A 40,752-nucleotide genomic window follows, 5' to 3' on the forward strand; every position below is an offset into this window, starting at 1 on the left:
GGTCGGCCAGGTGCGCTTCGGCCTGGGCCAGGGTACCGGCATCGATATCGGCGGGTAGGTAGCTGAAGAAGGAGCGGACCACCGCGATATGTCCCGCCCCGATGGTGCCGGCTCGTTGCGCGGTAGCCACCGTCGGCCGCACCGGTTCCAACGGTTCACCGGTCAGGGTGCGGCGGGCCCCGAGTTCAGCGGCCTCGGCGATACGGCGTCCGGCTTCCCCGCGGGTGATGTGCAACTCGTCGGCCAGGACCCAACGGGGTTTGCCACCGACCTCGGCCGGGTCGGCGGCGGCCAGCTGATTCACCAGCGGATGCTCCACCGCCGGCAGGCGGCGCCGCAGCTTCTCGCAGCGCCGCAACAGCGCCACACATTCCCGCGGCGTCAACGCATCGAAGTCCAACTCCAACGCCCGATCCAGATCAGCGGCCAGGGCGTCGAAGGCTTCGACGACCACCTCACGACCACTCGAACACATGTGCGAATTCTAGCGCCGCCCACCGACAAGCCACCGAACACAACCACATCTAAAACCACAGTGACACAAGTGAATACAGTGACAGAAGAAGTGGACCATCGGCCGAGATCCCCATTGCCGTCCGACTGCCACCGGCGTACATTCGACGATGAAGCAGGCTCGGACATGACACGAATCCGAAGAGCTGGAATTCCGGGTGAAAGCCAGCCGCGCAGGAAGTGTAGACGCTCCCACGTCAGTCCGGGCCTGCCCTCATCGTAGGGGCCGCTGCGGCCCCGTCAGATTCTGAAGTGCAGCACGTCGGCCAGCGGACGCCGTGGCGTCGGCGCCGGGGGCGTCTCCAACGCCGGCACGCCACCGACACGAATCAGTATCTGCGGCAGATCATCTCCACCGACCAAACCACCCAACAGTGCCCGACCGACGGGCACCTCGGTCAGGTGAGTCACCGGGCAGGTCGCCAATCCGGCCATCGTGCATTCGAGCAGCACCGCAGAGAGCGCCTCCCCGCAGGCCAGCGCGTCCCCCGACTCGTCACTTGCGGTGGACAGCAGCACGATCCGCGAATGGTCGTCACCGACTTCAAGGCGTCGCTCCCGATTGTGGGTGACCGGAAACGTCCGGCCAATGTCCACCCGGTCACTTTCGGCAGCCGAAACCAGCGCACTCTCGGGTATACCGTCGGAAACCTCGAATGGCGCAGTCCACCAGCTGAGTTCGGCGTGGTACGCCGAGTCGTAGAGGCGTAGCGCGTCGGCCAGCTCGGAAGCCTCGGCAATCTTCGCGCGTAACTCATCGCCGACCATGTAAAGATGCACCGGGTCTTCGATGGCCCCCTTGAGCACCGTCTCGAAGGGCTCCCAATTACTCGGCGCCATGAACGGCAACCGGTCGGTGCGCCGCGCCAAGATGGCATTCGCCCGATGCCGCTGAACGTCGGTGACGCGTTCGCTGGCGGTGAAACCGATCGTGGCCAAATGCTCGGGTTGCGCGGCATCCGGGAACCGCTCGACCTCAGCCGTCCACCCCGCCGCGGCCATCGCCACCCTCAGGTGATCGAGCACGGCGCCGCAGCTGATCAGCGCCTCCCGCGCCGACTGGTCACCGTGAACCGCCCGATTCGGGTCCAGGAACAGGTCGAGCCGACCACCGTGGGCCACCCACCGCCAGGGCTGGCTGTTGTGCAGGGACGGTGCCCGACAGGCCAGCCGCACTGCATCGGTGAGGACCTCGGCGTCCACGATCGTTCCCAACATCAGCCACCTCCAACGGGTTTGTCGCCTCTAGGCTCTCAGCCCGGAACCGGCCACAACAGGGGCCGTTAGTCCCCTGTTGTCTCGATGGTCACCACTTCTAGGAGTCGGCGCTGCTGCGGACGCGGAACAGGCTCACCTCGGCCTTGATGCCCTTGAGGTGACGCGCCCCCGCGAACGACCAGCGGAAGGCGCTGGAGTCCTCCAGCGCCGACCGCACCGGCTCGGCAACCAGCACGGTGCCCGGCCGCGCAACCCCGGTGATTCGGCTGGCCAGGTTGACCGGGCTGCCAAACCAGTCACCGACCCGGCTCACCGCCTCCCCGGCGGCGATCCCGGCCCGAAGCCGCGGCAGGCTGTCGTCGGCCTGGGCGGCCTCGACCAGCCGCAATACCGCGTCGACCAGTGGCTCCGGCTCCGGGCAGACGAACATCACCGCGTCACCGATCGTCTTGATGAATCGAACTGGCGGAACTGCGATCTCGCGGGCGATCTCCGTCAGCCGCTCCGCGAGCTGTACCAACTCCTCCGGCGGCACCATCTCCCCAAGCCGGGTGAAGCCGACCAGATCGGCGAACGCAACGACGATCTGCCGCGCCCCCGGCAGCGGTGCGCCAGCCGCGCGCTCGCCGGCGGTGATCGCATCGACGTCGAGCTGGTGACGCAACTGCAACATCAACATGTCATCGACGAACGAGCCCAGCAGCGGCGCCAGCCGCCCGACCAACTCCTGGGAACGCTGCGCGATCTGCAGCTCGGTGATTCCCGGCTCACCGACGGCCGACATCACCGTGAAACGCATGAACTCCGCCGCGTGCGCCAGCCCGTCGGCCAGAACACGGGCCGTCTGCAGAGCCTGTTCGGCATCGATGCCCGCCTCGATGAATCGGCGCGCATGCACCGCGATGCTGGCATCGGCACTCATCTGGACCGGGGCATCCGGATCTTCCACCCAGGACAGCCCGACCGCCCGCTGCAGGCGCTGCAGCTGGTCCAAGTCGACGCCGCTGGATGCACTGATCTCACGCGCTGAGACATAGGTACCGTCGTCGCCGACCAGGCGTCGCGAGGCAAGCAACATCGGCGAGACGTTGCGGCGGATCTCGTCGGCGGTGATGCCCTGGCCCAGCAGCCATTCGATCAGTTCGGCGCGCTCGGCACGCGCGGTGCCGTCCAGCCCCTGCAACAAGTCCTCGATCTCGGGGTCTGCCACGCCCCAAACGTATATCGCGCAGACTGTCGGAGTGGACGAAGCCTTCGACGCGTTGACGCCCGATCAGCTGCGCGCACGCAACACCATCAAGTGGAGTCAGTTCGGCCCGGACGTGCTGCCGCTGTGGATCGCCGAGATGGACTTCCCCACCGCGCCCGCGGTGCTGGACGGAGTGCGGGCCTGCGTGGCCAACGAGGAGTTCGGCTATCCCGCGCTGGGCTCCGACGCGCTGCCCACCGCGCTCGCCCAGTGGTGCCTGCACCGCTACGGCTGGCCGGTCCAGCCGCACTGGGTGCGCGTGGTGCCTGACGTGCTCAAGGGCATGGAGGTGGTGATCGAGTTCCTCACCCGCCCGGAGAGTCCGGTGGCACTGCCGGTTCCGGCCTACATGCCGTTCTTCGACCTGCTGACCGTCACCGGGCGCCAGCGAGTGGAAATCCCCATGATCCAGCAGGATTCGGGCCGCTTCCTGATGGACTTGGACGCCCTGGACGCGGCATTCGCCGCCGGTGCGGGATCGCTGATCCTGTGCAACCCGAACAACCCGCTCGGCACCGCCTTCACCGCTGAGGAGATCGGCGCGATCGTGGACATCGCAGCACGCCACCGAGCGCGGGTGATCGCCGACGAGATCCACGCCCCGCTGGTCTACGACCGACCGCACGTGGCGGCGGCATCGGTATCGCCTGCCGCCACAGACACCGTGATCACACTGATGTCCGCGTCCAAGGGCTGGAACCTGCCCGGGCTGATGTGCGCCCAGGTGATCCTGTCGAATCCCCGCGACATCGAGGCATGGCGCAGGATCAATCTGCTGCACACCATGGGGGCCTCCACCGTGGGGATCAGCGCCAACCTGGCGGCCTACCGCCATGGCGGGCCCTGGCTGGATGGTCTGCTGCCGTATCTGCGGGCGAATCGAGACCATCTGAGCCAGGCGCTGCCGACCGCAGTGCCGGGCCTGCGGGTGACCTCTCCGGAGGCCACGTATCTGGCCTGGGTCGATTTCCGGGAGCTGGCGCTGCCGGCCGAGCCGGCTGAGATCCTGCTGACAGACGCGCGGGTGGCGCTGAGCCCAGGTATTCCCTTTGGCGGCGGCCGGGGATTCGCCCGACTGAACTTCGCGACCACCCGAGCAATCCTGGACCGCGCGATCAACGCGATGGCCGATGCCCTGGGTTCCTATCGTCCGCGGTCCCGCACCTGACCGCTAGCCTGGCGGGCATGTCCTGCGTCTTCTGCGCCGTCGTCGCCGGTACGGCACCGGCGGTCAAGATTCTCGAAGATGACGACCACCTGGCGTTTCTCGACATCCGGCCGTTCACCCGCGGTCACACCCTGGTGATCCCCAAACAACACTTCGTGGACCTGACCGACACACCCGCGGCCACGCTGGCCGGGATGATCGCCGTCGGACAACGGATCGCCCAAGCCGCGCGTGCCTCCGGGCTGCACGCCGACGGCAACAACCTGGCGATCAACGACGGCCGGGCGGCGTTTCAGAGCGTCTTCCACATCCACCTGCACGTGGTGCCCCGCCGCGACGGAGACCGACTGTCGTTCGCCAAGGGTCTGTTGGTGCGCCGCGACCCCGACCGAGAGACCACCGGGAAGATTCTGCGGGCCGCACTGGCCGGCAGCGGTACCGCGCCACCAGACTGAACTGATGGAACATTTCTCCGTGATCGAGAAGCTGGGCATACGAGCGCTCGGCCTGCACAGCCTGATCTACCAACGGACCAACGGCTGGATCGGCCACACGGTGCCGGGCCTGCCGCCCAACCTTTTGCTGCACACCGTCGGCGCTAAAACCGGCAAAGCCCGTACCTCAACCCTGAGCTATGCCCGCGACGGCGCCGATTACCTGATCGTCGCGTCGATGGGCGGCGCGCCCCGCTCCCCCGCCTGGTATCACAACCTCAAGGCCAACCCTGAGGTAGAGATCAACGTCGGACCGAAGCGCTTGCGGGCCACCGCGCAACCGGTGCTGCCGGATAACCCGGACTACGCTCGGCTGTGGCGAATCGTCAACGCCAACAACGCCGATCGCTACAACGCCTACCAGCGCAAAACGACGCGGCCGATCCCCGTTGTGACCCTGACTCCAACGCCGTCGCGTTAATCGGCGTTCTTTCTGGGAGTAGCCGGCCGTTCTCCTTTGCTCAGGTATCACTCAGCTAGTACTTTGGGGCGATGAGTCGTCAGGGCGCCGCGCGCAAGTCGATGTCAACTCGCCGGCGCCTGGCGGGAGCCGGGGCGGCGGTCGGGACTTTCCTCGCTGTCGGGTTGACCCCGGCCACTGGGCCGGCGCAGGCCGACGGAATGGACCTGGACTGGCTCGTCGACTGGTTCACCCCGGTTGCCGGCGTGGCCGCCGACACCGAGCCGTTCGACTCCGCGGCCTGGTTCGACCAGCTGTTCTACGACCCGCTGCATGCCTCGCTCCAGGCCTGGATCACCAGCCCGTTGGGCGAGCAGATCAACGGCGGCATCAACCAGCTGCTCGGGTCCTATGTGATCGGCAACGGCCTGGACGGCACCGCGGAGAACCCCGACGGCACCGCCGGTGGCCTCTGGTTCGGCGACGGCGGTGACGGTTTCGACCAGAGCATCGACGGGCTGGCCGGCGGCAACGGCGGAGCAGCCGGCATGTTCGGCGACGGTGGCGCCGGCGGCGACGGTGGCGCCGGAGCTGATGGTGGCATCGGCGGCGCCGGTGGGTGGCTCATGGGCAACGGCGGGGTCGGTGGGACCGGCGGCGTCGGTATCGACGGTGAAGCCGCGGGTGTCGGCGGCGCGGGCGGCGACGCCATCGCCTGGCTGTTCGGCAACGGCGGAGCCGGCGGCGTAGGCGGGACCGGGGCCACCGGCCTGGCCGGTGCGTCGGGATTCACCGGCGGCGACGGCGCGCTGGGTGGAAACGGCGGCGCCGGTGGGGCCAGCCTGGCCCAGTTTGGCGACGGCGGCCGCGGCGGGGCCGGCGGCAGCGGCGGGGCGGGCGGTGCCGGCGGAGCCGGTGTCGACGGTATCGACGCGATCCTCGCGGGTGCGGCCGGTGGTGATGGCGGCGACGGCATGCAGGGCGGCAACGGCGGGATCGGGGGCACCGGCGGCGTGGGCGGCACCTCGGCACACGGCGCCGCGGGCCTGCAGGGCGCGGGCGGCAACGGCGGCAACGGCGGGTCAGGCGGGGCCGCCGGCGACGGCGGGGCCGGTGGAAACGGCACGGCGAGCAACCCCGATGGCGGTCGCGGCGGCGACGGCGGCAACTTCGGTGCCGGGGGTCTTGGCGGTGACGGCGGAGCGGGCTCCGTCCAGGAACTGCGCGGCGCGACCGGCACACCCTCGGACTACGCCGGCAACGGCGGCGCGGGCGGCAACGGCTATGACGCCGCGTCGGACCCCAACGCGGTCGCAGGCGCCAATGGTGGCAATGGCGGAGCGGGCGGCACCGGAAGCCTGCACGGCAACGGTGGAGCCGGCGGCGCGGGTGGCAACGGCGCAGACGGCGCCAACGGCGGCAACGGCAGTGTTGGAGGGGCCGGCGGTCGCGGCGGTAACGGCGGCGCGGGCGGCGCCTCACTCGGTGACGGCCACGGCGGCACGGGCGGCGCCGGAGGCAACGCCGGCGACGGCGGCACCGGCGGGAACGGCGCGGCCGGGACCAACGCCATCGCCGCGGGGTCCGCCGGCGGCAACGGCGGCAACGGCATGCAGGGCGGCAAGGGCGGAATCGGCGGCAACGGTGGCGACGGCGGCGCCTCCGCGCAGGGAACCGCGGGTCAGCAGGGCGTAGGTGGAAACGGCGGAAACGGCGGTACCGGTGGCAATCCCGGTGACGGCGGCAAGGGCGCCAACGGCAACGCCAGCAACCCCAATGGCGGACGCGGCGGCAACGGCGGCCAAGTGGGCGCCGGGGGCATCGGCGGCGCCGGTGGCACCGGCGCAGTCCAGGGCGTCTCCGGCACCAATGGGTCGGCATCGACCGCCCACGCCGGCAACGGCGGCGCCGGCGGCAACGGCTTCAACGCCGTCACCGCGGGCGCCAATGGTGGCAACGGCGGCGCCGGCGGAACCGGCAGCCTGCACGGCGACGGCGGCGCGGGCGGCAACGGCGGCAACGGCGCGGCCGGCGCCAACGGCAACCCCGTCGTCAACAACGGCAACGCCGGCAACGGCGGCAACGGCGGCAAGGGCGGGGCCGGCGGAAACTCACTCGGCGACGGCAACGGCGGAAAGGGCGGCGCCGGCGGTAACGCCGGTAACGGTGGCCGCGGCGTGGACCAGAGCCAACTGCCCCCCAGCGCCACCCTGCCCGGCAGCGGTGGCAACGGCGGCAAGGGCGGTGCCGGCGGTGCCGGCGGCAGCAGTGTCACCGCCCACGGCTCAGGTACCGGCAATGGCGGTGCCGGCGGCACGGGCGGCGCGGGCGGCAACGGCGGCGGCAACGGCATCGCCACTCTGGACGTGGCCAACAGCGTGCAATACGGCAGCGGCGGCGACGGCGGAGTCGGCGGAGTGGGCGGCAACGGCGGGCTCGGCACCAATGGTGCACTCGGCGGCGGCACGGGCTTCGACGGCGGCAACGGCGGAGCCGGCGGCAGCGGCGGCGCGGGCGGTTCCGCCTACGCCGGTAACCCCGCGATCGGTGAGCACGGCCGGTTCGGCACCAACGGCAACGGCGGCGCGGGCGGCGGCGGCGGTACCGGTGGTGGCGGCGGTACCGGCGGGGCCGGTGACGACAGCGCCGGTGGCGCCGGGGGCAACGGCGGTAATGGCGGTGCGGCCGGCAACGGTGGCTCGCCCGGCTCCGGGGTCTACGCGCAGCCGGGGATCAACAAGGCTCCGGTCGGGATCGGCGGAGTAGGCGGCAACGGCGGCAAAGCCGGAGCGGGCGGTGCCGGCGGCATCGGGGACACCGGATTCGACGGTGGCGCCGGCGGAAACGGCGGTGTCGGCGGGGCAGGTGCCCACGGCGGTGACGCCCTCGGCAGCTACTACGCGCAAGGTTCCAGCGGCGGCGACGGCGGGAACGGCGGAGCCGGAGGCAACGCCGGTGCGGGCGGCGCCGCAGGTGCGGGCGCCCACGCCGGCAGCGGCGGCAATGCCGGCGCGGGTGGCCACGGCGGCAACGGCGGCGACGGCGGCGACGCCACCCTGACCGGAACGAACGTCCATGGTGGAGCAGCCGGTGACGGTGGCGACGGCGGAGCGGCCGGCGCGGCGGCCGCCGGGGGCGCCGGGGCGCGCGGTGGTGACGGCGGCGATGGTGGCGACGGCGGTCTTGGCGGAGCGGTCGGCAGCACCGGCGCCAACGGCGCCGGCGGTTCCGGCGGCGCCGGTTCCGGTGGGCTGGCCGCCGGCGACCGCGGCGGCCCCGAAGGTCCGGTCAATGTCACCATTCCGCTGTACCTGCAAAGCGGCGGAATCAGCCCGATCGTCTATATCTCGATCAATGGCGGGCCGCCGGTGCCGGTGCAGATCGACACCGGCTCAACAGGTCTGACAATCTTGAACAGCGCCGTCGGCAACCCCGGCAGCCTCGGCAGCGTGCTGCTGTCGGGTAACGCCAGCTACGCCGGCCTGGGTGGCAACAGCTACGGCTACCAGACCTACAGCACCACCGTGGGATTCTGCGACAAAGTCGCCTGCTCGGGAGACCTCGTCACCGACCCGACCGGCGTCAACGTCGTTACCTCATCATCGAATGCCCTGATGACGCAGTACTTCAACCAGTACGGCATCGTCGGGGTGTTGGGCATCGGACCCAACAACGGTTACGCCGGCACCTCCACGATCATCTCGGCGCTGCCCGGTGCGCTCAACCAGGGCGTGCTCATCGACGAGCAGACCGGCCAGGTGATTTTCGGACCGAACCCGCTCGACGCTGAGACCTCCGTCTCCGGGTCGCCGTACGTCGACACGATGATCTCCATCAACGGCGGCGCCCCGGTGGCCGTCACGACCTCGATCGACTCCGGCGGCATGTATGGCAGCATTCCGCAGTCGCTGTTCCCGCAGCTCGGGGTCGGCTCACAAGTGCCGGCCGGCACGGTGATCTCGGTGTACAACTCCGACGGCAGCACCCTGCTGTACTCCTACACAACGACCAACAACGGCCCGTATGTGACTTCGGGTGGGGCGGCCAACAGTGGCTACTACCCGTTCTCGGTGAACCCGGTCTACATCGACTACCGGCCAAGCGGTTACGGCGCGACCATCATCAGCCGCTGAGGTCCTTACAGGAGTTCTTTGGCCAGCAGCTCGCAGGTGCGATCACGGCCCGGCGCGGTGGCCGGAGCGGTGCCGCGGTGCGCTGAGGCCACCGGGTTGATCATCACCTCGTCGACGCCGAATCGCTCCGCCAACGCCGTGAGCTGCTCGGCGGCCTCGGCCGGGGCGCCGACGACCGCGCGCCGAAGCCCGCTGTCGATGATCCGCTGCTCGGCATCGGAGACCGATGCGGCTCGAGCGTCTTCGACCAGATCAACCGCGCCCAGCGGCCGGCCGGTCCGCAGTCGGGCCATCATCTGCAGGTTGGGCAGCATCAGCGCGGTTGCCTCATCGCGGGTTTCGGCGACCGCCGCGTTGACCGTCAGAAACGTCGTCGGTACCGCGCAGGCCTCGCTCGGGGTGAAGTTCGCCCGGTAGTAGGCCAATGCCTCCTCGGTGCCCTGACCGGAGAAGTGGTGGGCGAACACATAGGGCAATCCCTTGGCCGCAGCCAGCCGCGCCGAGTACATGCTCGATCCCAGCAGCCACAGTCGTGGCTCGCCGGTGGCCGCCGGGGTGGCCTTGAGCAGGTAGTCGCCGTCCCGTAACTGGACCTGCACGCCGCGGCTGCTCATCATGGCCCGCACGTGGTCGAGGTAGTCGGGAAAGTTCTCGATGTCTTCATCACCGCGGCCGGAGCGCAGCATCACCGAGGTCACCGGATCCGATCCCGGCGCCCGGCCGATTCCCAAGTCGATACGGCCGGGGGCCGCGGCCTCCAGCAGCGCGAACTGTTCGGCGACCGCCAACGGGGCATGGTTGGGCAGCATCACCCCGCCCGAGCCCAGCCGCACCCGGGACGTCTGCGCCGCCAGGTAGGCCAGCAGCACCGGTGGGCTGGTGGCCCCGACCGCGGGCATGTTGTGGTGCTCGGCCACCCAGTATCTGGTGAAGCCGAGCCGGTCGGCAGTCTGCGCCAGCCGCACTGTCGCGGCCAGCGCGTCGGCGGTGGACTGGTCGGTGCGGACCGGAACGAGATCAAGAACGGAAAGACGCACGTCGCTTTATAACGCCTGCAGTGCGCTGAACCTTCCCCGGCGTCGGCGACCTAGCCAGCCGTGTCAGTTCCTGATGCCGGCAAGGGTGGCGGCGTTGGTGAAGATGTCGTCCAGCATGGCCGGGGTCAGCCGGCCGGTAAACATGTTCTGTTGGCTCGGGTGATAGCAACCCACCAGCCGCAATGTCGGACCCAAGTCGGCGACGGCGCCGTGGCTGAACTTCGGTTTGGGTTTGAGCATGGGGTCGGCGGCGATCCGCAGCGCGATCTGCCAGGCGAAGCCCCCGAGCGCGACCATCACCCGCACGTGCGGAGCGATCAGCCGCCATTCGGTGTCGAGCCAGGGCGCGCAGGTGTTGCGTTCGGCGGTCGTGGGGGCGTTGTCCGGCGGGGCGCAGCGCACCGGGGCGATGATCCGGATGCCGTTGGCACGCAATCCATCCGCAGCGTCCACACTGGTCGGCTGGTTGACCAGGCCGGCACGGTGCAAGGCGGCGTACAACTGGTCGCCGGAGCGGTCGCCGGTGAAGGTGCGGCCGGTGCGGTTGGCGCCGTTGGCGGCCGGGGCCAGACCAACGATCACGATTTTCGGTTCCGTCGAACCCCAGCCGGGCACCGGTCGCCCCCAATAGGGCTGGTCGGCGAAGGACTTTCGCTTGACCAGGGCCACCTGCTCGCGCCAGGTCACCAGCCGTGGGCAGGCCCGGCAGACGCTGATCCGCGCGTCGAGTTCATCGATTGACTGCGCCGTCCCGGCCAGTCGCCTCACCTCCGCGGCGTCGGCGGCCCGCGCAGTGGCGGGGGTGGCCGGGTCTCCGGGCCAGCCGGTGCCGGGCGGCACCGGGGACGCGAACGGCTGGCCGGTGCGGGGGTGGTTGAGCATGGTCTCACTCTGCATGCCCTCGGCATTGGGTGAGCGGAGAGCCTTGCTTTCTGAGAGATTCTCACACATAGTTGACCGACCTTGAGGCGGAGAGGGGCTGACCGTGGGCTTACGCCGACTTTCCGAGCGGTTTCTGCCGATGTTGCTGTGCGGGGCGACGGTGCTGTTCGCCGCACCGGTGGCTCCAGCGCACGCCGACGTCCCCGAGGATGCGCTGACCGCGTTGATCATGGGCGGCACCTTCATGCCCACCCCCAGCCAGCGCTGGCAGAACGCCATCGTCACCGACTACATAGATCCGGCCACCGGGGGCACCTACACACCGGTCATGGTTCCCTATCCGGCCTCCGGTGCCAGTACGTCGATCCCCACCGGCCTGGCGAACCTTCAGGCTGCGATGGCCCAGCAGCCCGAGGGGCAGCCGTATCTGGTGTCGGGGTATTCACAGAGCGCCCAGATCGCGGTCCTGGAGAAGATCAACCTGATGGAATCGAGGCTGCCCGCACCCGACGTCACCTTCTTCCTGCTCGGCTCAGGTAACCGACCCAATGGTGGCTTCCTGGAGCGGTTCGAGGGGCTGGTGATCCCGGGCGCGCCCGGCCTGAACTTCAACGGGGCCGAACCCACTAACGGCGGCATCACCACCATCGACGTGACGGCGCAATACGACGCGAATGCGGACTACCCGCAATTCCCTATCAACCTGGTCGCCAACCTCAACTCCTTGCTCGGCTTCATCTACACCCACGGGGGCTACGGCAGTGGACCACTGCCGGAACTCGTTCCCGCGGTGTGGCCGCCGACCGAACCGATGACCGGCCCGTACGTCGATGAATACGTGTTGGGCTCCACCGACATCGTCAAACAGGTCACCGGCGACACCACCTTCTACTTCATCCCGACGGCCGAGTTGCCGCTGCTGAGCCCGCTGCGAACGTTGGGCGTGCCCGAGTCGTGGCTCGACGTCGTGCAGCCGGCGCTGCGCGTGATCGTCGAAGCCGGCTACGACAGATCGGTACCGTTCGGGGAACCGACACCGGCGCAGCTGATCCCGACACTGGACCCGATCACCTTCGCGCTCCAGTTCGCGCAGGCGAGTGTGCAGGGCACCGACAACGCTTTGAATCTCTTCGGGCTGGACCTGCCCGGGTACACCGAGTTGATGGGCCTGTTCGACGACGCTCGCGCCTGGTCGGCCGACGAGATCGGTGTTCCCTACGCGCAGGTGGTCTCCTGGCTCAACGATGTCATCAACCCCTTCACCGCGTTCACCGCGATCGCGGGGCCGATCGGCGAAGCGGTCCAACTGCTGTTCGACGTCACCGGCGTCCAGGAGTACCTGCTCGATCCGGTGCTGGGACTGGTCGGGACGCTGGGCGGCCTGGTCACCAGCTGACGACCGAGGCCCGGTCTCAGCTGCGGCGTCCCACCCGACGCCGCAGCTAGGATCACCTGCGTGAACGCCGACGCGCTGACCCAGCTGACAGCCGAACTCCCCGAGGGGATGGTGGTCACCGATCCGACAATCACCGCCGGCTATCGCCAGGACAAAGCCCTGGACCCAGCGGCGGGGACGCCACTGGCGGTGATCCGCCCGTTGCGCACCGAAGAGGTGCAACAGGTGCTGCGGTGGGCCACCGCTCATCGGGTGCCCGTGGTCACCCGCGGCGCGGGGACCGGCCTGTCCGGCGGCGCCACCGCGATAGACGGCGGGATCGTGCTGTGCACCGAGAAGATGCGTGAGATCACCGTCGACCCCGTCACCCGCACCGCGGTCTGTCAGCCCGGCCTGCTCAATGCCGAGGTCAAGAAAGCCGTGGCGGCCCACGGATTGTGGTACCCGCCGGACCCGTCGTCGTTCGAGATCTGCAGCATCGGCGGCAACATCGCCACCAACGCCGGCGGCTTGTGCTGCGTCAAGTACGGCGTGACCACCGACTATGTGCTGGGCCTGCAGGTGGTGCTGGCCGACGGCACCGCGGTGCGGCTGGGCGGGCCGCGACTCAAGGACGTTGCCGGGCTCTCACTGACCAAGCTGTTCGTCGGAAGCGAAGGCACCCTCGGGGTGGTCACCGAAGTGACCCTGCGACTGTTGCCCGCCCAACCGGCCTCCTCGGTGGTGGTGGCCACCTTCGACTCGGTGACCGCCGCAGCCGACGCGGTGCTCGACGTGTCCGGACGGCTGCGTCCGTCGATGCTGGAGTTCATGGACTCCGCAGCGATCAACGCCGTCGAGGACCAACTGCGGATGGGCCTGGACCGTGACGCCGCCGCCATGCTGGTGGCGGCCTCCGACGAGCGTGGCCACGCCGGCGCCGAGGATATCGAGCTGATGGCACGGGTGTTCGCCGAACACCAGGCCAAGGAGGTGTTCTCCACCGACGACCCGATCGAGGCCGAGGGCTTCGTGGCGGCCCGGCGGTTCTGCATCCCCGCGGTCGAGGCGAAGGGCCCGCTGCTGCTGGAAGACGTCGGGGTTCCGGTCCCGAGGCTCGCAGAGCTGATCACCGGTATCGAGACCATCGCCGCGCAGCGCCAGCTGCTGATCTCGGTGATCGCGCACGCCGGTGACGGCAACACCCACCCGCTGATCGTGCACGACCCGCATGACCCCGATCAGGTGCGGCGCGCCGAGCTGGCCTACGGCGAGATCATGGACCTGGCTTTGGCCCTGGGCGGCACCATCACCGGTGAGCACGGGGTGGGGCGGTTGAAGCGGCCGTGGCTGGGCGAGCAGCTGGGACCCGACGTGATGGCACTGAACCAGCGGGTCAAGGCCGCGCTCGATCCTCTGGGCATCCTCAATCCCGGGTCGGGGATCTGACGGCCGACCGGGGAACTTCCGGCTCGACCATTGACACCCATAGAGCCGTTGTCGTATCAATGAGACATGACGACCACGATGTCTCATCCGAAGTTTGAACTCGGCACTGCCGAAACCTGGCCCAACCCGTGGCCCATGTACGCCGCACTGCGCGATCACGACCCGGTCCACCGCGTGGTCCCGCCGGAGGCACCCGACCAGGACTACTACGTGCTGTCGCGGCACGCCGACATCTGGGCGGCAGCCGCCGACCACGAGACGTTCTCCTCCGCTCAGGGCCTGACCATCAACTATCGCGAGCTGGAAATGATCGGACTGGCCGACAATCCGCCGATGGTGATGCAGGATCCGCCGGTGCACACCGCGTTTCGCAAACTGGTGGCCCGCGGATTCATGCCACGGCAGGTGGAGGTGCTGGAACCGAAGGTGCGCGAATTCGTGGTCGAGCGCCTGGAGCGACTGCGCGCTAACGGCGGCGCGGGCGATATCGTCGGCGAGCTGTTCAAGCCGCTGCCGTCGATGGTGGTCGCGCACTACCTGGGGGTGCCTGAAGAAGACCGCGGCCAATTCGACGGCTGGACCGACGCGGTGGTCGCGGCCACCGTCAACCCGGATGGCGTCGCCTCGGCCGGGGAGGCGATCGGCGAGATGATGGGCTATTTCACCGGGCTCATCGAACGTCGCCGCACCGACCCGCAGGACGACACGGTCTCGCATCTGGTGGCGGCCGGGATCGGCGCCGACGGGGATATCCAGGGGCTGCTGTCGGTGCTGGCCTTCACCTTCACCATGGTCACCGGCGGCAACGACACGACGACCGGCATGCTCGGCGGGTCCGTACAACTGCTCCAGCAGCACCGCGATCAGCGCCAATTGCTCATCGAGCGGCCGGAGTTGATCCGTGACGCCGTGGAGGAGCTGCTGCGGCTGACGTCTCCGGTGCAGGGGCTGTCGCGAACCACCACTCGCGACGTCACCATCGGCGACACCACCATCCCGGCGAACCGCAAGGTGCTGTTGCTCTACGGCTCCGGCAACCGCGATGAACGCCAGTTCGGGCCGGATGCCGGCGAGCTCAACGTGCTGCGCAAACCGCACCAGATCCTGACCTTCAGCTACGGCGCGCACCACTGCATCGGCAACCAGGCGGCCCGGATGCAGGCCCGGGTGGCACTGGAAGAGTTGCTGGCCCGCTGCCCGGACTACACCATCGACGAGTCCGGGATCGTCTGGGCCGGTGGCAGTTACGTGCGGCGCCCGCTGTCGATTCCCTTCACCGCCGGATCGTGATGGCCGGTCGGGCCTGGCTGTCGGATCAGCGCGGCGAGCTGGCGGCGGAGAGGATTCTCGACGCGGCCGAGACGCTGTTCGCCGAGCATGACCCGGCCTCGGTGGGCATGAATGAGATCGCCCGCGCCGCCGGTTGTTCCCGCGCCACCCTGTACCGGTACTTCGAGAGCCGCGACGCGCTGCACACCGCCTATGTGCACCGGTGGGCCAACGCGCTCTACCGCGAACTGACCCAGCGCCTGGCCGGCATGGACGACCCGGCGGAGCGGTTGGTCGCCGGGATCACCGAATCGCTGGCGTTGGTGCGCGGCAACCCGGCGCTGGCGTCGTGGTTTGCCGAGACCGGGCCGCCGATCGGTACTGCAATGGCCGCGCAGTCCGATGTCATCACCGTGCTGGTGGCGTCATTCCTGTCGGCATTGGGCACCGACGACAGTGCCGCGGCACAACAACGGGCCCGATGGGTGGTGCGGGTGGTGACGTCGCTGCTGAGCTTCCCGGGCCGCGACGCCGACGACGAGCGCGAGATGCTGGCGCAGTTCGTGGTTCCGGTGGTGGTCTCGTCGACGGCGCGGTGTGCGTAGCCTCCGGCCGCCCCCTTCCGCCGAGCGTGAAGCCAGATTCACGTTCGACCCGTGAGCGTGAAGGCAACGTCACGCTCGGCGGGAGGGGCGGCTCAACTCTTCACCCGGGTGAGCCGGTGCAGCAGCCACGACACCGGCACGGTGACCACCATGGTGAGCACGAACAGCGCCAGCATCGAGCCGGTGTAGACCGGGGCGCGTAGCACCTCCACCATCACCAACTCCATCAACACCAGGTGAACCAGGAAGATCTCGTAGGAGATCTCCCCCAGCCACACCATCGGCCGACTCGCCAGAAACCGCGCATACCAACCGCGGTTTCCCAACGCCAGCGGCGCGACCAACAACGCGGCGATCACCGCATAGAACCCCGCCTTCACCAGCGCCTCGGAGAGTTCGGAGGGTGAGGTGGTGGGCTGCCCGGCGATGGGGGTGGACGCGATCAGGTAGCAGATGAGGGCCAACGGAATCGCCACGAATCCATAGCAACGCACCCCCATGGCCTGCAGCACCGCCAACACCATGCCGCCGACGAACCAGGCCAGATAGCCGGGCAGCCACAGCCGGGCGCCGTCGGGCAGGAAGTCGGTCGTGTGCACCAGCGTCAGCCAGGCCGGCGTCACGGCCGCCGCGGCGGCCAGCCCCGCCAGCAGCAGCCCCGGCCGCCACTGCCGGCGGCACAACACGACCAAGATCAGGTACGCCAACAGGGGCAACACCACGTAGAAGGCGACTTCGACTGCGAGGCTCCACATCTGGGTGAGGCCCTGATGCAGATAGCCGAACATGTAATTGTCGGTGTAGATCTGGGTGAACGTCAGGTTGCGCAGCAACCCGATCCAGTTATGGCCGGGATTCGGGCCGGCGGTGCGGAAGTGGTAGATCACATAGGCCAGCAGCACGGTAACCACGTAGGCCGGCATGATGCGCCGCACCCGATGCCAGGCATACCGACGCACCGAGGGGGCCGGCCCCCCGAACGCGGTAGCCCGCACCCACGGCGAGAACAACAGGAAACCGGAGAGCACGAAGAAGATCGGCACGCCGATCTCCATCCGAGAACCCAGCAGCCCGGCGTAGCCGTGGGTGTATTTGCCGGTGGTGTAGGCCGCATGCGTTCCGACCACCAGGATCGCCGCCACCGCGCGCACACCGGTCAGCGACGCGACCCGGTCCACTCCGGCGACCTGCTCCAGACCGCCCTGGGCGACCTCGTCGCGGGGCAAGGTCATTCGGTCCGTTTCCGGTACCCACCTTCGCCGCGACGATCAGGCTTGCCGGCCGGCCGCTCGCGGCGCATATTGATCAACTGGCCCTGAATTCTGGTCTTCTCCAACGCCTTCAGGGTCGCCCCTGAAAGCTTGACCGGCAACTCCACCAGCGAGTGGTCCACCTTGATGCTGATGGCCCCGAAATCGCTGCGATGCAAGCCACCTTCGTTGGCCAGCGCCCCCACGATGGCGCCCGGATTGACCTTGTGACGTTTGCCGACCGCGATCCGATAGGTGGCGAATCCCTCCTTCGGCGGGCCTTTTCGCTCACCCTTGCGGTCATCCCGGCCACCATCGCGATCCGACTTGACGCGTTCGCGGCGCTTGTCCGGCGGCGGTTCCACCATCAGGAACGCCTCGCCGTCGCGGGACTGCACAGCCAGTGCGGCGGCGATATCGGCCATCGGCACATTGTGCTCGCGGCTGTAGTCCTCGACCAGGCGGCGGAACAATTCGATGCCCGAGGCACTGAGGTGATTGGTGATCGCGTCGGCGAACTTGGCGACGCGCTGCGCATTGACGTCGTCGACGCTGGGCAGCTCGGCTTCCACCAGCTTCTGGCGCGTCACCTTCTCGATCAGCCTGAGCAGGTGACGCTCCCGCGGGTTGACGAACAGCAGCGCGGTCCCCGAGCGCCCGGCTCGACCGGTGCGGCCGATGCGGTGCACGTAGGCCTCGGGGTCGTTGGGAATGTCGTAGTTGACGACGTGGGAGATGCGATCCACGTCCAGTCCACGGGCAGCAACATCGGTGGCGACCAAAATGTCGAGGGTGCCGTTCTTCAACCCAGTGATGGTGCGCTCACGCTGCGCCTGCGCGATGTCTCCGTTGATGGCCGCCGCGGAAAACCCTCGGGCACGCAGCTTTTCGGCGACCTCCTCGGTGGCCTGCTTAGTGCGCACGAACACGATCATCGCTTCGAAGGATTCGACTTCGAGGACCCTGGTCAGCGCGTCCATCTTCCGCGGGCCGGCCACCTCGATGTAGCGCTGGGTGATGTTCTCCGCGGTCGCGGTCTTGGCCTTGACCGTGACCTCCACCGGATCATGCAGGTACTTGTTGGTGATGCGGCGAATGGCCGAGGGCATGGTTGCCGAGAACAGGGCCACCTGCTTGTACTCGGGGGTGTCGGCCAGGATGCGTTCGACATCCTCGGCGAAACCCATGGCCAGCATCTCGTCGGCCTCGTCGAGCACCAGGTAGTCCAGGTGCGACAGGTCCAGGCTGCCACGCTCCAGGTGGTCAATGACCCGGCCTGGAGTGCCGACCACGACCTGGGCGCCGCGCTTGAGGCCGGACAGCTGCACCGTGTAGGAGGCGCCGCCGTAGATCGGCAGCACATTGATCCGCGGCAGGTGCGCACCGTAACGCCCGAATGCCTCGGCCACCTGCAGGGCCAGTTCGCGGGTGGGCGCCAGCACCAACGCCTGGGTGGCCTTACTGGAGGTGTCGATGCGCGACAGGATCGGAATGGCGAACGCGGCGGTCTTGCCGGTGCCGGTCTGCGCGAGCCCGACCACATCGGAGCCCTCCAACAGGGCCGGGATGGTGGCAGCCTGAATCGCCGAGGGCGTCTCGTAGCCGACGTCGGCGACAGCCTTCAGTACCGAGGGATGGATCTGCAGGTCGGCGAAGGTCGGGTCGGGCGACTCAGGGGAAGACCCAGTGGGGTCCGGGAAGGGCTCTGCGGGGGTATCAGACGAGGTCATAGCGCTTAGCAGTCTACGGGTAAAGACGCGCTCTCAAAGCCGCAGTTGGTTCGCAGCCGGAGGGCGGCGGTACGGTGCCCGTGTGCCGGGTGTCCACAAACCGTCCGTTCTGATCGCCACACTGGCCGCTGCGTTGCTGGCGGGCTGCGGCTCGGGCGACTCCACCGTCGCCAAGACTCCGCAGAACACCAGCCCGGCCGCACCGCCGCCGGCGGCGCCCAGCCCGGCGTCCGCTCCGCCGAGCAGCCCCGCCCCCGCCGACCCCTGCGCGATCGATCTGACTGCCCCGCCGATCGCCAAGGCCGTTTCGGAGCTGCCCAAAGACCCGCGCAGTGGTCAACCATGGAGTCCCGAGCCGGTGGCCGGCAACTACAACTCGTGTGCTGACATCTCGGCGGTGATCGTCAAGGCCAACACCAACGCCGAACACCCCAACACCCGCGCGGTGCTGTTTCACCGAGGGGATTTCCTACCCCAATCCGTGGTCGACACCTACGGATTCAGCGGTATCGACCTGGCGCTCAGCACCGGCGACACGGTGGCGCTGCGCAACGCCAGCGGTATACCGGGATTGACCGGGGTGGTGAAGTTCCACTGGAACGGGTCGGGAGTGGAGATCGTCGGCAACACCGCCCGCTGACTAGGGCCTGGTGTCGCGCCGCGCATGCCGCCCGAAGGCGTCGGTGTCGTCGGGATCGTCTCGGTAGTGCCGATTGCGGCGGGTAGGACTGTGGCCGCTGATCCCGAATTTTGCGAGCACGTCGGGTGCGGCGGCACCGTCGGCGAGCGAGCGAAAGTGTCGTCCGGCATCGACGTGGAAGCCATTGCGCTGCACAGTCACCGGTTCTGGCTCCACCCAGACCGTCCACGCCGGCCCGATCTCGACGGTCAGTGGTTCGGTTACGGGATCGTGGGCGACCTCCTGCCGGAAGGGCATCTGGCGCGGCGGTGCGGCGGCCGGGATCGGCTCGGTGGGCTCGTCGACCGGGCGTGCGGCCCTGACGGCCGGGGGCTCGAGGGCCTGCTCTGCCTCCTCGGCGTCGATCGGCGCCAGCTCAAGGCGGGCCGGGCGCGCTGAGAACCCGACCATGAACAACGCGGCGACCACTCCGAACAGTGCCACAAACGCCGGCAACAGCGTCGCCTCCGACATCGCCGCCGCAAACGGCTCGTGCAGGAATTCGGGCACCTGCACGACCGCCGCGGGATGCTCGGACTGCAGTCCGTCCGGCATCGAGGGCAGGTTTGCCGCGATCCTCGAGGTCATGAAGGCGGCCATACCGGCGCTGCCCAGCACCGCCCCGACTTGGCGCGTCGCGTTGTAGACCCCAGACCCGGCACCGGCCAACGGCGACGCGAGGTTGCGGGTGGCGGTGGCCGCCAGCGGCGCCCAGATGAAGGCCATGCCGACACCGAGCGCCACGAAGGGCAGCACAAGCCGCCAACTGGGGGTCACCGGTGTCATCTCGATCGACAGCCAGGTGAGCGCGATCGCCAGCACCGAGAAGCCGAAACCGACCACGGTCCGCGGATGTGCCCGGTCGACGATCTTTCCCACGACCGGGGCAAGCATTCCGCTGGCGATCGCCATCGGCGCGGTCAGCAGTGCCGAGCGGGTGGGTGACATGCCGCACACCACCTGGGCGTAGAACATGACCGGCAACACCATCCCGGTGACCGCAAAGCCGATCACAGCCACCCCGAGGTTGGCCAAGCCGAAGTCGCGGTCACCGAAGATGCGCAGCGGCACCAGCGGCTCACCACGGGTGACGGCCTGCCAGTAGACGAAACCCGCCAAACAGCACAGGCCGCCGATCACCTGCGCCCAGATCCACGGCGCCCACCCCGAAGACTCACCTTCCTGCAATGCGAAGACCAGCAGGAACATCCCGATGCCCGACAGCGCCACGCCGAGCAGGTCGAACCGATGCCGGTGGACCGGCAGTTCGGGGATCAGCACGATGGCCAACACCAGCCCGACGATGCCGATCGGGACGTTGACGAAGAAGATCCACTCCCAGCCCAGCCGGTCCACCAGAACACCGCCGGCCAATGGGCCGACCAGCGTGGCGACCCCGGCGGTGGCGCCCCAGACACTCATCGCCGCGCCGCGTCGTTCCGGGGGGAAGGTGCGGGTGATCACCGACAGGGTTTGCGGGGTCAGCAGGGCGGCCCCGACGCCCTGGACCGCCCGGGCCGCGATCAACGTGTCGATACCGCCAGCCAGACCGCACCACAGGGACGCTGCGGTGAACACCGACAGGCCGATCAGGTAGAGATTTTTCGGGCCGAACTGATCGCCCAGCCGGCCCGCGACCAGCAGTGGCACGGCGTAACCCAGCAGGTAGGCACTGGTCACCCAGATCACCGTGTCGTAGCCGATGTCGAGCGAGGACATGATGCTGGGATTGGCGACCGCCACGATCGTGGAGTCGACCAGGATCACGAAGAAGCCCAGCATCATCGCCCACAGGGCGTTCCACGGGTTGATCGAATCGGCGGAATGTGCGGAACCGCCGCCACTCGGTCGGGTCCGGCTGTTCGTGCTGCTCAAGCGCCGCCCCTCCCCTCGCTGCGCCGTGCTGTGCGGGCGTCACGCCACCTTCTGCGACGCTACGGACAGATGGTGCCGGGAACAACTCGGATCGCCGTGCGACGGTTCGCTGTCGGGGGCCGGCCACACCGTTGAAACGGGTAAACAACCGCCCGCGCGTTAGCCTGAAGGGCACCTAGTCGAAATGGGAGGCAACCATGGGCATCTTTCGACGGCGACGGCCGGCCCAGGCTCCGGCGGAGACCTTCGACGAGGAGAAGCCGACGATGGCGGCTCGGGCGTTGGCGCGGGTGATCGAGCGCAGTCAGCGGGTGCAGGGTCCCGCGGTGCGTGCCTACGTGGAGCGGCTGCGCCGCAGCGATCCCGATGCCACCCCGGCGCACGTCATCGCGAAGCTGGAGAAGCGTTTCCTGGCCGCCGCGACGGCCAGCGGCGCGGCGGTGGGCGCCACCGCGGCGGTGCCGGCGATCGGCACCCTGATGGCGTTGTCGGCGGTGGCCGGGGAGACCGCGGTCTTCCTGGAGGCCACCGCGTTCTTCGTGCTGTCCGTCGCGGAGGTGCACGGCATCCCCGTGGACGACCGCGACCGGCGGCGCGCGCTGGTGCTGGCGGTCTTGGTGGGCGACCAGGGCAAGGGCGCCCTCGCCGACCTACTCGGCCCGGGCCGCACCAGCGGTGCGTGGCTCGCCGAGGGCTCCGCGGGAGTGGCGGCGCTGCCCCTGCCCGCGGTCAGGGAATTGAACTCGCGGCTGCTGCGTTACTTCGTCAAGCGATTCACGCTGCGCCGCGGCGCGCTGGCCTTCGGCAAGCTGTTGCCGGTGGGGCTGGGTGCGCTGATCGGGGCAGTGGGAAACCGCCTGATGGGCAAGAAGATCATCAGCAACGCCGCTGATGCGTTCGGCCCCGCCCCCACCCGCTGGAGGGGAAACCTCCACTTGGTGCCGGCGCTGCACGACGATGATGCCCACTCGGCATAGCCGTCGACAGGGTCTCGGCCGGCGGACAACAGGCCGCGAGCCTGGCGGAATATCTCCGAGGGGCTAGCCTTTATGAGGCAGGTGGGCGCGGGCGCAAGTGCCACGCCAGACGACCAGGAATCGAGGCGAGAAGCTGTCGTGAGCGGTATCAGTTCACCCTTCGGTCAGAACGAGTGGCTAGTCGAGGAGATGTACCGCAAATTCCGCGAGGATCCCTCCTCGGTGGATCCGAGCTGGCATGAGTTCCTGGCGGACTACAAACCCGACGCCCCACAAGGTGACGGCGCTGCGGCGCCCGCCCGAACCGTGACACCCCCGGCACCCGCAGCGGCACCTGCTCCGGCTCCCGCAGCGGTCCCTGCTCCTGCCGCCAAGGCCGCCCCGGCCGCCGCACCCGCCCCGGCTGCCGCCAAGCCGGCAGCCAAGCCCGCGACATCGACCGCCCCCGCACCGTCCGGTGACGACGAGCTGCAGGTGTTGCGTGGCGCCGCGGCGGCGGTGGTGAAGAACATGTCCACCTCCCTGGAGGTGCCCACGGCCACCAGCGTGCGCGCGGTGCCGGCCAAGCTGATGATCGACAACCGCATCGTCATCAACAACCAGCTCAAGCGGACTCGCGGCGGCAAGATCTCCTTCACCCACCTGCTGGGTTACGCGATCGTGCAGGCAGTCAAACAGTTCCCCAACATGAACCGGCACTTCGCCGAGATCGACGGGAAGCCGAACGCCGTCACACCCGCCCACACCAACCTGGGCCTGGCCATCGACCTGCACGGCGCCGGCGGCAAGCGGTCCCTGGTGGTGGCCGCCATCAAGGGCTCGGAGTCGCTGCGCTTCGCGCAGTTCGTCGACGCCTACGAAGACATCGTCCGCCGGGCCCGGGACGGCAAGCTCACCGCGGAAGACTTCGCCGGTGTCACGATCTCGCTGACCAACCCCGGCACCATCGGCACGGTGCACTCGGTGCCCCGGCTGATGGCCGGCCAGGGCGCCATCATCGGTGTCGGGGCCATGGAGTACCCCGCCGAGTTCCAGGGCGCCAGCGAGCAGCGCATCGCCGAGCTCGGTGTGGGCAAGGTGATCACCTTGACCTCGACCTATGACCACCGCATCATCCAGGGCGCGGAGTCGGGCGACTTCCTGCGCACCGTGCACGAGATGCTGCTGTCGGACGCGTTCTGGGACGAGATCTTCTTCGAACTGTCCATCCCCTACGAGCCGGTGCGGTGGCGCACCGACAACCCGGACTCGGTCGTCGACAAGAACGCCCGCGTCGTCGAGCTGATCGCCGCCTACCGCAACCGCGGCCACCTGATGGCCGACGTCGACCCGTTGCGCCTGGACAACACCCGATTCCGCAGTCACCCCGACCTGGACGTGCTGACCCACGGTCTGACGTTGTGGGACCTGGATCGGGAGTTCAAGGTCGACGGCCTGCCCGGCAGCGACATCCGCAAGCTTCGCGAGATCCTGTCGGTGCTGCGCGACGCCTACTGCCGCCACGTCGGCGTGGAGTACACCCACATCCTCGAGCCCGAGCAGCAGCAGTGGCTGCAAGAGCGCATCGAGGTCAAGCACGTCAAACCCACTGTGGCGCAGCAGAAATACATTCTGAGCAAGCTCAACGCCGCGGAGGCGTTCGAAAGCTTCCTGCAGACCAAGTACGTCGGCCAGAAGCGCTTCTCGCTGGAGGGCGCCGAGACCGTGATCCCCATGATGGACGCGGCCATCGATCAGTGCGCCGAGCACGGGCTGGACGAGGTCGTCATCGGCATGCCGCACCGCGGCCGGCTCAACGTGCTGGCCAACATCGTGGGCAAGCCCTACTCGCAGATCTTCACCGAGTTCGAGGGCAACCTGAATCCGGCCGAGGCGCACGGATCCGGCGACGTCAAGTACCACCTGGGCGCGACCGGGGTCTACCTGCAGATGTTCGGAGACAACGACATTCAGGTGTCGCTGACCGCCAACCCGTCGCACCTGGAGGCGGTGGACCCGGTGCTCGAGGGCCTGGTCCGGGCCCGTCAGGACCTGCTGGACCGAGGCACCCTGGGCACCGATGACGAGCCGGCCTTCTCGGTGGTGCCGATGATGCTGCACGGCGACGCCGCGTTCGCCGGCCAGGGCGTGGTCGCCGAGGTTCTCAACATGGCGTTGCTGCCCGGCTACCAGACCGGCGGCACCATCCACATCGTGGTCAACAACCAGATCGGTTTCACCACAGCACCGGACTACTCCCGGTCCAGCGAGTACTGCACCGACGTGGCCAAGATGATCGGCGCGCCGATCTTCCACGTCAACGGCGACGATCCCGAGGCCTGCGACTGGGTGGCACGTCTGGCAGTGGACTTCCGGCAGAAGTTCCACAAGGACGTCATCATCGACATGCTGTGCTACCGGCGCCGCGGGCACAACGAGGGCGACGACCCCTCGATGACCAACCCGTACATGTACGACGTGATCGGCGGCAAGAGCGGTGTCCGCAAGAGCTACACCGAAGACCTGATCGGCCGCGGCGACATCTCGCTCAAAGAGGCCGAGGACGCGTTGCGCGACTACCACGGTCAGCTGGAACGGGTGTTCAACGAGATCCGTGAGCTGGAGAAGCATGCCGCGCTGCCCAGCGAGTCGGTCGAGTCCGAGCAGGTGATGCCGCGCGGCCTGAACACCGCCGTCGACAAGGCGATGCTGTCGCGCATCGGCGATGCGTTCATGTCGATACCCGAGGGCTTCACTGTGCACCCGCGCGTCCTGCCGGTCTTGGAGCGACGCCGCGAGATGGCCTACGAGGGCAAGGTGGACTGGGCCTTCGGTGAGCTGCTGGCGCTCGGCTCGCTGGTGGCCGAGGGCAAACTGATCCGGCTCTCCGGGCAGGACACCCGCCGCGGCACCTTCTCGCAGCGGCACTCGGTGATCATCGACCAGGCCAACGGCGCGGAGTTCAGCCCGCTGCAGCTGCTGGCCACCAACGCCGACGGCACCCCGTCCGGGGGCAAGTTCCTGGTCTACGACTCCCCACTGTCGGAGTTCGCGGCCGTGGGCTTCGAATACGGCTACACGGTGGGCAACCCGGAGGCCCTGGTGCTCTGGGAGGCGCAGTTCGGCGACTTCGTCAACGGTGCCCAGTCGATCATCGACGAGTTCATCAGCTCGGGCGAGGCCAAGTGGGGTCAGCTGTCCAACGTGGTGCTGCTGCTGCCGCACGGCCACGAGGGGCAGGGTCCCGACCACACCTCCGGGCGCATCGAGCGATTCCTGCAGCTGTGGGCCGAGGGCTCGATGACCATTGCGGTGCCCTCGACGCCGTCGAACTACTTCCACCTGCTGCGCAGGCATGCACTCGATGGGATCCAGCGGCCGCTGATCGTGTTCACGCCGAAGTCGATGCTGCGCAACAAGGCGGCGATCAGCGATATCAAGGACTTCACCGACGTCAAGTTCCGCTCGGTGCTCGAGGAGCCCACCTATGAGGATGGCGTGGGTGACCGCAGCAAGGTGAACCGAGTACTGCTGACCAGCGGCAAGCTCTACTACGAGCTGGCCGCCCGCAAGACCAAGGACGGCCGCGACGACATCGCGATCGTGCGGGTGGAGCAGTTGGCTCCGCTGCCCAAGCGTCGGCTCGCCGAGACCCTGGACCGTTACCCGAATGCCCGGGAGTTCTTCTGGGTCCAGGAGGAGCCGGCCAACCAGGGGGCGTGGCCGCGGTTCGGTCTGGAATTGCCGGAGCTGCTGCCGGAGAAGCTGACCGGGATCAAGCGGGTGTCGCGGCGGGCGATGTCGGCCCCGTCGTCCGGGTCGTCGAAGGTGCACGCCGTCGAACAGCAGGAGATCATCGACTCGGCGTTCGGCTAGGCCTTTCACCGGCGAGTGTGCGTGTTTGTGCGCAACACGCCGCGTCTTGCTGGGCAACCGCGCACGCTCACCGAGGGCAGTCAATCCGGTACCAGCGGTACCGGATAAACTCGGATGTTCCACCGACCGTTGGAGAGAGCACATGCAGGGATTCGCCGGGAAAGTCGCTGTCGTCACCGGCGCCGGTTCGGGTATCGGTCAGGCGCTGGCCATCGAGTTGGCCCGTGCGGGGGCACAGCTGGCGATCAGCGACGTCGACACCGAGGGCCTGGCCCAGACCGAGCGGCGATTGACCGCACTGGGCGTACGGGTGAAGGCCGACCGGCTCGACGTCACCGAACGTGAGACGGTCCTGGCCTACGCCGATGAGGTCAAAGAGCATTTCGGCAAGGTCAACCAGATCTACAACAACGCCGGCATCGCGTTCAGCGGCGACGTCGAGATCAGCCCGTTCAAGGACATCGAACGGGTGATGGACGTCGACTTCTGGGGCGTGGTCAACGGCACCAAGGCCTTCCTGCCGCACCTGATCGAATCCGGCGACGGGCACGTCATCAACATCTCCAGCCTGTTCGGTCTGCTGTCGATGCCCGGCCAGGCCGCCTACAACGCGGCCAAGTTCGCCGTCCGTGGCTTCACCGAGGCGTTGAACCAGGAAATGGCCATCGCCAAGCACCCGGTCAAGGTCACCACGGTGCACCCGGGTGGCATCCAGACCGCGATCGCCCGCAACGCGACCGTTGCCGAAGGGCTCGACGCCAAGGCGATGGCCGAATTCTTCGACCGGAAGCTGGCCTCCACCAGCGCCGAAGAGGCCGCCCGAGTGATCCTCGAAGGGGTCAGCAAGGGCCGGGCCCGCGTCCTGATCGGAAACGACGCACGGGTTCTTGACCTACTGGTGCGTGTACTGGGCTCGCGGTACCAGCGCCTGTTCTCGTTCGCCCTGCCCAAGCTCCGGCCCCGGTAAGGGGCTCGCACCACGCAGCCCCGTGGCTCCTAGCGCCCGAGCGGGTGCTCATCGAGGAACGCGTCCACCACCGCTTGTGGGTCGGCCCCGTCAGCCACCTTCCGGCGCATCTCGATCAGCGCCTCGGTGTCCAGCACGCCGGCCACCTGGTTGACCGCCAGCACCTGCGCTTCGGTCAGCTCGTTGCGCCGATACAGCGGCACCACGTTCTCGGCGCGCACCAGCGCGGGGTGGGCGTCGCTGAGCAGCACGGCATCCTCCGGCGCATCGGGGGACGCCGTGCTGGACCAGGCCGCGCCGATCTGGCGGGCCTGCAATGCCGCGAACAGCGCTGCATCGTCAGAGAATTCGCGTGGTTTGGCCAATGTGCAGCTGCCCACCACCGTCGGCACCGGGACACCACGGACGCCGCCGACGGCCAATCCGGTGCAGTGCCGGACGAGGGTGGCCAGGTCGGTGCCGTCCCACGCCACCGCGGTCGCCTTCGTCACCGCCAGCGTGGGCTTGTCCTCGGCGCTCATCGCGTAGTCGCCGACCGCAAGCCCCTCCGGCAGCGCGCCGGCCAGCGCCCAGTAGACGCCCCGGTCGGAACGCGCCGCGGACTCATCGGCGAACATCGCCAGAAAGTGGCCGGTGAAACCCGGCACGACGGTCAACTCCCCCGCGTCCAGGGCGGCGACGGGGTCGGCGACCGACTCCACACGCACCGCGGCACCCGCGCCGCGCAGGGCGCTGGCATACAGGTGAGCCAACACCTGCGACTGCGGGTCCGGCCACATGCCGACCGTCAGCGGCGCCGGGTCTGCATGCGCGCCACAACCGGCAAGCAGCACCGCCGCCCATCCCAGCGCCAGGCAGCGCAGCCGATGTCCTCGCAGCCTGGGCACCGTGAGCTCTACGACGCTGTGTCGGCCGCCGCCGCGACGGCCGCGGCAACCGCCGGTTCGACTCGCGGGTCCAGCGGACTCGGAACGATACGGTCCGGCGCAAGATCGTCGGCGACCACGGAGAAGATCGCCTCTGCGGCAGCCAATTTCATCGCCTCAGTGATTCGGTGCGCACCGGCGTCCAGCGCGCCGCGGAACACTCCGGGAAAGGCCAGCACATTGTTGATCTGGTTGGGGAAGTCGCTGCGCCCGGTGGCCACCACCGCCGCGTACTTCGCCGCCAGGTCGGGGTGGATCTCGGGGTCGGGGTTGGACAGCGCGAACACCACCCCACCCGGGGCCATCGAGGCGATCAACTCCTCGGGCACCACACCACCGGAGGCACCCAGGAAGACATCGGCACCGGCCAGCGCCTCGGCCAGGCCGCCGGTGATACCCCGCGGATTGGTCCGCTGCGCCAGCTCGAGCTTGACCTCGTTCATGCCCGCGCGCTCCGGATGCAGCACGCCCTGCGAGTCCAGCACGATCATCTCCGTGACGCCCCGGGACAGCAGGATGTTCGCACAGGCCACTCCCGCGGCACCGGCGCCGGAAACCACCACCCGCAGCGACGCGATCTCGCGATCGATCACCTTGGCCGCCCCCAGCAGGGCCGCCAGTGCCACGATCGCGGTGCCGTGCTGGTCGTCGTGCATCACCGGGCAGTCCAGCGCCTCGATCACGCGGCGCTCGATCTCAAAGCAGCGTGGAGCCGAGATGTCCTCCAGGTTGACGGCGCCGAACGAGGGGCGCAGCCGCACCAGCGTCTCGACGATCTCGTCCGGGTCCTTGGTGTCCAACACAATCGGAATGGAATCGAGGCCGGCAAACGTCTTGAACAGCGCCGCCTTGCCCTCCATCACCGGCAGTGACGCCGCCGGCCCGAGGTCACCCAGACCGAGGACCGCGGTGCCGTCGCTGACCACGGCCACCAGTCGGTGCGCCCACGTGTAGCGGGCCGCCAGCGTGTGGTCGGCGGCGATGGCGCGACTGACCTGAGCAACACCCGGGGTGTAGGCGATCGAGAGCGCGCGTTGGCTGTCCAGCGGGGTTTTCAGGTCGACAGAGATCTTTCCGCCCGCGTGGGCTTCGAAGATCTCTTCATCTCCGATGACGATCGGAGTGCTGTTCACCATATTCGCAAGGTTCTCTGGCATCGGTAGTCCAGGGTACTGCGCTGGCTGTGCTCGCTCTCTATCGGCCGGGGCAGGACCGGCGTCCCCCGGGCACAAATACGCGCTTTCGCTGATGTTTTGCGGGCCCGGCGGGCCGCATCCTGGCTAACATGAGCAAACCCACGGACACGCGGGCGGTGGACTGAAATGAGTTGGGCGTGACTGAACTCCCGACCGGAACGGTGACGTTGCTGCTGGCCGACGTCGAGGGCTCCACGCGTCTGTGGGAGACCCAGGCCGACCAGATGACGGCCGCGATCGAGCGATTGGACCGCATCCTCGCCGAGGTCCTAGTCGCCCACAGCGGGGTACGACCGGTCGAGCAGGGTGAGGGCGACAGCTTCGTGGCGGCGTTCGCGAGGGCCAGCGACGCCGTGGCCTGCGCGGTGGCCCTGCAGCGCGCACCGCTGGCACCGATTCGGCTCCGCATCGGCCTGCACAGCGGCGAGGTGCAGCTGCGCGATGAAGGCAACTACATCGGACCGACCATCAACCGCACCGCACGCATCCGCGACCTGGCCCATGGCGGCCAGACCGTCCTCTCGGCGATCACCGAAGCCTTGGTGATCGACCGGATGCCTGCGGGCACCTGGCTCATCGAGCTGGGCAGCTATCCCTTGCGTGGGCTGCCTCGCCCCGAGAAGGTGCTGCAGTTGTGTCACCCCGAGCTGCACAACGAGTTCCCGCCACTGCGGGCCTCCGGGGGCGTCACGTGCACTCGTCTGCCACCGCAACTGACCAGCTTCGTCGGACGCACCGCGCAGATCCACGACGTTCGGGCGCTGCTGGAAGACAACCGGCTGGTCACGTTGACCGGTTCAGGAGGAGCCGGCAAGACGCGGCTGGCGGTGCGGATCGCCGACCAGCTGGCCGACCGCTTCGCCGACGGTGTGTGTTACGTCGACCTGGCGCCGATCACCGACCCCGAGCTGGTGCCGATGATTGCCGCTCGGGCCTTGGGCCTGCCCGATCAGCCGGATCGCTCCGCGACCGACACCCTCATCCGCTGGCTCGCCGAGCGGCACCTACTGCTGGTGCTCGACAATTGCGAGCACCTGCTGGATGCGTCCGCCGCGCTGTTACTGAGCCTGCTGGGCGCCTGCCCGCATCTGACGATCCTGACGACCAGCCGGGAGCCGATCGCGGTAGACGGCGAGGTCGTCTGGCGGGTGCCCTCGCTGTCGCTGGCAGACGAATCGGTCACGCTGTTCATCGACCGCGCTCACCACGCCCGTCCCAACTTCGCCGTGACCGACGACCAGGCCGCCACCGTGGCGGAGATCTGCCGGCGGCTTGACGGCATGCCGTTGGCCATCGAGCTGGCCGCGGCACGTGTTCGGTCGTTGTCCCTCAACGAGATCCTGGAGGGGCTGCACGACCGGTTCCGCCTACTGACCGGCGGTTCGCGGCGCGCCGTGCGTCGCCAACAGACGCTGCACGCCTCCGTCGACTGGTCGCACGCCCTGCTGACCGATCCCGAGCGGGTGCTGTTCCGTCGGTTGGCCGCCTTCATGGACGGATTCGATCTCCACGCGGCACAGACGGTGGCCGGATGCGGAGCCATCGCGAGCCATCAGGTGCTCGATCAACTCACCTTGTTGGTGGACAAATCTCTGGTGATCGCCGAGAACACCACCGGGCGAACGCGGTACCGGATGCTGGAAATGGTGCGGCAGTACGCACTCGAGAAACTGGGAGAATCCGGCGAAGCCGACACCATCCGCGCTCGTCACCGTGACCACTACACGCTGATGGCGACCGCGCTCGACACACCGCCCCACGAAGAACACGACGTGCTGCTGGCAAAAGCAGATAGTGAGATCGACAATCTCCGTGCCGCTTTCGCGTGGAGCCAGGAGAACGGGGAGGCAGAGCAGGCCCTGACGTTGGCCTCGTCCCTGCTTCCGCTCTGGCTGGGACGCGGCCGTATCGCCGAAGGCGTGGCCTGGTTCGATGCTGCGCGTCGCGGCAACACCACAGGTACCGCCCCGGTTACCCGCCCCACCCAGGCGCGGGCATTGGCCGACCACGCGCTGCTCAACGCCTGGGGCCTGTCCTTGAACAGCATTGACCAAGCGCAGGAGGCCGTCGCGATCGCCCGCGACCTCGACGACAAGGTGCTGCTGGTCAGAGCACTCACGGCGTGTGTCAGCATCGCGGCCTACCAGGCGGAGGTGGCGGCGCCATACTTCGCCGAGGCGATCGAGCTGGCCAGCGCCCTGGATGACCGCTGGCGGCTGAGCCAGATTCTGGGTTGGCAGACCTACGCAGCAGCCGTGACCGGCGACCTCACCGCCGCTCTCGCCATCGGCTGGCAAGGCCGAGACCTGGCCGATTCCCTGGGCGATCAGTTCAACTCACGCTATTGCCGCAACTGGCAGGGGATGGCCCAGTACCTGCAGGGCGGCCTGGCTGGGGAGATCACACGCTGCCATGCGATGGTCACCGAGGCCACCGATGCGGGAGACCTGCTCAATCGGTTCCTCGGCCTGCAGAACCTGGCGTTGGCGTCGGCCTTCAGCGGCCAGATCGGCGAAGCCGACGAGGTACTGAAGGAGTTGATCGAAACCGGCTCGGAACTCAGTGGTGTCCACGAGGGCGTGGCCTATATGGCACTGGGGCTGGCGGCGTTGGCCACCGGCGACGCGACGGCAGCTGCAGCCGCACAGGAGCGGATGTGGCACCACGTCGGTATCTACGACCAGATTGCCGCCATATTCCGCTGGAGTCGGGCCGAGACGGCGTTGGCGTTGGGCGATCTCACCGCAGCACAGCAGTGGGCCGACGACGGTGTCGCCGCAACGACGGGGTGGTACCAGATGATGAGCCTGGTCCCGCGTGCACGGGTAGCTCTGGGCCACGGCGCACCCGAACGGGCCGAAGGCGATCTCTACGCGGCCCTCGCGATCGCCGACGAGACCGGGGCGCAAACCGGAGTTCCCGAGGTCTTCGAGTGTCTGGGTGCCACTGCCTCTCAAGCCGACCGCACCCACGAAGCAGCCCGCCTGTTCGGCGCCGCCGACGGCATCCGGCGACGCACAGGGGCCGTCCGGCTACGAGTCCACGACGCCGACTGGGAGACCTGGTTGGCCACCCTGCGGGCTGCGATGGACGCCAAGGAACTCGACTCCGCATGGGCCGACGGGGCCGCGCTGTCCACTCCAGCGGCCATCGGCTACGCGCTGCGCGGACGCGGGCAACGCAAGCGGCCACCGCTGGGCTGGGGGTCGCTCACCCCGACCGAACTCGATGTCGCCAGGCTCGTCAGCGAAGGCCTGTCCAACAAGGACATTGCCGCTCGGCTCTTCGTCTCGTCGCGAACCGTGCAGACGCATCTGACCCACGCCTACGCCAAGCTCGGGATCACTTCCCGCGTGCAACTGGCACAGGAAGTCACCCGTCGGGCTTAGTGCCTCAGATCAGGCCCAGGCCGGTGACGGCTTCGCGCTCCTCGGCCAGCTCAGCGGTCGACGCATCGATCCGGCTGCGGGAGAAGTCGTCGATCTCCAGGCCCTGCACGATGCTCCAGTCGCCACCGGAGGTGGTAACGGGGAACGACGAGATCAGGCCCTCCGGCACCCCGTAGGAGCCATCGGAGACCACGGCCATCGACACCCAGTCGTTGTCCGGAGTGCCGAGCAGCCAGCTGCGCGCGGCGTCGACGGTGGCCGACGCGGCAGAGGCCGCCGACGAAGCCCCACGGGCGTCGATGATCGCCGCGCCCCGCTTGGCGACGGTGGGGATGAAGTCGTTCTCGATCCAGGCCTGGTCATTGACCACCTCGGCGGCGTTACGCCCACCGACCTCGGCGTGGAACAGGTCCGGGTACTGGCTCGCGGAGTGGTTGCCCCAGATGGTCATCTTCTTGATGTCGGTGACCTTGGCGCCGGTCTTGGCGGCCAGCTGCGAGATGGCCCGGTTGTGGTCCAGGCGAGTCAGCGCGGAGAAGCGCTCGTTGGGGATGTCGGGGGCGTTCGTCATCGCGATCAGCGCGTTGGTGTTGGCCGGGTTGCCGGTCACGCCCACGCGGATGTCGGAGGCGGCGACGGCGTTGAGGGCCTTGCCCTGCGCGGTGAAGATCGCGCCGTTGGCCTCGAGCAGGTCGCTGCGCTCCATGCCCGGTCCGCGGGGGCGGGCGCCGACCAGCAGCGCCAGGTTGACGCCGTCGAAGATCGTGTTCGCGTCCGAGCCGATCTGCACGCCCGACAGCAGCGGGAAGGCACAGTCGTCGAGCTCCATGACCACGCCCTCAAGCGCCTTGAGCGCGGGCTCGATCTCCAGCAGGCGCAGTTCGATCGGCCGGTCGGGGCCCAGCAGTGAGCCGCTGGCAAGGCGGAACAGCAGGCTGTAGCCGATCTGGCCGGCGGCGCCGGTGACGGCCACCTTGAGTGGGGTTGTGCTCACGTCAAGTGCTCCTCGAACGGGTTCGGCTGGTCTGGCTTTGGTCCGGGTCGAAACTAGCGCACCGGCGTCCTGCCCGAAACTCGGGGACCCCGCCGGAGAAACGCGCTCAGCGTGCAGGTCGGCGACAGGCGCGTAGCATTTCACCGGCACCTGCGCCGGAGGGAGAGCCGTGATGACCGCATTGCACGACCCGGCACCCCGCGTACTGGTGGACTGCGGTGTCTACGTGGACGGCGAGCGAGTTCCCGGCACGTTCACCCCCGCCGGCGCCCGCGCCAAAGTGCGTGAGATCGAGGCGGAGGGCCGCTCAGCATTCGTCTGGGTCGGCCTGCATGAGCCGGGCGAAGCCCAGATGCAGGGTGTGGCGGCAACATTCCAGCTGCACCCGCTCTCGGTCGAAGACGCCGTTCAGGCACACCAGCGGCCCAAGCTGGAGCGTTACGACGACACCCTGTTCTTGGCGCTCAAGACCGTCAACTACGTCCCGCACGAGTCGGCCGTACTGCCGCGCGAGATCGTCGAGACCGGCGAGATCATGATCTTCGTCGGCAAGAACTTCGTGGTCACCGTCCGCCACGGCGACCACAGTGGCCTCGCCGATGTGCGCAGACGCATGGACTCCGATCCCGAGCAGATGCGGTTGGGGCCCTTTGCCGTGATGCACGCCATCGCCGACTACGTGGTGGACCGCTACGTGGAGGTGACCAACCTCATGGAAAGCGACATCGACGTCATCGAGGAGGCGGCGTTCGCGCCGGGAACCCGCACCGACGTCGAACCCATCTATCAGATCAAACGAGAAGTGGTGGAACTGCGGCGCGCGGTTGCCCCGCTGTCCACCCCGTTTGAGCGGATGCAGAACGACTACCGGGATCTGATCTCCAAGGAGGTGCGGCGGTATCTGCGCGACGTCGCCGACCACCAGACCCGCGCCGCCGAGCAGATCGCCGGGTATGACGAGTTGCTCAGCTCGCTGGTGCAGGCCGCGCTCGCGCGGGTGGGCATGCAGCAGAACACCGACATGCGCAAGATGTCGGCGTGGGCGGGCATCATCGCCGTCCCGACCATGATCGCCGGGATCTACGGCATGAACTTCGACTACATGCCCGCGCTGCACTGGGTGTTCAGCTATCCGCTGGTGGTGACGGGCATGGGCGTGATCTCCGCGGTGCTCTACCGCGCGTTCCGCCGCAACGGTTGGCTCTGACCATCCCGCGAGGCCCCATCCCCGTGAGGCCCCATCCCCGTGAGGGGGCGTGTTTGTACGCCGACACGCCGCTGCGGCTGTGCAACTCTGCACGCTCACCCCCGGTGCGAGCGTGCGCAGTTGCACGGATTTCTCGGCGTGTCGGCGTACAAACACGCCCCCTCGCCGAAACAACGCCGCTAGTGCGGCGCGGAGGCGCGGCGCTGCGGGTCGTGCACGTCCACACCGTCGGAGCGCCAGGCCTCACGCAGGGCCTCGGCGCCCTTGAGTCGAACCCATGCGGCCTCGGTCGCGGTGATCGGGACGGCGGCCAGAAACCGCACGGGCTCGCGTGGCGGCGCCAGCGCCAGCTCGGCGATATCGCTCTCACCCAGCAATACCGCGGTGAAAGGAACCGGACCAGAAGGTCCCGTCCACAGCGGCCCGCCGAGGTCGATCAGCGCGTCAGGCGCCAGCACCACTCCCTCAACGACGGGGGCCGCCGCAACCGCGGCGAGACTGCGGGCCAGCCCGGTATCAGAACCCGAAGAGCGCAGGCGCACAACGATTTCGGCCCGCGGACCCAGGACCGGGTCCGCAACCAGCTGGCCGGGGTCGCCCATCGGGTGGCGCGAACAACCCGCCGAGACGTAGTGCACCATCCGGTCAGGTCCGGGCCCGAATCGCAGTACGTCGATGGGCTCGACTCCCAGGAACGTCACGCGTGCGGTGTCAGGCCCGGCGGTCAGTCCCGCCGCGGCGAAGTGCTCACTGACATGCTCGCGCACGCGGCCAAGATCGGCACTCACCGCCAGCTCACCGCCCGGCCGGGGCGACACTGAGGTTCGCTCCGGTCGTGGCGTCGAACACCACCACCGTCTCGGGGCGCAATGCCAGCTCGATCGGCTGCCCGGCCACCGCCTTCGAGGCAGCCGGCACCCTTGCCACCAGCTCGTTGTCGGCCGGCGCATCTCCCGCGGCGGCGGGCGTGAAGTACAGGTATTTGTCGGCACCCAGCGATTCGACGAGATCCACCCGCGCCCCCAATGTCACCGCATCCGCCCGCCCGGCCTCGTCGAGCAGCGCGGCATCGCCGAGATGCTCCGGCCGCACCCCGACCACCACCTCGCCGCCGGCCGGGGCCGGATGCCTGCCGACCGCGTCGCGAACCTCGGCGCTGAGCGGGACCTCACCGAAGGCCAGGCGTACGCCAGCAGCTGTCAATGTTCCCGGGAAGAAGTTCATGGCCGGCGAGCCGACGAACCCGGCGACGAACAGATTGGCGGGCCGCTCGTAGAGCTCAGCCGGTGTGCCGATCTGCTGGGCGATGCCGCCGTGCATCACCACCACCCGATCCCCCAACGTCATGGCCTCGGTCTGGTCGTGCGTGACGTAGACGGTGGTGGTGTCCAGCCTGCGCTGCAGCCGGGCGATCTCGGTGCGCATCTGCACCCGCAGCTTGGCGTCCAGATTCGACAGCGGCTCGTCCATCAGAAATGCCTTGGGCTGCCGCACGATCGCCCGGCCCATCGCGACGCGCTGACGCTGTCCTCCCGACAGTTGCGACGGCTTGCGATCCAGCAGCGCGGAAAGGTCGAGGATCTTGGCCACCTCGTCCACCTTTTCGGCGATCTGCGGCTTCTTCATCTTGGCCAGCGTCAAGGGAAACGCGATGTTCTGCCGCACCGTCATGTGCGGATACAAGGCGTAGGACTGGAACACCATCGCGATGTCACGGTCCTTGGGCGCACGCTCGTTGACCCGCTCGCCGCCGATCCGCAGCTCCCCCGACGTGATCTCCTCCAGCCCCGCGATCATGTTGAGGGTGGTGGATTTTCCGCAGCCCGAGGGCCCCACCAAGATGATGAACTCGCCGTCGGCGATCGTCAGCGACAGATCTTTCACCGCCACCGCGCCGTCGGGGTAGCTCTTGGTGATGTGGAGGAGTTCGATCTCTGCCATCGGCTTATCCCTTCACCGCGCCGGAGGTCAATCCCGCCACGATCCGTCGTTGGAAGATTAGAACAAAGACGATGATCGGCACGGTGATCACCATGGCGCCGGCCGCGATCGAACCGGTCGGCTCCTCGAACTGCGAACTGCCGGTGAAATTGGCGATCGCCACCGGCGCGGTGACCGAGGACTTGGTGGCCGTCAGCGACAGCGCCAACAGCAGGTCGTTCCACGCGAAGATGAACACCAGGATCGCCGCGGTGACGATCCCCGGCGCCGCAAGTGGAGCGATCACCTTGCGGAATGCCTGACCGGGGGTGGCACCGTCCATCTTGGCGGCCTTCTCCAGGTCCCAGGGGATCTCGGCGAAGAACGCCGAGAGGGTGTAGATGGCCAGCGGCAGCGCGAAGGTGATGTACGGGATGATCAGGCCCAGCCAGGTGTCGAACAGCCCGGTAGCCCGTTCGATGTTGAAAATTGGTGTCACCAAAGAGATCTGGGGAAACATGGCGATGAGCAGGGCGGCTCCGACCAACAGCTTCTTGCCGGGGAAATCCAGGCGAGCCACCGCATAGGCGGCCATCGCTCCGATGACCACCGCGATCACCGTGGTGATCAGGCCGATTCCCACCGAGTTGATCAGGGCCGAACCGAAGACGTCGCCGGCGAAGATTCCGCGATAGTTGTCCAGCGTGATCGACGACGGAATCAGCTTGCCGTCCTTGACCGTCGATGTGGGCTTGAGTGACAAAGAGAGGATCCACAGCACCGGGACCAGTGCGTAGACCACCACGGCCAGGTCGATGATCAGCCACGCGGTGCGGCGGCGCAGCTCGGTCACTGCGGGCTCGATCCCGGTGCGGCAGCGCCGAACACCTTGACGAACAGCCACGCGATCAACGCCACGCAGACGAAGATCAGCACCGATATCGCCGAGCCCAGGCCCACGTTGAACCCCTTGAAGAGGTTGTCGTAGCCCAGGATCGAGACCGACCCCGTGCTGTTGGAGCCTGCGGTGAGCACATAGATGTTGTCGAAGATCCGAAAGGCGTCGAGGGTGCGGAACAGCAGAGCCACCAGAATCGCCGGTTTCATCATCGGCAGGATGATGGTCACCAGCCGCCGCCAGGGGCCGGCGCCGTCCATCTGCGCCGCCTTGAGCAGTTCCTCGGGCACCAGAGCCAGCCCGGCCAACAGCAACAGCGCCATGAACGGTGTCGTCTTCCAGACCTCGGCCAGCACCACTATTGCCAGCGACGGCAGCTGGTGCGTCAGCGGCGCACTGCCGGAAGGCAGCAGATCCGCCAGGTAGCCGGTACCGGGCGTCCAGGCGTAATACCAGCTGTAGGCAGCCGCGACCGTGACGATTCCGTAGGGCACCAGCACCGCCGTGCGCACCATCGACTTGGCGAACAGGCTGCGGTGCATGACCAATGCCAGGGCCAGGCCGAGGACGAATTCGATGGCCACCGACACCACGGTGATCCCCAAGGTCACCGCGAATGCGGTCCACCAATAGGAGTCGGTCAGGGTGGTCTGATAGTTGGACAGGCCGACGAATGCGGTGTCGTCGGGGGTGGCCAGGTTGTAGCGCAGCATGCTGAGCCAGATCGCGTAACCGATCGGATAGGCGGTCACGGCCAGCATGAGGATCACCGCGGGGCCGACCAGCAGCAGCGCCAGGCGCCGCTGTGAGCGGACGTCATCAGCGCGGGTCACGGGATCAGTCCCTTGCCGTCGATGGCCTTGCGTACCTGGACGGCGAGCTCGTCAGCGGTGCGTTCGGGGTCGATCGCGGTGATGGGCGCCAAGGTCGCCGATATCCGCGTCGAGACCGCCTGATACACCGGAGTCGCCGGGCGCAGCGCGGCATCGGTGAGTTGAGCACGGATCAGCTTGTGCTGCGGATACTTCGCCTGGAACTGCGGGTCGGCGTAGACCGAGGCACGCACCGCCGGCAGCCCGCCCTCGATGGCCACATATTTCTGGTTTGCCACGTCGCGCAGGCAGCGCACCACCTCGAAGGCTTCGCCGCGGTGCCGAGAGGTCTTGGCCACTGCCAGGTTCAGCCCACCGAGAGTCACCTTGGCCGGATGACCTGGCACCACCTCCGGGTACGGGGCGAACCCGAGCACACCGCGACTGGCGTCGTAGGCGATGCGGTACTGCTCGTCGCTGGGCGCAAAGGAGCCGACGCCGTCGATGCTGCCGGACAGATCCGGCCGTCCTTGCAGCGGAAGGAATCCCACTCCGCCCTTGACCGCGTTTTCCAGCATGGACGGCAGCACGAAGGGCCAGTTGACCTCCAGCGCCGCCTTGCCCTGCTCGAACGCCAGACGGGAGGTGCCCTCATCACTCTGAGTGATCGACGGGTCGGCGCCCGGAGCCGTCGCGACGGCTTTCATCACCCGCAACGCTGCGACGGTGGCGGCCCGGTGCGCTGCGGTGTCGGTGAGGGTGACGGTCTTGCCGTCGGCGGAAAGGACCTGGCCGCCGGCGCTGTGCAGCAGCGTGTTGAACCACACCACCAGACCTTCGTACTGCTTGGCCTGCACCGCGATCCAGCTGGGTTCACCGGCCGCGTGCAGACGCGCGGCCTCGGCCACCATGGCCTCCCAGGTGGCCGGTGCGGCCGTCATGAGATCCGGCCGGTACCACAGTAATTGGGTGTTGGTAACTGCCGGCGCCGCGTAGAGCCGATCCCGCCAGCGGGCGGTGGCCAGCGGACCCGGCAACGTGTCGTCGACCGCGTCGGCCTCGGCCTTGCCCGCCGGGTCCGCCGAGAGCGGCAGCGCCCAGCCGGCCTCGGCGAATTCAGCGGTCCAGACCACGTCCAGCCCCATCACGTCCAGGGAGCGGTCATTGCCGGTGAGCCGACGGGCCAATTGCAGCCGCTGGTCGTCGGCGGCGCGCGGGAGGCTGAACTGCTGCACGCGGTAGCGTCCCCCGGCCGCTTCGGTGCAACGCTGAGCCAGAACACGAAACGTCGCCGTGTCATTGGCCGGGGTATAGACGCTGATCACCGGCACATCGCCGCCGCTACCGGCGGCGCCGCACGCCGATCCCGCCGACGCAACGGTGAGTGCGGTCAGCGCAGCCGCGCCCAGCCGCCGTACGCGACCGCGCCGACTCGCCACGCCACTTGCCTCCCGTTGCCGTTTCGTGCCACGACGGTAAGGCCGCCCGGCCACGCTATGCAACAACGCAGAGTCAGAGGGTGAGCTTGGCCAACAGGTCCCGGCCCTGCTCGGCGCTCTGCGGGTCGCACAGCACGTCGTAGCGGCCGGCGACCAATTGCATGGTCGAGCTGAAATCCCTTGTCCCGCGAGCCATCGCGTAGGGAACCGACGAGGTGATCAATCCGAAGAACACGCCGGCGATCAGGCCGGTCACCAAAGCCTGGGTGGGATTGTCGCTGAATATGCCCAGCACCAGTCCGATGAACAGGCCCAGCCAGGCTCCGGTCAGCACTCCGCCGCCGAGCACCTTGGGCCAGGTGAGCCGGCCGGTGACCCGCTCGACCTGCATCAGGTCAACGCCGACGATCGTCACCTGCTGAACCGGGAACTGCTGGTCGGACAGATAGTCCACCGCGCGCTGCGCCTCGGCGTAGGTGGGGTATGACCCGATCGGCCAGCCTTGCGGCGGGGTCGGCAGTCGGGCCGGGTCACGACGTCCCGGCGTGCCCGCCGCACCGATCGGACCGGGGCCTTGTCCGGGCTGGAAGGGGCTGGTCATGGCATTTCTCTCTCCTCGCTCCGAGAGGCGGGCTGTCGGACGACAGGCCGCACCCGGCGCATCGGCTAGGTTGAACAGCATGACAGCTCCCGGCGGGGATTCTGGCGAGAATCCACGAGGCAACCCCAACCAGCCCTGGGCCGACCCGGGAGCGCCCGCGCCTGACCAGGGCGGATGGCCGTACCCATCGGGTTTCGAGGGCTACCCTCCCGGGCCTGGTTACCCGCCACCCGGCTTCCCGCCGC

Annotated in this window: 31 protein-coding genes; 14 read left to right on the forward strand and 17 right to left on the reverse strand. The window is 68.3% G+C overall.

Annotation, left to right across the window (positions count from 1 at the left end; translation table 11 throughout):
- The 3 genes from BST15_RS15105 to BST15_RS15115 form a co-directional block, all read right to left on the reverse strand.
- Positions 1-475, reverse strand: a 475-nt coding sequence (locus BST15_RS15105; RefSeq protein ID WP_133053196.1) for a DUF222 domain-containing protein, incomplete at its 3' end; no start/stop codon positions are given.
- 278 nt (positions 476-753) lie between these two features.
- On the reverse strand, positions 754-1,731 hold the full coding sequence (locus tag BST15_RS15110) for an Acg family FMN-binding oxidoreductase (RefSeq protein WP_046191319.1): 978 nt from the start codon (positions 1,729-1,731) through the stop codon (positions 754-756).
- 97 nt (positions 1,732-1,828) lie between these two features.
- Positions 1,829-2,941 carry an adenylate/guanylate cyclase domain-containing protein gene (locus BST15_RS15115; RefSeq protein WP_046191318.1) on the reverse strand — a complete coding sequence of 371 codons (1,113 nt, stop codon included), beginning with the start codon at positions 2,939-2,941 and terminating at the stop codon, positions 1,829-1,831.
- Positions 2,942-2,972: 31 nt separating this feature from the next.
- On the opposite strand from BST15_RS15115, the gene BST15_RS15120 reads away from it, so the two are divergent.
- From BST15_RS15120 to BST15_RS22150, 4 genes are all read left to right on the forward strand, one after another.
- Positions 2,973-4,148, forward strand: a complete 1,176-nt coding sequence (locus BST15_RS15120; protein WP_046191317.1) for a MalY/PatB family protein — start codon at positions 2,973-2,975, stop codon at positions 4,146-4,148.
- 17 nt (positions 4,149-4,165) lie between these two features.
- Positions 4,166-4,603, forward strand: coding sequence for an HIT family protein (locus BST15_RS15125; protein ID WP_046191316.1), 438 nt, complete (start codon positions 4,166-4,168; stop codon positions 4,601-4,603).
- Positions 4,604-4,607: 4 nt separating this feature from the next.
- Entirely contained in the window at positions 4,608-5,063 is a 456-nt protein-coding gene (locus BST15_RS15130) for a nitroreductase family deazaflavin-dependent oxidoreductase (protein ID WP_046191315.1), read from the forward strand.
- Positions 5,064-5,134: 71 nt separating this feature from the next.
- On the forward strand, positions 5,135-9,175 hold the full coding sequence (locus BST15_RS22150) for a PecA family PE domain-processing aspartic protease (RefSeq protein ID WP_165757132.1): 4,041 nt from the start codon (positions 5,135-5,137) through the stop codon (positions 9,173-9,175).
- Between the two features lie 5 nt (positions 9,176-9,180).
- Here the strand turns inward: BST15_RS22150 and BST15_RS15145 are convergent, their stop codons facing one another.
- Together BST15_RS15145 and BST15_RS15150 are read right to left on the reverse strand one after the other, a co-directional pair.
- Positions 9,181-10,212: an LLM class flavin-dependent oxidoreductase gene (locus BST15_RS15145; RefSeq protein WP_046295731.1), complete on the reverse strand. Its 1,032-nt coding sequence runs from the start codon at positions 10,210-10,212 to the stop codon at positions 9,181-9,183.
- A gap of 63 nt (positions 10,213-10,275) precedes the next feature.
- Positions 10,276-11,109, reverse strand: a complete 834-nt coding sequence (locus tag BST15_RS15150) for a uracil-DNA glycosylase (RefSeq protein ID WP_046189259.1) — start codon at positions 11,107-11,109, stop codon at positions 10,276-10,278.
- An 88-nt stretch (positions 11,110-11,197) separates the two neighbouring features.
- On the opposite strand from BST15_RS15150, the gene BST15_RS15155 reads away from it, so the two are divergent.
- The 4 genes from BST15_RS15155 (at position 11,198) to BST15_RS15170 (ending at position 15,792) form a co-directional block, all read left to right on the forward strand.
- Positions 11,198-12,490 (forward strand): PE-PPE domain-containing protein, encoded by a 1,293-nt coding sequence (locus BST15_RS15155; protein ID WP_131701198.1) that lies wholly within the window; start codon positions 11,198-11,200, stop codon positions 12,488-12,490.
- A gap of 60 nt (positions 12,491-12,550) precedes the next feature.
- A complete protein-coding gene (locus BST15_RS15160) occupies positions 12,551-13,918 on the forward strand; it encodes an FAD-binding oxidoreductase (protein ID WP_046189258.1) in 1,368 nt (455 codons plus the stop codon).
- Between the two features lie 66 nt (positions 13,919-13,984).
- Positions 13,985-15,208, forward strand: a complete 1,224-nt coding sequence (locus BST15_RS15165) for a cytochrome P450 (RefSeq protein WP_165757133.1) — start codon at positions 13,985-13,987, stop codon at positions 15,206-15,208.
- Positions 15,208-15,792: a TetR/AcrR family transcriptional regulator gene (locus BST15_RS15170; RefSeq protein ID WP_046189257.1), complete on the forward strand. Its 585-nt coding sequence runs from the start codon at positions 15,208-15,210 to the stop codon at positions 15,790-15,792. The genes BST15_RS15165 and BST15_RS15170 overlap by 1 nt, the downstream gene beginning before the upstream one ends.
- Before the next feature lie 92 nt (positions 15,793-15,884).
- On the opposite strand, the gene BST15_RS15175 is transcribed toward BST15_RS15170, so the two are convergent.
- Both BST15_RS15175 and BST15_RS15180 read right to left on the reverse strand, forming a co-directional pair.
- Positions 15,885-17,024, reverse strand: a complete 1,140-nt coding sequence (locus tag BST15_RS15175; RefSeq protein WP_046189256.1) for an acyltransferase family protein — start codon at positions 17,022-17,024, stop codon at positions 15,885-15,887.
- Positions 17,021-18,772 (reverse strand): DEAD/DEAH box helicase, encoded by a 1,752-nt coding sequence (locus tag BST15_RS15180; protein WP_046189255.1) that lies wholly within the window; start codon positions 18,770-18,772, stop codon positions 17,021-17,023. Before BST15_RS15180 ends, BST15_RS15175 begins: the two co-directional genes overlap by 4 nt.
- Before the next feature lie 82 nt (positions 18,773-18,854).
- Here BST15_RS15180 and BST15_RS15185 point away from each other — a divergent pair, with 82 nt between their 5' ends.
- On the forward strand, positions 18,855-19,412 hold the full coding sequence (locus BST15_RS15185) for an LppP/LprE family lipoprotein (RefSeq protein WP_234708293.1): 558 nt from the start codon (positions 18,855-18,857) through the stop codon (positions 19,410-19,412).
- Here the strand turns inward: BST15_RS15185 and BST15_RS15190 are convergent, their stop codons facing one another.
- The gene (locus BST15_RS15190; protein ID WP_046189254.1) at positions 19,413-21,236 is read right to left on the reverse strand and encodes an MFS transporter; all 1,824 of its coding nucleotides are present in this window, start codon (positions 21,234-21,236) and stop codon (positions 19,413-19,415) included.
- Positions 21,237-21,523: 287 nt separating this feature from the next.
- Between BST15_RS15190 and BST15_RS15195 the strand changes: the two genes are divergently transcribed.
- The 3 genes from BST15_RS15195 to BST15_RS15205 all read left to right on the forward strand — a co-directional run bounded on the left by BST15_RS15195 (position 21,524) and on the right by BST15_RS15205 (position 27,125).
- Complete coding sequence (locus BST15_RS15195) at positions 21,524-22,303, forward strand: hypothetical protein (RefSeq protein WP_046189253.1); 780 nt, start codon at positions 21,524-21,526, stop codon at positions 22,301-22,303.
- Positions 22,304-22,441: 138 nt separating this feature from the next.
- A complete protein-coding gene (locus tag BST15_RS15200; RefSeq protein WP_083071041.1) occupies positions 22,442-26,158 on the forward strand; it encodes a multifunctional oxoglutarate decarboxylase/oxoglutarate dehydrogenase thiamine pyrophosphate-binding subunit/dihydrolipoyllysine-residue succinyltransferase subunit in 3,717 nt (1,238 codons plus the stop codon).
- Positions 26,159-26,300: 142 nt separating this feature from the next.
- Positions 26,301-27,125 (forward strand): SDR family NAD(P)-dependent oxidoreductase, encoded by an 825-nt coding sequence (locus BST15_RS15205; protein ID WP_046189251.1) that lies wholly within the window; start codon positions 26,301-26,303, stop codon positions 27,123-27,125.
- 29 nt (positions 27,126-27,154) lie between these two features.
- On the opposite strand, the gene BST15_RS15210 is transcribed toward BST15_RS15205, so the two are convergent.
- Both BST15_RS15210 and BST15_RS15215 read right to left on the reverse strand, forming a co-directional pair.
- A complete protein-coding gene (locus BST15_RS15210; RefSeq protein ID WP_046189264.1) occupies positions 27,155-28,003 on the reverse strand; it encodes a glycine betaine ABC transporter substrate-binding protein in 849 nt (282 codons plus the stop codon).
- A gap of 17 nt (positions 28,004-28,020) precedes the next feature.
- On the reverse strand, positions 28,021-29,208 hold the full coding sequence (locus tag BST15_RS15215) for an NAD(P)-dependent malic enzyme (RefSeq protein WP_046189250.1): 1,188 nt from the start codon (positions 29,206-29,208) through the stop codon (positions 28,021-28,023).
- Positions 29,209-29,384: 176 nt separating this feature from the next.
- Between BST15_RS15215 and BST15_RS15220 the strand changes: the two genes are divergently transcribed.
- Positions 29,385-32,636, forward strand: coding sequence for a helix-turn-helix transcriptional regulator (locus BST15_RS15220; protein WP_046189249.1), 3,252 nt, complete (start codon positions 29,385-29,387; stop codon positions 32,634-32,636).
- Positions 32,637-32,640: 4 nt separating this feature from the next.
- Here BST15_RS15220 and BST15_RS15225 read toward each other — a convergent pair whose 3' ends face one another.
- On the reverse strand, positions 32,641-33,630 hold the full coding sequence (locus tag BST15_RS15225) for a malate dehydrogenase (RefSeq protein ID WP_046189248.1): 990 nt from the start codon (positions 33,628-33,630) through the stop codon (positions 32,641-32,643).
- Positions 33,631-33,802: 172 nt separating this feature from the next.
- Between BST15_RS15225 and corA the strand changes: the two genes are divergently transcribed.
- Positions 33,803-34,837 (forward strand): magnesium/cobalt transporter CorA, encoded by a 1,035-nt coding sequence (gene corA / locus BST15_RS15230; RefSeq protein WP_046189247.1) that lies wholly within the window; start codon positions 33,803-33,805, stop codon positions 34,835-34,837.
- A 179-nt stretch (positions 34,838-35,016) separates the two neighbouring features.
- On the opposite strand, the gene BST15_RS15235 is transcribed toward corA, so the two are convergent.
- The 6 genes from BST15_RS15235 to BST15_RS15260 form a co-directional block, all read right to left on the reverse strand.
- On the reverse strand, positions 35,017-35,625 hold the full coding sequence (locus tag BST15_RS15235) for a suppressor of fused domain protein (RefSeq protein ID WP_046189263.1): 609 nt from the start codon (positions 35,623-35,625) through the stop codon (positions 35,017-35,019).
- 7 nt (positions 35,626-35,632) lie between these two features.
- Positions 35,633-36,778, reverse strand: a complete 1,146-nt coding sequence (locus BST15_RS15240) for an ABC transporter ATP-binding protein (protein ID WP_046189246.1) — start codon at positions 36,776-36,778, stop codon at positions 35,633-35,635.
- A gap of 4 nt (positions 36,779-36,782) precedes the next feature.
- Entirely contained in the window at positions 36,783-37,610 is an 828-nt protein-coding gene (locus BST15_RS15245) for a carbohydrate ABC transporter permease (protein ID WP_046189245.1), read from the reverse strand.
- Entirely contained in the window at positions 37,607-38,488 is an 882-nt protein-coding gene (locus BST15_RS15250) for a carbohydrate ABC transporter permease (RefSeq protein ID WP_046189244.1), read from the reverse strand. The genes BST15_RS15245 and BST15_RS15250 overlap by 4 nt, the downstream gene beginning before the upstream one ends.
- Positions 38,485-39,906 carry an extracellular solute-binding protein gene (locus BST15_RS15255; RefSeq protein WP_046189243.1) on the reverse strand — a complete coding sequence of 474 codons (1,422 nt, stop codon included), beginning with the start codon at positions 39,904-39,906 and terminating at the stop codon, positions 38,485-38,487. Before BST15_RS15255 ends, BST15_RS15250 begins: the two co-directional genes overlap by 4 nt.
- Before the next feature lie 73 nt (positions 39,907-39,979).
- Positions 39,980-40,507, reverse strand: coding sequence for a YflT domain-containing protein (locus BST15_RS15260; RefSeq protein ID WP_046189242.1), 528 nt, complete (start codon positions 40,505-40,507; stop codon positions 39,980-39,982).
- Positions 40,508-40,752: the final 245 nt, after the last annotated feature.

Source organism: Mycolicibacter arupensis (assembly GCF_002086515.1).
Classification (GTDB): domain Bacteria; phylum Actinomycetota; class Actinomycetes; order Mycobacteriales; family Mycobacteriaceae; genus Mycobacterium; species Mycobacterium arupense.

Excerpts from the sequence above, each read along its gene's own strand:
- BST15_RS15190 (WP_046189254.1), bottom strand. The coding sequence starts at position 21,236 with ATGATGCTGGGCTTCTTCGTGATCCTGGTCGACTCCACGATCGTGGCG.
- BST15_RS15165 (WP_165757133.1), top strand. The coding sequence starts at position 13,985 with ATGACGACCACGATGTCTCATCCGAAGTTTGAACTCGGCACTGCCGAA.
- BST15_RS15170 (WP_046189257.1), top strand. The coding sequence starts at position 15,208 with ATGGCCGGTCGGGCCTGGCTGTCGGATCAGCGCGGCGAGCTGGCGGCG.
- BST15_RS15260 (WP_046189242.1), bottom strand. The coding sequence starts at position 40,507 with ATGACCAGCCCCTTCCAGCCCGGACAAGGCCCCGGTCCGATCGGTGCG.
- BST15_RS15150 (WP_046189259.1), bottom strand. The coding sequence starts at position 11,109 with ATGCAGAGTGAGACCATGCTCAACCACCCCCGCACCGGCCAGCCGTTC.
- BST15_RS15195 (WP_046189253.1), top strand. The coding sequence starts at position 21,524 with ATGGGCATCTTTCGACGGCGACGGCCGGCCCAGGCTCCGGCGGAGACC.
- BST15_RS15240 (WP_046189246.1), bottom strand. The coding sequence starts at position 36,778 with ATGGCAGAGATCGAACTCCTCCACATCACCAAGAGCTACCCCGACGGC.
- BST15_RS22150 (WP_165757132.1), top strand. The coding sequence starts at position 5,135 with ATGAGTCGTCAGGGCGCCGCGCGCAAGTCGATGTCAACTCGCCGGCGC.
- BST15_RS15175 (WP_046189256.1), bottom strand. The coding sequence starts at position 17,024 with ATGACCTTGCCCCGCGACGAGGTCGCCCAGGGCGGTCTGGAGCAGGTC.
- BST15_RS15180 (WP_046189255.1), bottom strand. The coding sequence starts at position 18,772 with ATGACCTCGTCTGATACCCCCGCAGAGCCCTTCCCGGACCCCACTGGG.
- BST15_RS15125 (WP_046191316.1), top strand. The coding sequence starts at position 4,166 with ATGTCCTGCGTCTTCTGCGCCGTCGTCGCCGGTACGGCACCGGCGGTC.
- corA (WP_046189247.1), top strand. The coding sequence starts at position 33,803 with ATGACCGCATTGCACGACCCGGCACCCCGCGTACTGGTGGACTGCGGT.
- BST15_RS15215 (WP_046189250.1), bottom strand. The coding sequence starts at position 29,208 with ATGCCAGAGAACCTTGCGAATATGGTGAACAGCACTCCGATCGTCATC.
- BST15_RS15205 (WP_046189251.1), top strand. The coding sequence starts at position 26,301 with ATGCAGGGATTCGCCGGGAAAGTCGCTGTCGTCACCGGCGCCGGTTCG.
- BST15_RS15110 (WP_046191319.1), bottom strand. The coding sequence starts at position 1,731 with ATGTTGGGAACGATCGTGGACGCCGAGGTCCTCACCGATGCAGTGCGG.
- BST15_RS15130 (WP_046191315.1), top strand. The coding sequence starts at position 4,608 with ATGGAACATTTCTCCGTGATCGAGAAGCTGGGCATACGAGCGCTCGGC.